Source organism: Rhizocola hellebori (assembly GCF_016862955.1).
Taxonomy (GTDB): Bacteria; Actinomycetota; Actinomycetes; order Mycobacteriales; family Micromonosporaceae; genus Rhizocola; species Rhizocola hellebori.
On the sequence record NZ_BONY01000033.1, the window covers coordinates 1 to 56,320 of the forward strand.

Here is a 56,320-nt window from a genome sequence, read left to right on the forward strand (position 1 = left end):
CGGCCGTGCCGCCGGGTGGTCTGCGGCCGTGCCGCCGGGTGGTCTGCGGCCGTGCCGCCCGCAGCGCTTCTGCCCTGTCCTTGGACCGCAAGATCCGCATCGGTCGGCCCGAAAATGTCGCCCGGTGGCGGTAGCCTCATACATGTGTTCGATGCGGGGGTAGTCGATACCGGGGTTGTCGACCGGCTGATCGCCCGGGCGCGCCTGCTGGCCCAGATCAATGCCAGCATGTTGGCTGATCTGGTCGCGGTCGCCGACGCCACCCCCCACCCCGAGTTCGCTGGGTTCGAGGTCTCGGCCGCGCTGATCTTGACTGGTCAGGCCGCCGACGTCCAGCTTGAGCTGGCCCACACCATCGTGCGTCGCCTGCCTGCGGTGCATGCCGCCATGTCTGCCGGTGACATCGATCTGCCCAGAGCCCGGGTCATCGCCGACGCCGTGTGCACCCTCGACCTCGACCTGGCCCGCGACATCGTGAAAAAGATCCTGCCTCAAGCCCCAGCTCTGACAACCGGGGCGTTGCGGGTCAGGCTGGCCAAACTGGTCATCCAGGCCGACCCGCAAGCAGCAGCCAAACGGCACCGCAAGCGGATCCGCGACCGCCGCGTCGAGTTGCAGAACACCGAGGACAGCTGCGCCACCCTGCTGGGAATGAACCTGCCCGCCGACACCGCCCTGGCCGCGAGCAACCGGCTCACCTCACTGGCCCGCGCTGTGAAACAGGCCGGCGACCCGCGCAGCCTCGACCAGCTGCGCGCGGACACGTTCCTCAACCTGTTGCTGGGCAACACTTGCGGCCACCCCCGTTTTGGCGCTCCGCACGGCAACCACCGCAGCACCAGCTCAAGCTGCTCCGGCACCGGCACCGGCACCGGCACCGGCACCGGCTCAAGCGGCTGCGCAGGCACCGGCGCGAGTGGTGGCGGCACCGGCACCGGCTCAAGTGGCACCAGCAGCACGAGCGGTGGCCGCAGTGGCGTGCACGGCGGCGGCATGAGCGCTGGCGGCACTGGCGCTGGCGGCAGCGGCACTGGCGTGAGCGGCAGCGGCGTGGGCAATGGCACGGGCGGCGTGAGCGGTCGTGGCGGCGTGAGCGGTGGCGGCGGCACCTGCGGTGGAGATTGCTGCGGCTGCTGCGGTAACGCCCGCGACGCTGGCTCCGGCGCGGGCCGGCCCCGCTCCGGCGGTGTGGAGCTGACCGGCGACCTCGAAATGCTGGCCCGGCTCAGCGAAGAACCCGGCAACCTGGCCGGCTATGGCCCTGTTATCGCTGATATCGCCCGCCAGGTCGCCCAACAACAACGCCACTCACCCTGGACGTTCACCATCCGCGACCCAAACACCGGCGAGATCTTCACCGGTGCTACCCGGCGCCGCCCCACCGAAGCGATGGCCCGGCACGTGCGCGCCCGGGATCGCACCTGTAGGGCGCCCGGCTGTCGCCGCCCCGCCATCTACGCCGACATCGACCACACCATCCCCTACCACCTAGGCGGACTCACCGTCGTGGGCAACCTGGGTGTCCTGTGTCGATACCACCACCGAGCCAAACATGAAGGCTGGTGGCTGCTGGTCCAGGTCAGACCCGGCGTGTTCGTGTGGCGTAGCCCGCTAGGCCGCCGCTACACCGTCTACCCTTCCGCCCCCTAAGCGAGGGCCGCACAGCAATTTCCGCAGCTTCGTCAAGCTCCTCCGCCTGGCCACCAATGGGTTTAGCGATTCACGTCTGGCGGCCTTCGCTGTCGGGCCCGAGCTTGCGCTCTGCTGGGCCTCGGGCGGCAAGCGTGGGGTGGAAGTGGTTAGGCGGCCCAGGGTGGGGTGAAGGGGTCGGCGTTGGGCATGGCGGCTTGGCCGCCGACTGGGAAGACTGCCACCGCCTCGAAGGGCTCGTTGTGTGGGTTGCCCATGCCGAAGGGGACTCCGGCCGGGACCACGAGCGCGTCGCCGGCGGTGACGTGGTGCTCGACGCCGTCCACTGTGGCCAATGCCGCGCCGGAGAGGGCTACGAAAATCTCCTCCCGGGTCAGGCTGTGGATGACCGGTTCTGAGCCCGGATTGAGGGAGAAACGCCAGACGCAGGTTTCGGTGGAGCCCCGGGTGGGGGAGGCGAGGCCGGTGAAGACGGCGTGGGGGAGGGTGAACTTGGGCGCGGTGGAGCCTTGCACGAGCGGCATTGCGGCCTCCGATATGTAACTGCGGTTGTCAACCTTAGTTGTATATCGAGGTGTGAGAGCCTGTCAACCATGGACTTCGGCATCCTGCTCGGGCTCGCCTATCAGCGGTTCGTTATTCAGCTGAACGAGCATCTCGCGGCCAAGGGCTTCAGCGCGATCAAGCCCACCTTCGGGTACGTCTTCCGAGCGCTAGAAGCCGAAACGCTGACCACCGCGCAACTCGCGGCCCGGCTGCAGATCACGAGCCAGGGCATGGCGAAGGTGGTGGAGGAGATGGTGAGCGTCGGTTACCTGGACCGCCGCGCCGACCCGGCCGATGCGCGGGTGAAGCTGCTGGAGCTGAGCGCCCGGGGGCGGGCCGCGGTGGCGACGGCGCGCGCGTTTCATGCCGACTTCGAGGCGCGGCTGGGGGCCAGTGCGGGCGAGCGGCGCGTGGCCACCACCCGGGCGGTGTTGACCGAGTTGATCGGGGCTACCGAGGACCTTACCCGGACTCTTCGCCCATTTTGACGCCGCCGGTGGTAGGACTATCTGGTGGGCATTGTGTCGCCCGGTTTTCAGGGCAAACCTCGATCAGCGGCGGTGACCTTGCCGCCGGGGCAGTATCTGACCGAAGACTTCCCGGTGCTTTCGGCCGGGCCGACGCCGCGAATCCAGCTCGATCAGTGGGAGTTTGTGATCACGACCGAGGCTGGGGTCAAGCATCGGTGGTCGTGGGCCGAGCTTCTTGAACTGCCCAGCGAGACACCCACTGTCGATCTTCATTGCGTCACGAAGTGGTCGAAGCTCGGCACGACCTGGCGGGGAGTAGCGCTGGACAGCCTCTTCGAGCAGGTCGATACCGCGGCCGATTTCGCGCTGGCGCACTCCTACGGCGGGTACACGACCAATCTTCCACTTGAGGATCTTCTCGACGGCCAGGCTTGGCTCGTCTACGAGTACGAAGGGGAAGAGCTGGGCGCGGAGCACGGTGGACCGGTGCGACTGCTCGTGCCCCACCTGTACCTGTGGAAGTCGGCCAAGTGGGTCAACGGCATCCAGCTGCTGGTGCAGGACGAACCGGGGTTCTGGGAGAGCGCCGGCTATCACGATTACGGAGACCCGTGGCGCGAGCAGCGGTACCAGGGCGATTGACCGGCCGGCTGGCCTGGCGCACAGCGCGGCTGGTGGAGGCGCGCGAGGAGACGCCGACCGCCCGCACGCTGGTGTTAGACGTGTCCGGCTGGCCCGGTCACCTGCCGGGGCAGCACGTGGACGTGCGGCTGACCGCGGAGGACGGCTACAGCACGCAACGCAGTTACTCGATCGCCTCGGCCGCTCAGGGCGACCGGATCGAGCTGACGGTGCAGCGGGTGCCCGCGGGCGAGGTGTCGCCCTACCTGGTGGAGGGCCTGTCGCCGGGCTATCCGGTCGAGCTGCGCGGCCCGGTGGGTGGCTGGTTTGTGTGGCGGACCACCGATACCGCCCCGGTGCTGCTGGTGGCCGGAGGTTCGGGGATCGTGCCGTTGATGGCGATGGTGCGCGCGAGACGGGCCGCGGGCAGCCGGGTGCCGTTTCGCCTGATCTACTCGGCCCGTACCAAAAACGATGTCTTCTATGCCGAAGAGCTGCGCAAGCGGGTCCGGGACGACGCCGGGCTCGATGTGGCCTACGTCTTCACGCGGGAAGAGCACGGGCGGCGTATCAACGTGAACGACATTTCCACCGCGGGCTGGCCCGCGGACTTCCAGCCGGACTGTTTCGTATGCGGCCCAACGGGTTTCGTGGAAACGGTGGCGGACATCCTGGTCGCGCTCGGTAATGAGCCGCGCCGGGTGAAGACCGAGCGTTTTGGGCCGACGGGAGCATAGGGCGTGGCTGACGGGTACCTGGACGGAAATGTGCTGGCCGGACCGCTGAGCGAGCTGTTCGCGGTCGATGTCACCGCGGTGGTGAGCTGCTGCGTCTCGTGTGGACAGACCGGCCCGATGGCCCTGCTGCAGGTCTACACGCAGGCGCCTGGCCTGGTGGCGCGCTGTCCGGGCTGCCAGGAGGTGGTGTTGCGGGTCGTGTCCGGCCCGACGTCGACCTGGCTCGATCTCAGGGGGGCGGTGAGCCTGCGCTTCCTCACCGCACCGGATCAAGAAGGCTGACAGTATCGTGGGCGGCATGGCCGACTTTTGGATCGCCGGCAGGGCCGCTTCGAGTGATGACCTGGTTGTGGTCACCAGCCCGCTCGATGGGCGCGAGGTGGGACGCACCGCCAACGCCAGCCCGCAACAGGTGGAACAGGCGGTGGTGGCCGCGGTCGACGTGGCCAAGCGGGCGGCGCAGCTGCCGGCGTCGGCGCGGGCTGCGGCGCTGGATCACGTGTCGCGGCGGCTTGGCGAGCGGGCGGAAGAGGTTGCGGCCCTTATCACCGCGGAAAATGGCAAGCCGCTGATGTGGGCGCAGGCGGAGGTGAATCGCGCGGTCTCCACCTTCCGTTTCGCGGCCGAGGAAGCGCGGCGGTCTTCCGGTGAGCTGATGCGCCTGGACACCGATCCCGCGGTGGCGGGCCGGATGGCGGTGGTGCGGCGTTTTCCGAAGGGGCCGATTCTCGGCATCACCCCGTTCAACTTTCCGCTGAATCTGGTGGCGCACAAGGTGGCTCCGGCGATCGCGGTCGGTGCGCCGATCATCGTCAAGCCGGCCCCGGCCACACCGCTGACGAGCTTGCTGTTGGGCGAGATTCTCGCCGAGACCGATCTTCCGGCGGGGATGTTCTCCATTCTGCCCCTGCCCAATGATCGGGCGCCGGCGCTGGTCGCCGATCCGCGGCTGCCGGTGGTGTCGTTCACCGGCTCGGGCCCGGTGGGCGCTGCTATCCGTGAGGCGGTGCCGCACAAGCATGTGACGCTGGAGCTGGGCGGAAACGCGGCCGCGGTGGTGTGTGAGGACTACAAAGACTTGGACTGGGCGGCTCAGCGCATCGCGCTGTTCTCCAACTATCAAGCCGGCCAGAGCTGCATCGCCGTGCAGCGGGTGATAGTCCACTCTTCGGTGGCCGAAGCGTTCCTCCCCAAGTTGGTCGAAGCCGTTGCTGCCCTTGATGTTTCGAAGCAGGTCGGCCCGCTCATCAGTGAGGCGGCGGCGATCCGGGTGGAGGACTGGGTGCGGGAGTCGGGCGGCCAGGTCCTCATCGGCGGGCAGCGCGACGGCGCCTGGTTCTCCCCGGCCGTGCTCACCCAGGTGCCGCCGGAGGCGAAGGTGGTGCGGGAGGAGGTCTTCGGGCCAGTGCTGGTGGTGTCCATTGTGGACAGTGATGATGCCGCTTTCGCTGCCGTGAACGACTCGCAGTACGGCCTGCAGGCGGGTGTGTTCACCTCCAACGTGCAAACGGCGTTCCGCGCCCATGCCGTGCTCGAGGTCGGTGGCGTGATCGTGGGCGACGTCCCGTCCTATCGCGCCGACCAGATGCCCTACGGTGGAGTGAAGGGCTCGGGCACAGGCCGGGAAGGGGTGCGCAGCGCGATGGAGGACTACACCGACCCGCGGGTCATGGTGCTGACCGGGTTGACGCTTTGAGCGGCAACGTCGAGATTGAGCGCAAATTCCTGGTCGCCTCCAGCGATTGGCGCGATGAGGTCTCGCAAGCCGATCCCATCCGGCAGGCCTACGTGGCCGTGACCGACAAGCTCAACGTGCGCGTGCGGCGCTACGGGCCCGACGCCTTCCTGACCGTCAAGGGGAAGGCCGTCGGCATCACCCGCAAAGAGATCGAAACCGCGGTTCCGGTGGAATTTGTGGAAGCGGTGCTGGCCGAGGGGCTGTTCCAGGGGCAGCCGGTGGAGAAGACCCGTTACTTGGTACCACATAAGGGTTTCACGTTTGAAATCGACGTGTTTGAGGGTGCCAACGCGGGGCTCGTCGTCGCCGAGATCGAGCTGGAGTCGGAGGAAAGCGACTTCCCGCGGCCGCCGTGGCTGGGTGAAGAGGTCACCGCCGACCACCGCTACTCCAACTCCTATCTGGCGCAGCATTCCTGGTCAGAGTGGGGGCCGCCAGTCGAGCCGCCCGGCGGCCAGGTCGGCGGCCAGTGAGCGCACATACTTCAGCTCCGCCTCCAGCACGTCGCGCTGGTATTCCGACTCGACGAGGAACAGCCGCGGCAGGAAGGAAGCCACCTCTTTCAGCTCGGCGTCCAAGGCGGAAAGCTTGTCCTCCAACGCTTTCACTCGCTCGGTGAGCGCGGCCAGCGCCTGCTGCGGGCCGAGGGTGGGCAGGAACGCGAGCGCGGCCGGGAATTCCGGGAACTCACGCGCGGGCTCGGCGAGCATGGTGTGCAGCCACTCCCGCAAGGTGGAAGCGCCGCTTGCGGTGAGCTGATAGACCGTCCTTTCCGGACGGTTCTCGGTGCGCCCGGTCGACTGCACCTCGACGAGCCCGTCGCGCAGCAACCGGTCGATGGTCTGGTAGACGCTGTTGCGCTGGGCGACGTTGACGACCTCGTCCTTGTGCCGCTCCTTGATCAGCTGCTGGAGACGGTATGCGTGCGCGGGCTGCTCGCTCAGCATCGACAGCAGCGCCATGGCCAGCACGGACTTGCGAGGTGACGACATTCGCAGAGCATAGCTGTTGACTTATGATTAGTCATAAGATGTATAGTGTGAATATGACTAAGAAGGCATTGATCATAGGTGGCGGCATAGCCGGCCCGGTCACCGCGATGGCGTTGCAGAAGGCCGGGCTCGAGCCGGTGGTCTACGAGGCCTACGCGCGCGGAGCCGATGGCGTGGGGGCATTCCTCACGCTCGCGCCCAACGGGATTGAGGCGCTTTCTTTGCTCGGCCTCGACCGGCTCGTGGCCGGGCTGGGCATGGACACCCGCCGGATGCGCATGATCAGCGGCAGTGGCAAGGTGCTGGCCGACTTCAGCAACGGGGGCGAGACCTCCTTCGGCATGCCGAGCCAGACCCTCAAGCGTGCAGATCTGTATGGCGCGCTTCGTGATGAGGCGCTTCGCCGGGGCATCCGGATCGAATACGGCAAACGGCTGGCCGACGCCGGCATGGATCGCGGTGGGGTGCGGGCCGTGTTCTCCGACGGCTCGACGGCAACCGGCGATCTGCTCATCGGCGCGGACGGGCTGCACTCCCGTACCCGAAAAATTATTGATCCTGATGCTCCTAAGGCCCGGTATGTCGGCCTGCTCAACACGGGCGGCTTCGCCAAAGGGCTGTCGATTGCCGATGAGCCCGGCACCTTCTACATGATCTTTGGTCGGAGATGTTTCTTTGGGTACCAGGTGCGCCCCAATGGTGAGGTGTGGTGGTTCGCCAATCCCGGCCGCAAGGTCGATCCGACGCCGGAGCAGCTGGCCGCGATCACACCGCAGCAATGGCGGGCCGAGCTGAACGACCTCTTCAAAGACGACGCGGGTCCGATCCTGCCGATCATCGCGGCGACCGGCGACATCATCGCCGGCTGGAGCACCTACGACTTCCCCACGGTGCCGAAGTGGCGCAACGAGCGCATGGTGATCATCGGTGATGCCGCCCACGCCACCTCCCCCTCGTCCGGGCAGGGCGCCTCGATGGCGGCCGAGGATGCCGTGGTCCTGGCCAAGTGTCTGCGCGACATCCCCGATCCGGCAAAGGCGTTCCAGGCCTACGAAGGCTTGCGGCGCAAGCGGGTTGAGAAGATCGTGGCGGCGGGCAAGCGCAACGGCAGCGGGAAGGCGCCGGGCCTGGTCGGCCGGGTGGTCCGCGACCTGATGCTTCCGCCCGTGATGAGGAGGCTCGCCAAAAGCGACGCGCTGCGAAAGATGTACGAATACCCGATCGATTGGGAAAGCACGGTCGCTTAGGCCCAGCCACGGTGCTGCCGCTCGAGTGCCGGTGATTAGGCTGTGTCTGTGACGATAGACCTGGCTCAGATCATCAAGGCATACGATGTGCGCGGCACCGTCCCAGATCAACTGAACGCGGAGGTCGCGGGCGCAATCGGGCGGGCGTTCGCACAGACCTTGCGCGAGCTGGGCGAGGACAAAGGCTCGATCGTGGTGGCGCACGACATGCGCGAGAGCGGCCCGGCCCTGGTGGCAGCGTTCACCGATGGGGTGCGTGGCGAGGGCATGGACGTGGTGCACGCCGGCCTCGGCTCGACCGATCTGCTTTACTACGCGGCCGGCAGCATGGACCTGCCCGGCGCGATGTTCACCGCGAGTCACAACCCCGCGCAGTACAACGGAATCAAGCTTTGCTTCGCCGGCGCCAGGCCGGTCGGGCAGGACAGCGGGCTGGCCCAGATCCGGGACAGGGCACAGGCGATGCTCGCCTCGGGCGAGCCCATCCCGCCCGGCATCGGGCGTCTGGAGCACCGCGACCTGCTGTCGGGTTATGCCGACTATCTGCACCAGCTTGTGCCGCTCGGGGCGATCCGCCCGTTGCGCGTGGTGGTCGATGCGGGCAACGGCATGGGCGGTTACACGGTGCCTGCGGTGCTGGGCACGGTCAGCGCCCTGACCATCGTCCCGCTCTATTTCGAGCTCGACGGCTCGTTCCCCAACCATGAGGCCAACCCGCTGGAGCCGGCCAACCTGGTCGACCTGCAGAAGGCGGTCGTGGAGCACGGCGCCGACCTCGGCCTGGCCTTCGACGGCGACGCCGACCGGTGCTTCGTCATCGACGCCAACGGCGATGCGGTGTCGCCCTCAGCGGTCACCGCTCTGGTGGCCACCCGCGAGCTGGCCAAGCACCCGGGTTCGACCATCATCCACAACCTGATCACCTCCTCGGCGGTGCCGGAGATCGTGCGGGAGCACGGCGGCGTGCCGGTGCGGACCAGGGTCGGGCACTCGTTCATCAAGGCCGAGATGGCCAACACCGGCGCGGTTTTCGGCGGCGAGCACTCGGCGCACTACTACTTCCGCGATTTCTGGAGCGCCGACACCGGCATGCTCGCCGCGATGCACGTGCTGGCCGCGCTTGGCGAGTCGAGCCAGCCGCTGGCCGAGCTGGGCGCGCAGTTCGAGCGCTATGTCGCCTCGGGGGAAATCAACTCGAAGGTCAACGATGCGTCGGCCAAGCTGGCCGAGGTCAAGGCGCACTTCGCCGCGCAGGAGCAGGACGAGCTGGACGGGCTCACGGTGCGTTTCGCCGATGGGGCCTGGCTCAACCTGCGCCCCTCCAACACCGAGCCGTTGCTGCGCCTGAACGCGGAGGCGCCGACCGCCGAGCGGATGGCTCAGCTGCGTGATGAAGTTCTGGCCATAGTGAGATAGGTAGGCTGCTGCACATGTCGCTCGATCCGCTTCTGCTTGAAATGGTCGCCTGCCCCGCCGAGGACCACGGCCAGCTGCGCTATGACGAGCAGGCGCAGACGCTGACCTGCGAGTCATGCGGCCGGGTCTACCGTGTCGACGATGGCCTGCCGGTGTTGCTTGTTGACGAGGCGCTCGTCGCTTCGGATGCAGATCTTGAGGAGAAGGCCTGATGGGGGCACCGGTAGAGGGAACGGCTGGGGTCCGCGGCAACCGCGACTTCGACCACGAGCTGATCGACGATGCGCCCGCGCTGGCCGCCCGCGATCCCGGCGGCATGCTGCGGGCCGTGGCATCGGCCGGGGCGCAGGTGCGCGAGGCCGCCGCGCTGACCGCGGAGACCGACCTGAGCCAGCTCGGTGAGGAGGGCCGCCCGCGCGCGGTGCTCGTCGTCGGGGCCGGCACGGCCGCTCGGTCCGGCGACATCCTGGCCACCATCGCGGGTCCTAAGTGTCTGGTACCGGTGCTGACCCACCGCAGCGTGGAGGTGCCGGGCTGGATAGGCGCGGCCGACGTGGTCATCGCGGTGTCGGCCAGTGGCCGGTCGCCGGAGGCGCTGGCCAGTGCCGAGGCGGCGGGAAGGCGCGGCGCGCGGCTGGTCGCGATCGGCGCGCCGGATTCACCGCTGCAGGGGCTCGCCGAGCGGTTCAGGGCACCGTATGTGGGGATCCCGCGACGCGGCCCGGCTCGGGCAAACCTTTGGGGCCTAACGGTTCCGGTGCTTCTCGCGGCCCGCACCCTCGGCCTGGTGAAGGTGAACGAGGCCGACCTGGCCGAGACCGCGACCCGGCTCGATCTGGAAGCCGACCGCTGCCGCCCGACCGCGGAGTCCTTTGTGAACAGAGCCAAGACCCTGGCCCTGAACCTGGCCGGCTCGGTTCCCGTGATCTGGGGCGACTCCCCGCTGGCGCATGTCGCAGCGCGCCGCTTCGGCGACATGCTCGCCGCCAACGCTCGCTACCCTGTCGTCACCGACGCGCTGGGCGAGGCCGGCCGGGGCAATGTCGGCTTGCTGGATGGCGTCTTTGGCGCTCTGGCTGAGGCGGAAAGAGACATCTTCGCCGACCCTGATGAGGACGGCGCGACGGGTTCACCGCAACGGCTCAAGATTGTGCTCTTGTGCGATGGTGGGCTGGCAGATGAAGATGCAGCGCAGTCATCGGATCGCCGTGCCGCCGTGGTGCAGGAGATCGCGGAAAGGCGTGGAGTGGACGTGGGTGTGGTGACCGCCGAGGGCGGCTCGGCGCTGGAGCGCCTCGCCTCCATCGTGTCCGCACCCGATTTCGCCTCTGTGTACCTTGGGCTCGGACATGGGCTTGACCCGATGGCGGTGCCGGCCGTCACGGAGCTGAAGGAGAAGCTGAGAAAAGCATGAGGAACGCATGAGTGCTGAGAGTCACGGAACTAAGGCCATTATCGCCGCCCTTTTCGCGAACATCGGCATTGCAGTCACCAAGTTCATCGCTTATCTCCTTACCCAGTCGTCATCGATGCTCGCCGAGTCGATCCACTCGGTGGCCGACTCCGGCAACCAGTTGCTGCTGTTGCTGGGCGGTAAGCGCGCCAAGCGGGCGGCGACCCCGGAACACCCTTTCGGCTTCGGCCGCGACCGCTACATCTACGCCTTCATCGTCTCCATCGTGCTTTTCACCGTCGGTGGCCTCTTCGCGCTTTACGAGGCCTACCACAAGTGGGGCCACGCGGGCGGCATCACCAGCTGGCAGTGGGTGCCGGTGACCGTGCTGGTGGTCGCCATCGTGCTGGAGTCGATCTCGTTTCGCACGGCGATCCGAGAGTCGAACCTGGTACGCGGCACCACCGACTGGGTCACCTTCGTGCGCCGGGCTCGCGCGCCGGAGCTTCCGGTCATCCTGCTGGAAGACCTGGGCGCCCTGCTGGGTCTGGTCTTTGCGCTTTTCGGTGTCGGCATGACGCTCATCACCGGCAATGGCCGGTGGGATGCGCTCGGCACCGCCCTGATCGGCATCCTGCTCGTCACCATCGCGGTGATCCTTGCCTTGGAGACCAAGAGCTTGCTCCTCGGCGAGTCGGCGACCCCGGAAAACCTGAAGGCCATCGAGGCCGCGATCGTGGCCGGGCCTGAGGTGGAGCGCATCATCCACATGAAGACCCTCCACCTTGGACCGGACGAGCTTCTGGTGGCGGCGAAAATCGCGGTGAACGCGCGGGAACGGGCCGACGAGGTGGCCACCGGGATCAATGCGGTAGAGGCCAGGATCCGCGAAGCGGTGCCGATCGCGCGGGTCATCTATCTGGAGCCGGACATCTACGACGCTCAAAAAGCGGCACAGGCGAGCTAGCGTGCAACGGTTACACAGCCAGATCCGCGGGTACCCCTGGGGATCGCGGGACTTCATCGCCAAGGTGCAGGGCCGGCCGCATCCCACCCCTGCGCCCGAGGCGGAGCTTTGGATCGGCGCGCATCCGGACAGCCCGTCGGCGGTGGAGGGCGGGGGCACGCTGGATCAGCTGATCGCCACCACGCCGGAGGCGTCCCTGGGCGCCGATTCGATCGCCGCGTTCGGGGCGCGGCTGCCGTACCTGATGAAGCTGCTCGCCGCGCAGGAGCCGCTGTCGCTGCAGGCCCACCCCGACTCGGAACAGGCACGCGCCGGGTTCGCGGCGGCCCATCCTTCGTACGTAGACGCGTATCACAAGCCCGAGCTGATGCTGGCGCTGGAGGACTTCGAGGCGCTGTGCGGGTTCCGCCCCGGGCCCGAGTCGGCGCAGCTGCTTCGCGCGCTCGGCATCGCCTCGCTGGCCCCGGTCGTCGAAAGCCTCGAAGCGGGCGATCTGCGCGCCGCCGTGAGCACCCTGCTCGGGTGGCCGGCCGGTGAGCGCGAGGCGCTGGTGGCCGCGGTCGCGCAGGGTGATCAGCTGGCCGGCCAGCTCGCCGGTTACTACCCCGATGACATGGGCGTGATCGTCGCCCTGCTGCTCAACCATGTGACGCTGCGCCCGGGCGAGGCCATCTGGATGCCCGCGGGCACGCTGCATGCCTACGTTCGCGGCGCGGGTGTGGAGATCATGGCGTCGAGCGACAACGTGCTGCGCGGCGGATTGACCCGTAAACACATAGACGTTGCAGAGTTGTTGCGCGTGTTGCGTTTTGAGCCGATGCGGATCCCGCTGCTGAGCGAGCAGACGGTCTCGCCCGGCGTGGTGACCTGGCCCGTGCCGGTGGCCGACTTCCGCCTCTCCCGGATACGCCTGGACGGGGAGCAACCGGCCCTGGAGCTCACTCCGCACGGCCCGCGCACGGTGCTGTGCCTGCGTGGTGAGGTGAGCGTGGCGGACAAGCGGGGTGCGGTCTGGCTCACCGGCGGGGAGTCCGCCTTCGGCCCGGCCGACGGCGGTCCGATGATCTTCGATGGCGCCGGCGAGATCTACCTCGCTTCGTTGTAGGCATTGCCTTCGCACACCAATATTGCAGCCAGACTTGTCCCGTTTTGCTTGACATGCTCTGAACGGAGTGTGACTCTATAACCACGCAGCGTTATCAGACCATTAGAGTCCGAGCCACGCGCGAGGGAACCAAACCGGGGGGAAGTGTGACCCGGCACTCGGCCGCGGAAGGTCCGCAGTCAGGTGCCGGGTCACACGCTATTTGGGCTGAAAGGCGAGGCAGAGGGCTGTGGCGTACTGTGTGGGATGCACAGGTCAGCCGACCGACATGGAGTTATACGAATGACCCGTACCCTGTCCAACGACGATTTCAAGGTCGCCGATCTTTCGCTCGCCGCGTTCGGGCGTAAGGAGATCCAGCTCGCCGAGCATGAGATGCCCGGGCTGATGGCGGTTCGCCGCGAATACGCCGACGCACAGCCCCTCGCAGGCGCCCGCATCGCGGGTTCGCTTCACATGACCATCCAGACCGCTGTCCTGATCGAGACGCTTGCCGCGCTCGGTGCGGACGTGCGCTGGGTGAGCTGCAACATCTTCTCGACCCAGGACCACGCGGCCGCCGCTGTCGTGGTGGGGCGCGACGGGACGACCGACGCGCCAAGTGGTATTCCGGTCTTCGCCTGGAAGGGCGAGACCCTCGAGGAGTACTGGTGGTGCACCGAGCAGCTGTTCGCCTTTGCCAACGGCGAAGGCCCGAACATGATTCTCGACGATGGTGGCGACGCCACCCTCCTGGTGCACAAGGGCGTCGAGTTCGAGAAGGCCGGCGCCGTCCCGGCGACCGCCCCGACCGACTCCGAGGAGTACGCGGTCATTCTCGAGGTGCTGCGCAAGTCCCTCGGGAACACCCCGACCAGGTGGACCAAGATCGCCGCTGACATCAAGGGCGTGACCGAGGAGACCACGACCGGTGTCCACCGCCTTTACGAGATGCAGAAGGCCGGTTCGCTGCTCTTCCCGGCGATCAACGTCAACGACTCGGTCACCAAGAGCAAGTTCGACAACAAGTACGGCTGCCGCCACTCGCTCATCGACGGCATCAACCGCGCCACCGACGTGCTCATCGGCGGCAAGGTGGCCGTGGTGCTCGGTTACGGCGACGTGGGCAAGGGTTGCGCCGAGTCGCTGCGCGGCCAGGGCGCCCGGGTCATCGTCACCGAGGTCGACCCGATCTGCGCGCTGCAGGCCGCGATGGACGGCTACCAGGTGACCACCCTGGAAGACGTGGTCGAGACCGCCGACATCTTCATCACCGCCACCGGTTGCTTCGACGTGATCACGGCCGAGCACATGAAGCGGATGAAGCACCAGGCGATCGTCGGCAACATCGGTCACTTCGACAACGAGATCGACATGGCTGGCCTGGCCAAGCTGCCGGGTGTGACGAAGACGAACATCAAGCCGCAGGTCGACGTCTGGAACTTCGAGGACGGACACTCGATCATCGTGCTGTCCGAGGGCCGGCTGCTGAACCTTGGCAACGCCACGGGTCACCCGTCTTTCGTGATGAGCAACAGCTTCACCAACCAGACGATCGCGCAGATCGAGCTGTTCACCAAGCTCGACCAGTACCCGATCGGCGTCTACACGCTGTCCAAGCAGCTCGACGAGAAGGTGGCGCGCCTGCACCTGGACGCGCTGGGCGTGAAGCTCACCGAGCTGTCGAAGCCGCAGGCCGAGTATCTCGGTGTCGCGGTGGAGGGGCCCTACAAGCCGGAGCACTACCGCTACTGAGCTAGATAGATAGATCCACGCTTGCCACTCCGCGGGGTGGAAGCTTAGGCTAACCTCACATTGGCTAGCCTAAGCTTCCACCCCCGGAGTTTTTCTGTGCTTGCGACCTATCTGATCGGGCTGCGCGAAGGACTCGAAGCCACGCTCGTGGTGACGATCCTCGTCGCGTTCCTGGTCAAGTCCGACCTGCGCCACAGGTTGCCCTACGTCTGGGCCGGCGTCGCCGCAGCCGTTCTGCTGTCGGTGGGATTCGCCGCGTTCCTGGAGTTCACCAGCGCGAACCTGGAATTCCGGAACAAAGAGCTTTTCGAGGCCACGGCTTCGATCGCCGCGGTCGTCTTCGTGACCTGGATGATCTTCTGGATGCGGCGCGCGGCTCGGGGGATCGCGGGCGAGCTTCGTACCAAGATGCAAAGCGCCATCGAGATAGGGCCTATAGCCGTTGCGGTGACAGCGTTTCTGGCCGTCGCCCGAGAGGGCTTGGAAACCGCGCTGTTCTTCTTCGCGACCGTGCAGAGCAACGACGCCAACCACGCGGTGGCCGCCATCGTCGGCGGAATCGCGACCTCAATCGCGATCGGGGTGGGGCTCTACTACAGCGCGGTGCGGATCAACCTGACCCGCTTCTTCACCTGGACCGGCGCGATCCTCGTGCTCGTGGCCGCCGGAATCCTCAAGTACGGGGTGCACGACCTCCAGGAAGCCGATGTCGTGCCGGGCCTGAACAACCAGCTTTCCGTGCCCAGCTTCGATCCGACGACGTGGTGGGCGGAGCTGCTGCGCGGCATGTTCAACGTCACCACCAATCCCAGCGTGCTGGAGAGCCTGGCCTGGTTCCTTTACGCGCTTCCCGTTCTGTTGCTGTTCCTCTGGCCTAAAAACAGGAGTTCTCATGCGTAGATATGTCGTTGCCGTTGCGCTGCTGGGGCTTGCCGCCTGCAGCAAGGATCCGGTTGCCACCCCTGGTGCGAGCGGGCCGATCACGGTCAAGGCCTCCGACACGAGCTGCCAGGTGGAGCGCACCGAGAACGGCGCAGGAACCGTGACTTTCGCCGTCAAGAACGAGGGCACCAAAGTGACCGAGTTCTATGTCTACGCGGCCGGCGACCGGGTGATGGGCGAGATGGAGAACATCACCCCCGGCCTGACCCGGGAGCTGAAGGTGGAGCTGCCCGCGGGGACGTATGAGACCGCCTGCAAGCCGGGCATGATTGGCAAGGGAATCCGCGGCGCGTTCCGGGTCACCGGTTCGGCCGCGCCGCTGACCGCCGACGCGAAGATGGCCGCCGCGACCGAGAGCTACCAGCGCTACGTGAAGACCCAGAGCGAGACACTTCTGGTGAAGACCCAGGAGTTCGTCGACGCGGTCAAGGCAGGAAATGTGGCCAAGGCCAAAGAGCTTTTCCCCATCGCGCGTACGTATTGGGAGCGCATCGAGCCGGTGGCCGAAATCTTCGGCGACCTCGACCCGAAGATCGACGGCCGCGCTGAGGTCATCGAAGAGGGCATGGCGTTCACCGGTTTCCACAAGATCGAGCAGGACCTCTGGGAGACCGGCGACATCTCCAAGAGCGGGCCGCTGGCCGACCAGCTGATGGTCGACATCAAGGAGATCGTGACGAAGGCCAACGCGGAGAAGCTTTCCCCGCTGCAGCTTGCCAACGGCGCGAAGGAGCTTCTCGACGAGGTTGCCTCCGGGAAGATCACCGGTGAGGAAGACCGCTACTCGCACACCGATCTGTGGGACTTCGCCGCCAACGTGCAGGGTTCGCAGGCCGCGGTGCAGGCGCTGCGCCCGGTGCTGGAGGAGCGTTCGCCGACCCTGGTCACCGACCTCGACGCCGCCTTCGCGAAAGTGGAGAGCACCCTGGGCAAGCACCGCAAGGGTGATGGCTGGAAGCTGCACACCGAGCTCAGCCAGACCGAGCTGAAGGAGCTGACCGACGTCATCAACGCGTTGGCCGAGCCGATCAGCAAGGTCGCGGCGGTAGTGGCGGGCTAGCCATGGTTTCCCGTCGCAATGCCATATTGGCCGCAGGATCAGTGACCGTCGCCGGTGCGGCGGCGGTCGCCCTTTCCCGAAGCGGCCCCGAACACGCGATGGCCGGCCCAGGTGACGCCGTGGAGTTCTACGGCGCGCACCAGGCCGGCATCACCACGCCGGCACAGGACCGGCTGCATTTCGTGGCCTTCGATGTGATCACAGACGACCGCGCGAAGCTTGTCCAGATGCTGCGCGACTGGACGGCAGCCGCTGCCCGCATGACGGCCGGTCGCGACGCGGGCCTGCTGGGCGCGGTCGAGGGGCAGCCCGAGGCTCCGCCGGACGACACCGGCGAGGCGCTCGGGCTGCCGCCCTCGGCCCTCACCATCACTGTCGGGTTTGGACCGTCGCTGTTCGCCAAGTTCGGTCTGGCCGACCGCAAACCGAAGGCCATGGCCGATCTGCCTCGCTTCCCGGGCGACACCATCAAGCCCGAGATCAGCGGGGGAGACCTGTGCATTCAGGCCTGCGCCAACGATCCTCAGGTCGCCGTGCACGCGGTGCGCAACCTGGCCCGGATCGGCTTCGGTGTGGTGAGCGTGCGCTACTCGCAGCTCGGCTTCGGGCGCACGTCGAGCACGTCGACGGCCCAGGCGACTCCCCGCAATCTGATGGGCTTCAAGGACGGGACCAGAAACCTGAAGCTGGAGGACGGCGCGGAGCTGCTTGACAAGCACCTCTGGGTTCAGCCAGACGACGGTCCACAGTGGATGGTCGGTGGCAGCTACCTGGTCAGCCGTCGCATCCGCATGATTATCGAGACGTGGGACCGCACTCCGCTGGCCGAGCAGGAAACCATCTTCGGCCGGACCAAGGGCGAGGGCGCTCCGATGGGCAAGGCCAAGGAGTTCGACGAGCCCGACCTCTCGCTGATGCCCGAGGAGGCACACGTCCGGCTGGCACACCCGTCGAGCAACGGCGACGCGCGGCTGCTGCGGCGCGGCTACAACTTCGTGGACGGTTCGGACGGCTTGGGGCGCCTGGACGCGGGCTTGTTCTTCCTGGCCTACCAGCGCGATCCACACAAGCAGTTCGTTCCGGTGCAACGCAGCCTGGCCCGCGCGGACGTCCTCAACGAATACATCCGGCACACCTCCAGCGGCCTGTGGGCAGTGCCGCCGGGGGTCAAAGGGCCCGAGGATTTTTGGGGAAGCGCTCTTTTCGCGTAGGGTCAGCGCGGCGCGGCTGATCGGAGCTGGCTCGGCGGTGTGGCCGGGCCGGTCGCGGGTGCCGGGTTGACCGGGAACAGCTCGGGCCAGAGCTTGGCCTGAATGGAGCGGTTATGGGCCAAGCGGTTCGCGGCCCGGCGATGCCGCTCGCCGACGACAGCGGCAAGATAAGCCCAGCCCGGCGTACCTGGTGGGGGCGCCGGGCTGGCCGAAGCGAGCAGCTCTTTCGCCAGCGCCTCGCCGAGGCGGGTGCGATGCGGCTCGCGCAGGCTGCGGCTGCGCGCCAAAAAGTGCCGTGCCGCCAGGGCCAGCTGGTCATCGACGTTGGTCAGGTCCAGGGTGGCGGCCCAGGCTTGCATCGGCGGCGGCGTGCTCGGCACCCATCCCCAGCCCTCCGGGCTGCGCTCGTGGATGACGATCGTTGCAGCGGCGAGGTCGGCGAGCCGTTGCGCCCGTGCCGAGCCGACCAGCACGGCGATGCTGATCAGCCAGCTGAATCCGAAGAGGAACCCGGGCCACTCCAGGGCGGCGCCGACCAGGGCGCGGGTGAACGACAGCCGCCACGTGATCGGCCCGCCGTCGTCTCTCACCACCCGCAGGCCGAGCGCCAGCTTGCCCACGGAGCGGCCGCGCATCAGGGCGTGGATCGCGGTGGGATAGCCGACCAGGACGAGCACCACGAGCATGATCTGCAGCGCTATCGCCAGCGCGGCGTCGGCCGCAGGCCCCATCGCCAGCAGGATCAGGGTCAGCGGGATCTGCAGCACATACAGCAGCCCGAGCTGGACCAGGATGTCGATCATGAGCGCGAGCGCGCGGGATCCGGCGCGAGCAAGGCGGATGTCAAGGTTTACCGCTTCGCCGCTGACCAGACGCACCTCGGCTTCGGACATCGCCACAGCGTACTAGGCTGAGCCCGCCAATGCTGAGAACGGTTCACCAAGCTGACACCGGAGGTGCGCGTGGATCTCGACGCCTATGTCGCCGAACATCGCGGCGAGTGGCGGCGCCTTGCCGTGCTCAGCAGGAAATTCAAGCTCAACGCCGGCGAGGCCGACGAGCTTGTCCTTCTCTACCAACGGGTGGCGACCCAGCTCTCGGTGGTCCAGAGCCGCACCCCGGATCCGGCTCTGGTGGCCGAATTGTCGGGCCTGGTGCTGACCGCGCGATCCGCCCTCACCGGCCCTTCCCGCTTCGACTGGAATTCGATCCCGCGATTCTTCGTCCACGACCTTCCCCTGTCGCTGTACCGAGCCCGTCGCTGGTGGGTGGCGTGCGGGCTGAGCTTCTGCCTGGTCGGCGGCATCATGATTGCCTGGGTGGCCGGCGATCCCGGTGTGGCGCGCGCCTTTGGCCTGAGCGAGGCCGACATCGAAGAGCTGGTGGGAGGCGCCTTCACCGGTTACTACAGCGAATTTCTTCCGCAGAACTTCGGTCTTCAGGTCTGGGCCAACAACGCTTTCCTGGCCGCGATGTGTCTCGCCAGCGGTGTCCTGGTGTTGCCGCCGGTGCTGTTGCTGTGGAGTAACGCGGTGAGCATCGGCCTGGTCGGCGGGGTCATGGTGGGTGCGGGCCACGGCGACACCTTCTTCATGTGGATAGCCCCGCACGGCTTCCTGGAGCTGACCGCCATCTTTGTGGCGGCCGGGATAGGGATGCGGATGGGCTGGGCCTGGGTGGAGCCCGGCCCGGTGCTGACCCGTGCCCAATCGCTTGCGGCCGCGGCGAAGCAGGGCATGGTGGGCACCGTGGGCCTGGTCGGAGTGCTGGCCATTTCGGCCCTGCTGGAGGCGTTCCTGACACCTTCCCCGCTGCCGCTGATCGTCCGGGACTTCATCGGCTTCGGGGTCTGGTGCGCGTTCATTGGCTACGTCTGGATTCTCGGCTCCCGCGCCGCTAGGCCGATCACAACCGACCAGCCGCTTTGAGCGCCAGATATTCGTCGGTGACCTGGCTGGCGAAGGTGTCCGCCGGACAGTCCAAAACGGACACACCGTTGCGGGAGAGCGCGGTGGTGATGCGCTGGCGTTCCAGCAGGGCACGGGTGCCGGCCGCCACGGAGTAGACCGCGTCGGCGCTGTCGACCGGGGTCGAGGCCAGCTCGGTCAGCGCCGGGTCGTGCACCGCCGCCACCAGAACCTGGTGCCGCGCAACAAGTTTGGGCAGCACTGGGAGCAGCCCTTCACCCAGGGCACCCGGCTCGAGCGCGGTGAACAGCACGACGAGGCAGCGCTTGCGCTCTCGGCGCAGCACCTCACTGGCGATCTGCTCGAAGTCCGTCTCCACCAGCGCGGGCTGCAGCGGGGCCAGCGCGTTGACCAGCCGGGGCAGCAGGGATCGGCCGTGGACGCCGCTGACCGCGGCCCGTACCCGGCTGTCGGCGGCGAGCAGATCCACCTGGTCGCCCGCCTCCTGCGCCACGGCGGCCAGCAGCAGGGCGGCCTCCATCGCGGTGTCCAGGCGCGGCTCGTCGCCCACCCTGACCGCGCTGGTGCGGCCGGTGTCGAGCACGCAGACCACCCGGCGCGACCTTTCCGGCCGCCAGGTGCGCAGCATGACGTCATTTCGCCGGGCCGTGGCGCGCCAATCGATCGAGCGAACATCATCGCCGGGCACGTACTCGCGCAACGTGTCGAACTCGGTGCCCTGGCCCCGCCCGCGGATGGCGATGGCCCCTTCGACTACCCGGAGTTTGGCCAGCTTTTCGGGCAGATGTTTGCGCGATTCGAAGCGGGGCAACACCCGCAGGTTCCACGGCACCGTCCGGGTGATCTGCCAATGGCTCAACCGCAGCGGGCCGAAGCTGCGCAGGGTCACCGCCAGCGCGGGCCGGTCGCCGCGCCGGGTCGGGGTCAGCGACGTGCCGAGCGCAAGCTTCTGCCCCGGTTTGATGGACAGCTCGTAAACCGAGTCGGAGGCGCCGGCCGACGGCACCCAGAGGTCACGCACCAGCAACCGGGCCGTCGAGTCGTTGGTGTTGTGGGCAACGAGCTCGACCTTCGCCGTCTCGCCCAGCCGGACGTTGGTGTCGCCGAGCCGGGAAAGCCATATCGCCCTTGGGTTGGTGGCCAGGGCGCGATCGGCGAGCACCAACAGCACGACGATTCCCGCCACGATGACGAGCACCGTCCACGGGTTGACGCCGACGGCCACCGGCACGGCGCCGACGAGAACGCCGATGCCGAGCAGAGCCGCGGCCCGGGACGTGACCATCAGCGCGGCGTCGGCACGGTGGCGAGGACGCTTTCCAGCACCGCGTCGGGCGTGGTGCCCTCCAGCTCCGCCTCGGGCCGCAGCCGCAGCCGGTGGCGCAGGGCGGGGCGGGCCATCACCTTGACGTCGTCCGGGGTGACGTGGTCGCGCCCGGAAATCCAGGCCCACGCCTTGGAGGTGATGAGAAGCGAGGTCGCGCCGCGCGGGGAAGCGCCCAGCTCGACCGCGGGCAGGGCACGCGTCGCGCGGCAGATGTCGACGATGTAACCGATGACCTCATCGGCGACGTAGACCCGCATCATCGCCTCGCGGGCCGCCGTCAGATCGGCGGCGGTCGCCACCGCCTTGATCCCGGCCGCGCTCAGGTTACGCGGATCGAAGCCGGTGTGATGGGCCCTGACCACCCCCAGCTCCTCGTCCCGGGTGGGCATCGGCACGGTCAGCTTGAGCAGGAATCGGTCGAGCTGCGCCTCGGGCAGCGGATAGGTGCCCTCGTGCTCGATCGGGTTCTGCGTCGCCGCCACCACGAACGGATCGGGCAGCGGCCGGGTCACGCCATCGGTGGAGACCTGGCGCTCCTCCATCACTTCAAGCAGCGCCGACTGGGTCTTCGGCGAGGTGCGGTTGATTTCGTCGGCCAGCAAAAGGTTCGTGAAGACCGGGCCGTGCCGGAAGAGGAACTCGACGCTGCGCGGATCGTAGATGACCGACCCGGTGACGTCGCCGGGCATCAGGTCGGGCGTGAACTGGATGCGCTTCATCTCCAGATCCAGGGCCGCCGCAAACGACCGCACCAGAAGGGTTTTGGCCACCCCGGGCGGGCCTTCGAGCAGCACGTGCCCGCGGCACAGCAGCGCGATGAGCAAGCCGGCGACGACGCCGTCCTGGCCGACGACGGCCTTGGCCACCTCGGCGCGCAGCAGGCCGAGCGCCTCACGCGGGTTGTGCGTCGCCACCTCAGTCACGGGGGTTCTCCTTCTTGCCTCGGGTTGTCTGCTCGACGAGCAGCAGCAGCTCTCTTGTGCGTTCTTCGAGCTCGGGGTCGGTTTCGGGCTCTGGGCCGTAGAGGATGTTTTCCAGCAGCGCCCTGTCCTCACCCAGCCGTGCGGCCAGCGCGTCGAGGATCTGGTCCCGCTCCGCTTTGGGCGGCAGGCCCAGGGCGACGCCGATGCGGCGGCGTGCCTCGAACCGAAGCGTCTCCAGGGCCTGTCCGCGGGCCTTGGCGCGCCGGTAGAGGTTGCCGCGGCCGATGGCCGTCTCCGCTCCCTTGACCTCGATGGGCAGCGGCTCGGTAACCGGGCCGCCCAGCCTTCGGCCACGGGCCACCGCGAACGCGAGCGCCGTCAGCAGGAGCATTACCGAGAGTGGGAAAAGCCAAGGGGGGAAAGGACTCTCCGGCTCGGGCGCGGCTATGTCCGGAGGACGCCGGGACACCGAGGGGCGCGGCTGGGGGCTGCCGCCGCGTACCCTCTCGTCGCCCGGGCCCAGCGAGGGAATCGGTTTGCCCGCGCCGATGTCCTCACCGGCCGACTTCGGCTTCGGCTCCGGCGCGTGCAGGTCGAGCCAGACCAGGGTGGGTTTGACGCTGAGCAGGTCGACGGCGAAATCGGCGTTGTCGTTCTCGCCTATCCGATCCGAGCGGAACGGCTCCGGGCTTCCGGCAACCACGAATTCCACACCTTGAAAGCTGAGCGCTGCCAAGCCCTGCTCGTAGCAGTATTCCGCGCTGACGAGCGCGTCGCTCCACAGCCCGTACCGGGTGCGGGTGGTGCCGACCCGGCGGGCGTCGCTCAGGGTGCAACCGGGGCCGGGCGAAGCGACCGCGGTGGCCCAGCGCCGCTCCGCGACGCCCAGTGGGGGAAGGGCGTCGGTCAGCTGGCGCGTGCCCGGCTCGACCAGGACCACCCTTGTCCCGCCGGGGGAGTTGCGCAGCATCCACAGATAGTCGGGGTGCATGAACTCCGGGGCGGGAACGAAAAGCGTTACCGTGCCCCGCATCCCCCACACGGCGGCGAGCGCGTCGCTGGACCGGGTGTGCCGCTGGATCTGGATCCCCTTGGCGCGCAGCAGGTCTGCCAGCTCCTGGCCGGAGGTGACCCCTGCGGTGGAGGGGGAGAGGTAGTGCTTTTCGGTGTAGTCGGGCTCGGACAGCCAGCGCACGACGATGGTGCTCAGGATGACGACGATGACGACGGTCAGGGGGAGGAAGAGGCGGTATCGGCGCCTGCTGCGGACGGCCTTCATCGGCTACTCCCGGCCATCGCGTCGTGCAGTTGAGATGCCAGCGCCCGCATCCGGTTGTCGTCTTCGGATTGGGCCGGCTTCTTGGCGTACCAGATGTCGGAGAACAGATGGGAGGCGGCATCGATCGGAGGTGCCACCGGGGCCGCGGCGGAGCCCGCCGCGCTGGCCAGCTCGGTGACCGTCCAACCCGGATGGTGCGTGATGACGCCCCGATCGACAAGCTCGCGAACCATGGCGCGCAAGCGTTCCCGGACGGCCTCGGCGTAACGCCCCTGCGCCGCGAGCCGATCCGCAAGCGCGGCGAAGACCGCCGCATCGACGTTGGGCAGCTCCTCCTCGCTCTCCACCACCTCTTCGATCTCGGCGTCGGTAACCTCGCGGATGGCACTTTTCTTCTTGCCCGACTTGCCTTCTCGGGACCGCCGCAGCCGCATCCCAAGCAGCCCATGCCACCAGGATGGCCAGAAGTACCAGAGCAGGCCGATCGCGAGCGCGCCTAGGATCATCAGCACCACGGTGAGGGGCAACGAAAAGAGGTCTCCCCACGCCGCCACGAGCTCGTTGTAAAGCCTCATCGGCTCGCCACCACCGACTCGGGAGTCAGCGGGGCGTGCCGCTGGGCCCGGCTGAGCCAGATGTCGAGCCCCTCGCTGCGGAAGCGGCCCTCGGCAAGGGCGGCGGCGTCGAGCGCGGCGAGGTAGAGGTAGGCCGCCGAGTTGGCGATGACGAACCCGGCCGTGATGGACCAGGCCTGCGCGGTGTCGGTCAGCGGCAACTGGTCGAAAAGCGCCAGCATGCCGATGAAGAAACCCAGGCGCAGCAGGAGCCAGGCGGCGTAGCCGAGCGTGCGCACCCAGATGGCGCGCATTCCGTTGCGGAAGGCCATTCCCGCCGCGCGGCCCAGCCCGCGAAACGCCCCGCGGCGTTCCAGGCCCATGGCCGCCCCGGCCATGCCGAACAGGCCGTAGCCCAGAACCCAGAGTGGCCCGAGGAAGGCGCCGATCGCGGTGCACACCGCGGCCGCGGGGGCGGCTATGGTCAGCGCGCCGGCGTCACGCCACCGCGGCCTCAGCAGCGCCCGCGGCGCAGCCGGAGTGGCGGCCAGGTCCTGGGCGGCGAGCACTCCTGTCCGGGTACCCAGAAAAGTGATGATCATTGCTTCTAAGCCGCAGCCGATCGCCATCACCACCCACAGCGCCCCCATGGTCTCCCAGAAGCCATCGTCGAAGCCGTTGAGAAAGTCGACGCCGAGCGCGACCCGCAGCGGGTAGAGGATCGCCTGTTCCGCGATGGCGAACAGGGCGGCGACCGGAAGCAGGATGACGGCCCGGTTGCGCACCAGCTGCGCGGCAGCATCGAGAAGCTCGCCAACGGTGAGCGGGCGACGCGGCAGCGCGGAGGGAGGGGCCACGGTGTGACATGGTTGCACGTCTCGGCCATATTCTCTCGCCCGCCCGAGCACGGTGGGCCGGCTCGGCCGTTCGGCCAATATCCACCTGGCCAAAGTGCGAAGCGGGTTCATGCTTGTCAGCTCGGGATGGGATATTGGACGGCATGAGAGCCCGCGTCCTGGTTGTCGATGATGACCCCGCCCTCGCCGAGATGCTGGGCATTGTCCTGCGAAGCGAAGGTTTCGCCCCGTCGTTCGTCGCCGACGGCGAACGCGCCCTGGCAGCCTTCCGGGAGACCAGACCCGATGTCGTGCTCCTCGACCTGATGCTGCCCGGCATGAGCGGGCTCGATGTCTGCCGGGCCATCCGCGCCGAGTCGGGCGTGCCGATCGTCATGCTGACCGCCAAGAGCGACACCGTCGACGTGGTGCTCGGGCTGGAGTCGGGCGCCGACGACTACGTGGTCAAGCCGTTCAAGCCCAAGGAGCTGGTGGCCCGGGTGCGGGCGAGGCTGCGCCGCGGCGAGGACGTCACGCCCGAAATGCTCAACATCGGGCCGCCCGACAACCAAATCAGCATCGATGTCCCGGCGCACACCGTGACCCGCAACGGCGACGAGGTCAAGCTGACCCCGCTGGAGTTCGATCTGCTTGTCGCGCTGGCGCGCAAGCCGCGCCAGGTCTTCACCCGCGAGGTTCTGCTCGAACAGGTATGGGGTTACCGCCACTCGGCCGATACTCGACTGGTCAATGTTCACGTGCAGCGGCTGCGCGCGAAGATTGAGCCCGACCCCGAGCGTCCAGAGATCATCTTGACTGTTCGCGGGGTGGGTTATAAGGCGGGGACCAGCTAACCTGGGCAGACCGTGAGCACCCCCACCCTGACCACCGCAACGCGTCGCGCCCTCGAGCTGGCGCGACGGCTCGCCCGCACCCGCGCCGCCCAAGCGGTGCTGGTCAAGGCCAAGCCGGGGCTGGTTCGGGTGCGGCGCACCTGGCGGCGCTCGTTGCAGCTGCGGATGGTCACCATTACCGTGTTCGCCTCGGCCGTCCTGGTCAGCGGTTTCGGGTACCTGATGGCGGCTCGAAACAACGACGCCCTGGTGGAGCGCGCACGTGAGGATGCCTCCGTCAAGCTGAACAGGGGCGCCGACTATCTGACCCAGCAGCTTCGCGACTGGACGAACGGCCAGGATGCTGGCACCGACGAAGAGGTCGAAAAGTTCCTGGCGCCGCTGGCGTCATCGCCCCAGCAGGGTGGCGGCGTGATTGTGGCGGTGAAGCTCTCGAAGGCCACCCTCTCCCCGAACCTGCGCGGCACGGTCGCTTACCCCGATCCCGATTTCAGGGCGGTCGAAGCCGCCATCACCCCCGAGCTGGAACACAAGGTCGCCGACGAAGGCATGGTGGCCCATCAGGTGGTGACCGTTGGCGACCGCACCTTCCTGGTCTACGGGCGGCCGGTGCCCATGCGCTGGAGCTATCAGCAGATCGAGCTCTATTACCTGGTGCCGCTCAACACGGAGGTCGGCGTCGCCGAGGACTTCCGGGCCACCATCGGCATCGTCGGCACCGCCCTGGTGCTGCTGCTGACCATCCTCGTCGTGCTCGTGACACGGCTGGTGACCCAGCCCGTCCGGCTGGCGGCTCAGACAGCGCAGCGCCTTTCGGCCGGCCTGTTGGATCAGCGCATGGATGTGCGCGGCGAGGACGAGCTGGCCCTGCTGGCGGATGCCTTCAATCACATGGCCGGAAGCCTCCAGCAGCAGATCGTTCGCCTCGAGGAGATGTCCCGGCTGCAGCGCCGCTTCACCTCCGATGTCTCCCACGAGCTGCGCACCCCGCTGACGACGGTCCGGATGGCGGCAGATCTGTTGCATTCACAGCGGTCCGGGTTCGATCCGGCCGTCGCGCGAAGCGCCGAGCTGCTGCAGACCGAGCTCGATCGCTTTGAGGAGCTGCTGACCGATCTGCTTGAGGTGAGCCGATTCGACGCGGGCTTCGCCATGCTCGACGGCGAGCCGACCGACCTGGTGGCTCTGATGCGCCGGGTCATCGACCGGCTCAACACCGTGGCGTTGCGCGCCGGGGTCGAGGTCAGCCTGTCGACTCCCGAGCCGCCCGTGGTGGCGGAGATTGACGGGCGTCGGGTGGAGCGGATTCTGCGCAATCTCATTGACAATGCCATCGACCACGGCCAGGGCCGGCCGGTGGTGGTGACGCTGGGCTTCGACGCGCAGGCGGTCGCCATCACGGTGCGCGACCACGGCATGGGCATGAAGCCGGGCGAGGAAAAGCTTGTGTTCAATCGCTTTTGGCGGGCTGACCCGTCGCGGGCCAGGCAGACCGGCGGCACCGGGCTGGGCCTTTCGATCAGCGTCGAGGATGCCCGGCTGCACGGCGGGTGGCTCGAAGCCAGCAGCCCCGGGCCGGGTCAGGGTGCTCAGTTCCGGCTGACCCTGCCGGTAAGGGCCGGAGCGAGGCTCACCGGGTCGCCATTGCCGCTGGAGCCGACGGACACCGGCGACGAGGCAAAGGTGCCCGCCCAGCTGGTGAAGACGGAGGTGCGGGCATGAGAAAAGTGTTGCCACGATTGGCGATTCCGGTTCTGGTGGCGACGCTGCTGAGCGCGTGCGGCATCGGCTCCGGCCCGGTGATCAGCGACCAGGTGGCCGAAAAGGCGGCGGCAGGCCCGGTCAGCAGCGGAGGCGGCCCCCCGATGCGCAGGGCCGTGCGCATCAGCGATCCCGTTGACCTCGTCCTGGCGTTCCTCCGCGCCTCGGCCGGCGAGGACCTGAAAGTGATTCGCAGTTATATCGCCGACGGCGATTCGTGGACACCTCGGCCCGGCCTCAAGGTGGTGCGGATAGAGCTGCCGCTGCAGGCGCCGACCGTCACCGTCGAAGGATTCACGGTAAACCTTTCGGTGCAACATATCGGGATTCTCGATGACGCCGGCCGGCTGATTCCCTCGATGGAGGGCGTGAAGAACTACGAGTTCAAGGTCGAGCAAAACGAATTCATCCTGCGCGATCCCCCCAAAGATCTGCTGATTTCCGAGTCGGGGCTTTCGGATTTCTATGCGGCCAGGCCAATCCACTTCTGGAGCGGCAGCACCCTGGTGGAGGATCAGCGCTACGTCTCCAAGGCTCTTTCCCTTGAGGCGCAAAGCAATCTGCTGGTGCGCTGGCTATACAACATCGGTCCGGCCAGCTGGCTGACCAACTCGGTGGCCAAGCTTCCGCCGGAGACCCAGCCCGGCGTCACCAAAGTGGTTCGCGGTGAGGACAACAAGCTGGTGATCGACCTGCAGGCGAAGGTGCCCGATCCGGAGTTTCGGAGGCTGGCCGAACAACTCGCCAAAACGCTGGTGGTGCCACCGCTGTCCGGTCTCCAGATCAAGGTGCAGGGCCAGGTGGAGATCGACAACGAGCAGCCCCGCGACGACCGGGTCGTCGGTTCGCCACGCCGGTACGCGGTGGTGGATGGCCGGGTGCGCCGGCTGACCGGAAGTGACACCGGGACGGATCTGCTTCCAGCCGAGGAGAACAAGAACCTGGTCGCGGCCGCCTTCGCCAAGGATGAGCGCGCTGTGGCGGTCGTGCAGCAGGAGGGCAGTTCACAACGGCTCAAGATCGGTGGCCGTTCCGCACTGCGGACGGTCGAAATGCCCCCGATGAAATCGATCGCCCAGCCGATCTGGCTTGACGGCGGAACGCAGCTGCTGGTGCTGGCCGACCATGGCGTTTACCAGGTCGGCATCGACGGCAAGGCCGAGCTCAAACTGAGTCAGTCGGGCCTGACCGCGCTTTCGGTGGCGGCCGACGGCCGAGGGCTCGCCCTGGTGGTCGACGGGGCGCTTCAGCTTGCCTCGCGAGGCAGCGACGGCTCGATCATCCTGGGCATCCCGTACCGGATACCGACCATGTTCAAGTCGATACAGAGCGCTGCCTTCGCCGGCCGCGGCGAGCTCATTCGCAGTCAGCTCATCGTGGCGGGCACCGGGATGGATGGCCGGCTGAGCTTGATGCGTATGAACATCGACGGAACCGACCAGAGGCAGCTCGCCAACCCGTGGCAGCAGGGCCTGACCATCGGCCATCTGGTCGCGGATCCGTACACCGGCAACGCCATGTTCGAGTTGCAGGGGGAGGCCTACGAGGTGCGCCAGAACGGGTCGGTGCGCCTGGCCGAGGAGATGACCTTGCCCACGCCCGGTCCCAACGGCAAATCGAAGGTGAGCGCGCCGAGCTTCGAAGGCTGGCTGTGACGGGTCTGTGGGCGGCGCTCGCAGACCTTGTCGTTCCCGCGTCGTGTGCGGGGTGCGGGCAGACCGAAGGCAGGCGCACCTTTGAGGTGTGCGCTCGTTGCGTGACGGCGGTGGAGGCGCTCACGGCGCATCCGTCGCGTCCCACTCCCGCGCCCGCCGGCCTGCCGCCGGTTTACGCGCTCGGCGAGTACGGCGGCGAGCTGCGCGAGCTGATCATCGAGTACAAGGATCGGGGCCGGCACCGGCTGGCCCGCCCACTGGGTGCTCTCCTGGCACAGGTGGTCTCGCGGGCCGTAGCGGGCCGTGGGCCGGTCCTGATGCTCTACGTACCCGATACCCCGGCATCGGCCCGGGAACGTTACGGGGATCACATGCGGCGGCTCGCCGTGGCCGCTGCGCAGCGGCTCAACCTAATCGGCCGGGATGCCCTTGTCGGTCAACCGTTGCTCGCCAGGCCCAAGGCGGACTCGACCGCGCTCGGCATCGCCGAAAGAGCGGCTGCGGCACGCGAAGCCTTCGCCATCAACCGTTCCGGCCTGCGGCTCGCCCGACACGCGGCGACACGCCGAGCTGTAGTCCTTCTGGATGACATCATGACCACGGGCGTGACCTTGGCCACTGCGGCCGAGTTGCTGGCCGATGAGGAGCTGGAAGTGTCTGCGTGCGCAGTGCTGGCAGCGACCAAGCGCCGATTGCCCGCTTGATCACTTCCGTTCCGCAACGGGCGAATCTCATCCAAACTCTCTTGGAACAAGGGGTGACGCGGCGGCGAAGAGCGGCTAGCGTCAGAAATCAACCACCTGATGAGAGCGTTAGGAAGGGTTTTATCGACAGTGCTCTCTACAGAGGAGGGCGGGTGGTTTTCGCCGTCCGGAAACTGTGTGTGGGAGGTCAGGCGTGGAACTCGTCGTCAAGGGCCGTAACGTCGAAGTGCCCGATCACTATCGGGTGCATGTGGCGGAGAAGCTGCAGAAGGTCGAACGTTACGACCAGAAACTCATCCGGATCGACGTAGAACTATTTCATGAGCGCAATCCGCGCCAGAACGACAATTGCCAGCGAGTCGAGATCACGTGCATCAGCCGTGGTCCCGTGGTGCGCGCCGCAGCCTGTGCGGGCGACTTCTATACCGCCCTCGACCTGGCGATCAGTAAGCTTGATGGCCAAATGCGCAAGGTAGCCGACCGTCGCCGCGTTCACCGTGGCCGGCACGCGCCGATCTCGGTCGCGGAGGCGACCGCCAAGCTCGCGATGTTTGAACGCCCGGCCCAGGAAGCCATGGCCCACACGGCAAATGGCGCTTCCGGCCCGGTGAGCGTCCTCGATGAGCAGGATGAAGACCAGCCATGGCACATCGCTCGTGAGAAGGAGTTCTCCGGCGAGCCCATGACCGTTGACGACGCCCTCTACCAGATGGAGCTCGTCGGCCACGACTTCTATCTCTTCCACGACAAGGATTCCGGCCGCCCGTGCGTCGTGTACAGGCGCAAGGCCTATGACTACGGCTTGCTTACCCTGGCCTGGTAGGCGTTGACAAAACAGCGCACCGGCGAGCCGTTGTCGGCCCGCCGGTGCTACTTGCTGTTTCTGCCTACGGGTTGCTGAAGCCGAGCGTGTAGCTGCCCGATCCGCTGTAGGCGTGGACGCGGTACCGGTAGTAGCCGGCCGTGCCCGAGTAGGTGATTGATTCGGCGTTCGACGAAGTTCCGCCGGTCGCCACTACGGCCCAAGCCGACCCGTTCCACTTCTGCAGGTACAGGTCGTAGTCGGTGCCCGTCGGCCCAACGAGGCAGCCGCGGTGGGTACCCGAAACGGTCGACTGGTAGTAGCTGTTGTCCGGCTGGTAGGCGCTGGCGCCACTGGCGAGCGAACCGGTCCGGGTGAACTCATAGCCGGAGCAGCTTCCGCTGGGCGGCGGGCTGCTCGGCGGTGTGCCGCCACCGGTCACCAGGGTCAGGCTGTAAGCCTGCAGGATCTCGTTGACCGGCTGGAAATAGGTGGTGCCGCCGGAGGTGCAGTTGCCCGAACCGCCGGAGGTGACGCCCTGTGCTTGGCTGCCTGCGATGAGCGAGCCACCGGAGTCGCCGGGCTCAGCACAGACGTTGGTACGGATGAGGCCGTTGACGGTCCCCTGCGGGTAGGTGACCGACGAGTTGCGCGCCTGGATCGTGCCGCAGTGCCATCCTGTGGTGGAACCGGAGCGGCAAACGGAGGCGCCGACGGCCGCTTCGGTGGAGCCGGCGACGGTGACGGTGCCGCCCGCGTAGTTGTTCACCAGTCCGCGCGGGGTGTTACCGGAGGCGACCTGTACCCACGAGTAATCGTTACCGGGGAAGCTGGAGCCACGGAAGGTTCCGCTGGGCTGGGTGGTGGTCGAGCCGGTGGTGCCGCAGTGACCGGCGGTGATGAAGCCGCCGTTGACCGAGAAGCCGACCGAGCAGCGCGAGCCGCCGATGTAGTAGGCGTTGCCACCTATGACATCGATGAACGGGCGGGGGTCCTCTGTGGACAGTTCGACGCGTACGGCGCTGGGATCGGCGCCGCTTGCCTTGACGAAGGTTGCCGCGTCGGCGTTGCTGCGGGCAAGCACTACGACCGTGTTGGTGACCACATCGACATACCAGCCCGGCACCGTCTTCGGCGCGCTGGCGGAAATGCCGTCAAGGCGGTCCTTGACCGCGTCGAGCTGGGCCAGGCTGTGCTTGACCAGTTGCGGCGACGCTCCCGCGGCGCGCACCTGATCGGCCTGAGCAGAGCTGGTCACCGCTACGTTGAAGGTCTTCGCGTCGGGCGAAAGCCAAGCGCCACCATAGGTTTCGCCCAGCGACTTGCGCAGCGTCAGCTCCGCCTTGCCGGCCTTGGCCTCGTTGGACAGTCGCGTTTGGACACCGTCGGCGTCGAGCTTCAGGTCACGTGCTAGTGCTTGGAAGACCTGTGGCGACAGGCCAGCCGCCACCGCGGCTTCGGTTGCGGGATCGGGCCGCTGACCGGCCATCGCCGGAATCGTCAGCGCGGCGGTCAGACCCAGGGTGAGGGACACCACCGCGGAGGCGGTGAATAGTCTTCGATTCATGGACGGGAACGTATGCGTGCGGAGATCGTCTCCGGTAGATCTCGTTTACGTCATACCATCACGCGATGGATAGCTGCGGCTTGAATTGGGGATTGAGTTTAAGCCACTCGATGTAGTGCTGATTGCGGGCGGCCGACTCCTCGTAGGCGGCCACGGCATGGGCAAGCATGGCGTCGGCGAATTCGGCCGCCTGGCTACGCGGATGCCAGCCGAGCAGATGCCGCCACCGCAGCGGCGCTCCCGCGATGGGGACGGTCGCGATTCCGTGCGTGCGGCGGAAGGTCGCCTTGCACAGCCCGACGGCATGGCCGGCCTGCACTAGGTCAATGACATTGCCTACATCCATTTCGTACATGGTGCGCGGGCTGAATCCGGAGCGGGCGCACGCGGCCGCGAAGCAGTCACCGAAACAACCATCGCCCGGTAACACCGCCCATTGGGCCTCGGCCAGCTCGGCGAGATCCACCTCCCAGCGATGCGCCAGGGGATGTGTTTCAGGCAGCATCACAAAGATGGCATCCACGGCGATCTCGCGCCATATCAACCCGTCGGCGGGCGTGCCCGGAACCGTGTCGCCACACGCGCCTACGACACAGAAGTCCAGCCGCCCGGAACTGACCATTTCGGAGAGTTGATCTGCCCAGTGCGAGGGATGCGTCAGCACCTGGACGCTGTCGTTCTCGGCGGCCAGCCGGGCGATGAGGCCGCCCAGAATCGGGCCGCTGACGGCGCCGATCCGGTACTGGTTGGGGGTCACGTGGTTACCGGCGAGTCGTGCGGCGTCCTCCTGCAGGCCTTTCATCGCGGGCAACACCACCTTCGCCCGCGCCAGCACCAGCTCACCGAGCGCGGTCGGGGTGGCGCCACGCCGATCCCGCTCGAACAACGGCCCGCCCAGAATCCGTTCGATGCGCTGGAGCTGGGCGGTGAGTGCCGGCTGGGCCAGGCCCAGCAAGGAAGCCGCTTTCGTGACGCTGCCGGTCTCCGCTATCGCGCAGACCACCCTTAGATGGCGCAGCTCCAGGTTCATGACCCTCCAGTGTCAGGAAGGATTAACCAGCGGGGAAATTCGCACAAATTGTATGTCGTCGATCCTGGTTCCGTCACGGCCTGGCAGAGCAGCTTTAAAGTGGCCTTCACGTTCGAAACCCGCGCGTAACAACACGGCGCGTGACGCGTCGTTGTAGTCGAACGTCCCGGCGATCACCCGAATGGCGCCGACTTTGTCGAATGCCCAGTCGGTGATGAGGTTGACGGCTCGGGTCATGTAACCCTTTCCGCGGAACTCCGGTCGCAACGAGTAACCGATCATCGCTTCCTTGCTGAACGGATGGCGATATAGCAACTGGATGTCACCGGCGAAGGCGCCGCTGGCCGCGTCCACGATCGCGCATTGGGCGGCCTCTCCGGACAGCCAGCCGTATTCGGCACGCGCACACCGCTGCGCAGCAAGCTCTCGGGTGATCGGTTCTCCTATATGGGTACGGATAACTTCCTCGAACTGGTTGAGTGAGTAGTAATCGTCCGCATCGGACGGTGTGAGCCGGCGCACCTCGACCACGCCGTCGGAGAGCTTGCCCCCGGGAAAGTCCGGAAGCAGCCGTGGCGCCGGCCCCGCCGGGTCGCCGGCCAGGCGCACGAAGACCACGAGATCCTGGCGGCCTCCGTCGCGGGTCGCGCCGCCGTCGCGCCGCACGCCCTCCCGGCCGAACCCGGCCGCCAGCGCGACCCGGATGCTGCCCGGGTTCTCCTTGGCCACCAGCAGTTCCAGCCGGTAGAAGTCGTGGTCGAAGGCCCACTGCGCCAATGCCCTGGTGGCCTTGGTGGCCACGCCCCGCCCGCGGGCCCACGGCGCGATCCAGTAGCCCACCTCGCCCTGCTTGCGCGACGGTTGCACGCTTCCCAGCCCCATCCCGCCGAGCAGCCGGTCAGTCCCCGGCTCGCGAATCGTGAACGACGCGCCGCCGCTTTGCCAAGCCAGGGGCGCGCCCTCGGTGACCCACCACTGCGAGGTCTCCTGGGTGTAGGGGTCGGGAAACTGCGGCATGAACCGCTGGATCAGCGGGTCGTTGCATGCATCAAGCATCTGTTCGTCGGCGTCGGTCGCCTCCCACGGCCGCAGGATCAGGCCGTCGGTCTGCAGGGTCACCGGGTCCATGCCAGTTCCCCCTTGAGAATCGCCGAGATCCAGCCGTCGTGCCTCTCGCCGCGCTGGGGGCAGCCGTTGCGCAGGATGCCCTCGAACCGGAAGCCGACCTTCTCGGCGACCCGCCGCGAGGCCTCGTTGCCGACGTGGGCACGCCACTCGATGCGCTCCAGCTTCAGCTCGTCGAAGCCGAATGCCACCGCGGCGCGTACGGCGGCGGTCATGTAGCCCTTGCCACGTGCGTGCGGGGCGGTGATGAAGCCGACATCGGCCAGCTGCCTGTCCCGGGGGTCCACGCGGAGGTCGAGTTGCCCGGCGTAGGTGTCGTCACTGTCAGCTATTACCCAGGAGGCGCCGTCGCCCCGCTCCCACCAGCCCGGCGCGTATTCACTCACGAATCCCTCTGCCCTGTCCCTGGAATAGTCAAGGGGAAGCGTTGTCCAGCGGAGAGTCTCGGAGTCACTGCAGGATTGGAAGATGGCATCGATGTCCCGCTCCTCGGCGGGTCTCAGGATGATCTTCTCGCCACGATCGGTGGTGGCGCTAAGGGTGGGCTGGGGTGTCATGGAATTACCCTGCCACACCCGCCAAACCAAATACTTTCATCCTGGTTTGGCATGGAAGTGGACCACCGGGGGTGTGGGTTGCTGACTTGAGCGCCTACGATTGGGCCGTTAACTGTCTAGGGGAGCGAACCCGTGTCGTTTTTTGAGAAGATTCTCCGCGCTGGCGAAGGTCGTATGCTGCGCCGGCTTGAGGCGATCGCCAAAGCCGTCAACTCCATCGAGGAGAACTACGTCGATCTTAGCGATGCCGATCTGCGCGCGTTGACCGACCAATATCGGGAGCGCTACGCCGATGGGGAGACCCTCGACGATTTGCTGCCCGAGGCTTTCGCCACGGTGCGGGAGGCGTCCAAGCGCGTGCTGCACAAGCGTCACTACGACGTGCAGATGATGGGTGGCGCGGCGCTTCACTTCGGCAACATCGCCGAGATGAAGACGGGCGAGGGCAAGACCCTCGTCTCCACGCTGCCGGCCTACCTCAACGCGCTGTCCGGTGACGGCGTGCACGTGGTGACGGTCAACGACTACCTGGCCCAGCGTGACGCGGAGTGGATGGGCCGCATCCACCGCTTCCTCGGCCTGACCGTCGGCGTGGTGATGCCCAACCGTCCCTCCGCGGAGCACAAGGCCGCGTACGAGTGCGACATCACCTACGGCACGAACAACGAGTTCGGTTTCGACTACCTGCGCGACAACATGGCGTGGTCGGCCGAGGACATGGTGCAGCGCGGGCACAACTTCGCGATCGTCGACGAGGTCGACTCGATCCTCATCGATGAGGCGCGTACCCCGCTGATCATCTCTGGCCCGGCGGAGCACTCGCAGCGGTGGTACACCGAGTTCTCCAAGATCATTGCTCGACTGGAGAAGGGCAAGGACGGCGCCGGCGACTACGAGGTCGACGAGTCCAAGCGCACCGTCGCCATCACCGAGCGCGGCGTGTCGAAGGTGGAGGACCGCCTCGGCATCGACAACCTCTACGAGTCGGTGAACACCCCCCTCGTCGGCTACCTGAACAACGCGATCAAGGCCAAAGAGCTTTACAAGCGCGACAAGGACTACATCGTCTCCGACGGCGAGGTCCTCATCGTCGACGAGTTCACCGGCCGCATCCTGCACGGGCGCCGCTACAACGAGGGCATGCACCAGGCGATCGAGGCCAAGGAAGGCGTCGAGATCAAGCAGGAGAACCAGACCCTCGCCACGGTCACCCTGCAGAACTACTTCCGCCTCTACGGCAAGCTCTCCGGCATGACCGGAACGGCCCAGACCGAGGCCGCCGAGTTCAACAAGGTCTACAGCGTCGGCGTGATCAGCATCCCGACGCATCGCCCGATGATCCGCGCCGACCGGCCCGACGTCATCTACAAGACCGAGAAGGCCAAGTTCCAGGCGGTCGTCGAGGACATCGCCGAGCGCCACGCGCAGGGCCAGCCGATCCTCGTCGGCACGGTGTCGGTGGAAAACTCCGAGATCCTCTCGCAGCTGCTGCGCCGCAAAGGCGTGGCCCACAACGTGCTCAACGCCAAGTACCACGCCCGCGAGGCCGAGATCATCGCGCAGGCCGGGCGCAAGGCCGGCGTCACGGTGGCGACCAACATGGCCGGTCGTGGAACAGACATCCTGCTCGGCGGAAACGCCGAGTTCCTCGCTGCGGCCGAGCTGCGCCAGCGTGGCATCACCGAGGAAGAGCACGGCGACGCCTACTACAAGGAGCTCGAAGAGATCCTGCCGCACTGGGAGGACGCCTGCGCCAACGAGGCCGAAGAGGTCGTCGCCGCCGGTGGCCTCTACGTGCTGGGCACCGAGCGCCACGAGTCGCGCCGCATCGACAACCAGCTCCGCGGCCGCTCCGGCCGCCAGGGCGACCCGGGCGAGTCGCGGTTCTACCTCTCGCTTCAGGACGAGCTGATGCGCCGCTTCCGTTCCGGCGCGGTCGAAGCCGTCATGGACCGATTCAACATCCCCGAGGATGTCCCGATCGAGTCCAAGATGGTCTCCAAGCAGATCAAGAGCGCGCAGACGCAGATCGAGGCGCAGAACGCCGAGATTCGCAAGAACGTGCTCAAGTACGACGAGGTCATGAACAAGCAGCGCCAGGTGGTCTACGCCGAGCGCCGCCGTGTCCTCGACGGAGAAGACCTGAACGACCAGATCACCAACATGATTGACGATGTGGTCACGGCTTACGTGCGCGGCGCGACCGTCGAAGCCTCCGGCGAGCACCCGGAGGATTGGGACCTCGACCAGCTCTGGACCAACCTCAAGCAGCTCTACCCGGTCGGCGTGACCATCGAGGATCTTGAGGAAGAGGCCGGTGCCGAGCGTAAAACCTTCGACGTCGAGTTCCTCATCCAGAACCTGAAGGAAGACGCGCACCGGGCCTATAAGCGCCGCGAGGAGTCGTTGCCCCACCCCGACGCGATGCGCATGGTGGAGCGGCAGATCCTGCTCGCGGTCATCGACCGTAAGTGGCGCGAGCACCTCTACGAGATGGACTACCTCCAGGAGGGTGTTGGCCTGCGCGCCTACGCCCAGCGCGACCCGCTGGTGGAATATCAGCGCGAGGGCTTCGACATGTTCGCCCAGATGATGGACGGCATCAAGGAGGAGGCGGTCGGCTTCCTCTACAACGCCGACGTCCAGATCGGCGAGCCCGAGCCGGCCCCGGTCAAGGAAGGCATGCCCCTGCCCGAGCAGGAGTCGGCCGTGGAGGTCAAGGCCAAGGGCTTCGGCCAGCGCCAGCAGCCGCGTGCCCTGCAGTACACCTCGCCAACCATCGACGGCGCGGCCGGCGGCGGCGCGAAGCAGGTGCAACAGGGCTCCGCATTCGGCCTCACCGGCGCCGCGGGGGAGAACGGCAAGACCGCGTCCGCCCAGGGCCGCAAGCCCTCTCCACGGCGCAACGCCCCGCCCGTCGGCAACGTAGCCGCCCCGGCTTCGCGCAACTCGCCCTGCCCCTGCGGCAGCGGCAAGAAGTACAAGCGCTGCCACGGCGCCACCCCCGGCGGCGAGTAACCGCCACCACCCGTTCCACCGCTGGCCGCACCGCTCCTGGTGTGGCCAGCTTCTTTGTGCCCGGAGCTGTTACAGCAGGATTTTGAGGGCGGAGCAGCGCCAGCCGGTGGGGCGGCGCTCCAGCCGGTAGGCCATGGCCCAGCTGCGGTGGCCGTCGTTGAGGACCGCGGCCACCTCGGCGACCCCGTCGCGCGGCTCGCAGGTGCGGACCTGGCTGCGGCGCACCTTGGTGGCGGGGACACGCCGACGCTGGTCATAGGCGCTGCGGGCGGCTCGGGCCAGCTCGTCGAGGATGGCCAGGCCCTGCTCGAGGGCGATCAGTGGGCGCATCTGGGCCGGTGAGCGGAAGCCGTTGAACAGCTCCAGGGCCACGTTGAGGAACCTCAGCGCCGCGGTGTGGCACTCGGGGGAGGCCCCGGCGACGGCGGCGGATGGGACGGAAAGCCTTGGCTCATATGGGACGGGGCGATAGGTGGTGGGAAGCAGCTCGTCGTCGAACGGTGGGTCGAGCAATGGTGCCCTGTGCAAGCGGATCTGGCCGGGAGGAGCTTTGGTGACGACCGACATCCAAACTCCAAACCTTGCGTTTGCTTTAGTTTGATTGAGTTTGGCTCAGTCGTCTCCAGACGTCAATGGGTTGTCCTTCACGTACTGCGCCGTCTCTTCATAGAGCCGGTTAATGAACTCCTCCAGCTTGGCTCTTTCCACCCGCCACTGGCCGCGGCCGCCGAGCCGGATGGCCACCAGGTCACCGCGCCTCACCAGCGCGTAGACCTGGGCCACCGAGGTGTTCAGCTCCTCGGCCACCTGCTCCAGCGTGAAGAAGCGGGGCTGGTCCACGACTACCTCCGGATCTTTGCGTTTGGTTCAGTTTGCCACTGGGAGCCGCCGGAGCGATAGGCATGCGAAACTGACGACGTGACGAACTTTGTCCGTGTCTACATTCCGGCGACTGTTCCGCTCGCGGCCTCGCTTCAGGACGGTCCGGAGCTCAAGGTACCGGCAGCGCCTGTGCACGCCGTAACCCCCGCGTTGCGCGAGTGGTACGCGGAGGGCGATCAGGAGGAGCTGGAATACGTGGCGTTCAGCCGCGCCGCCCAGGAGGCGCTGCGCCTCCTGCACGCCGATCCGGGGGCTCCTCGCCGGCGTGTGGTGGTGTCGGCGGACATGCCGGAGGCGGCTGTCCAGATCGAAAGCCAGGAGCTGGGCTCAAGCGCGGTGCGGCTCAGCCTGCCGGTGGCGCTGAGCGCGATCGCCTCATTCCACATCGATGCCGCGCAGGCCGAAAGCGACGTCGCCGCAGCGGCGGAGGCGATCGAGGCGGCGGCTGCGGGCGATGGCGACGCCCAGTTCACCGTGGACTCGGTCGAAGATCACGACCTGCTCTGGTACGCGCCCGAGGAGCTGGGCGACATGCTGAAGTCCTGAGTTATTCGGCCTTGCGGGGCAGCGTCCGTCCAAACGCGACCATCGCGGTGATGGCGCCGATGAAGAAGAGCACCAGACCGGTGTTGAGCCGAGACGCGCCAAGCCCTTGCTGCACCAGGCGATCGCCCGCGGCATCGCTGCTGACGAGCGTCAGCAGCCGTGACGTGCCGACGCGGGTGACCAGATCGCCGACTATCCAGAGCAGGCCGGGCAGGCCACCCGCGAGCAGGTAGAGCGGCCAGCGCGGGGTGACCCCGGCCAGGCGCGCTTCCCGCCGCATGACTCGGTAGGCGATGTAACCGCCGATCAGCCCGGCGACGAGGGCCTGGGTGGCCGAAAGGTAGCCGGAAGCGGCCTTGTCCGCGGCCTCGGTGCCGTCGGCGCCGAAGATCGGCAGCAGCCAGCTCGAGTTCACCTGCATCACGTTGAAGAGGAAAACATTGACCAGCGTGGCGACCACGGCCGCGCTCACGATAATCTGGGGACGGATCATGCTGAGCGCGCCGCCGATGGCGCCGGCGAAGCCGAGGATGAGCGCCAGCACCCACACCGCGTCGGCGGGCATGCCGCGCACCACGAGCACCGAGGCGCTCGCGAGCGCTCCGGTGACCAGGCCGGCGGCCACGGTCACGACCTGGCGCGGCACCCGTGAGGTGCGTGCGGCTACCTGACCGCTCACCCAGATCCCGACCGCCGCTCCGGCGAGGATGCCGGCCAGGGTCAGCTGCAGCAGCGAGGTGGCGGCCGCCGCGAGCGCGAGATCGCCGCTGGTGGGCGCGAGGAAGTTCCGCACGATGGTCAGGACGGCGATCAGCCAGAGCACCGCCGCGAAGGCCAGCCAGCCCCCTCTGGCCGGTGTTTCCGACATTTTGCCGGTACCAGACGAATCGTTTATGGAGGATGGAGGCGTGACGGTGGTCGGCTCGGTCATCGGGGCCTCCTGGCCGTGGTGCGAGGGGACAAGCGGGCGGAGTGGGAACAGGGCTCCAGAGCGAGCCTAGCCAGCTCTGCTGGCGTGGGCGTGGTCGGTCTGGGGTAATCCTGCACATGCGAGGATGTCTCAAGGAGTGGGAGGACAGCGCCGTTCCTCCTGGGAAGAGGGAGCCATCGATGGATGCCGTATTCGTGGTACCGGATCCGCACAACGAACCGGTCCTGACCTACGCGCCCGGCTCGCCCGAGCGGGCCACATTGCGCACCCGGCTTGATCAACTCCAGGCCGAACGGGCCGATCTGACGATGACCATCGATGGGCAGCAGCGCATGGCCGGCGGTGAGGCGATCGAAGTCGTCCAGCCGCACAAGCATCGCCATGTGCTCGGAATCACCCACAATGCGACCAACGCCGATGCCGTTTCGGCGGTGACGGCCGCCAAGAAGGCTGCCCCACTATGGCGTGAAATGTCATTCGAAGATCGGGCCGCGATCTTCCTCAAGGCTGCCGACCTCCTGGCCGGCCCGTGGCGCGCCACGCTCAACGGCGCCACCATGCTCGGCCAGTCGAAAACCTGTTACCAGGCGGAGATCGATGCGGCGTGCGAGCTGATCGACTTCCTTCGCTTCAACGTCTTCTTCGCGCGCAAGCTTCTCGCCGAGCAGCCCTTCTCGTCGACGGGCGTGTGGAACCGCTTTGACCACCGGCCGCTCGAAGGCTTCGTCTACGCGATCACGCCGTTCAACTTCTCCGCGATCGCGGGAAACCTGCCTTCCGCGCCTGCGCTGCTGGGCAACACGGTGGTGTGGAAGCCCGCGCACACCCAGCAGTTCGCCGCCCATCACACGATGCGTCTCTTCGAGGAGGCGGGCCTGCCGCCCGGCGTGATCAATATGGTCACCGGCGACGGCATAGCCGTTTCTGATGTCGCGCTCAGCGACCCCGATCTGGCGGGTATCCACTTCACAGGAAGTACCAAGGTTTTTCAGCTTCTATGGAGGACGGTCGGCGAGAATATCGCTAAGTACCGCAGCTATCCGCGCATCGTCGGGGAGACCGGCGGAAAGGATTTCGTGATCGCGCATCCGTCGGCCGATCCGGTCGCGCTGGTGACCGCGTTGGTACGGGGCGCTTTTGAGTACCAGGGCCAGAAGTGCTCAGCCGCGTCGCGCGCCTATGTCCCGCGTTCGCTTTGGGACGCCGGGGTTCGTGACGACCTCGCCAGCCGCACGGAGTCGCTCAAGTACGGCGACGTCACCGACTTCACCAACTTCGGCGGAGCGGTGATTGACGCGCGGGCGTTCAAACGGCACTCGGAGGCGCTGGAGATGATCAAATCTTCGCAAGCGTGCACAGTGATCGCGGGTGGTACATGTGACGACAGCGAGGGCTATTTCGTCCAGCCAACCGTTTTCGAGTGCACCGACCCGGCGCACGAGGTCTTCACCACCGAATACTTCGGCCCCATCCTCGCCGTGCACGTCTTTGACGACGCGAGTTTCGAATCGGTGGTGAAGCAGGCGGAAAGCGTGGCGCCTTACGCGCTCACCGGTGCGGTTTGGGCACAGGATCGCAAGGCGATCGAGTGGATGTCGCGCGAGCTTCGCTTCGCGGCGGGCAACTTCTACATCAACGACAAGCCGACCGGAGCCGTGGTCGGGCAACAGCCGTTCGGCGGCGCGCGTGCTTCCGGTACCAATGACAAAGCAGGCTCATGGCAGAACCTGATCCGATGGATGTCACCGCGCACCATCAAGGAGACGTTCGTCCCGCCGGCAGACCACGTCTATCCGCACATGGGGTCGTGAATTTGATGAGCCAGGAGCGTTTCGCCAACTTCGGTGAGCAAGGCGGGCAGCTGACCTACAACAGCTATCTGCGGGTGCCCGAGCTGCTTTCCCAGCAGGTCCCCGAATCCGATCCACAAGCCCACGACGAGCTTTTATTTATCACCATCCATCAGTCGTACGAGCTCTGGTTCAAGCTGCTGCTGCACGAGCTTTCCGACGCCAGGGACAGGATGCTGGAAGGCGAGAGCTATCTGCCCCGGGTGCGCCTTGAGCGCTGCCGTTCGATCGAAGGGGTGCTGGTGCATCAGGTCGATGTGATCGACACGATGACGCCTCAGGATTTTTTGATCTTCAGGAATAAGCTGGCGCCGGCATCGGGCTTCCAGTCGGCTCAGTTTCGCGAAATCGAGTTCCTTTCCGGACTCAAGGATCCGGGCTATCTTGAGCGCTTCCGTGGGCTGACCGAACATGAGCGTGTCGCGCTCAGGGAGCGGCTCGACGAGCCCTCGTTGTGGGACGGCTATCTCGCACTGCTTGGCGCGCACGGTTTCGACGTTCATGACACCGAAGAGCGCTTCGCCGCGCTGGTGACCATCGCCAACGATCGCGAGAAGTACGGAGCGCTTTGGGATCTGGCCGAAGCGCTCATCGCGCATGATCAGGCGTGGTCATTGTGGCGTGCGCGACACGTGTTAATGGCCGAGCGTCAGATCGGCACGAAATCTGGCACAGGAGGCTCCTCCGGAGGGGCGTATCTGCGCTCCCGCGTGGAGAAACGCTTCTACCCGGAGCTGTGGGAGCTCAGATCACGGCTCTGAGGCACAAACCGGACAAACGGGTTGTATTGGACCGTCGATTCAGGACTGTCTGACGCGAACTGTGCACAGTGGATTGTGCGGAAATCCTGGACGTTGGCCTTTTTGGTTGTAGCGTAGATGACATGGCAGAGTCAGACATCAACGCAACAGCGGCAGCCGTGCTCGGTTTGCTGCACGAAGGGTCGATGACGGGGGGCCAGTTGATGGCCGCCGCGGAGCGTCGACTCGGCTCATATTGGTCAATGACCCGCTCTCAGGTTTACCGGGAGCTGCCGGTCCTCGCATCGATGGGATATGTGAAGGCGGGCAAGCAGGGCCAGCGCGCGAGCCAGCCCTACTCCATCACCCAGAAGGGCAAGGCCGCGTTCAGCCGCTGGCTGAGCGAGGAGCCCGGCCGCGAGCTGGTCCGCAATCCGTATGCGCTTCGCGTAGCCTTCGGCACCGCGCTGGGCACGGGCGGCACCAAACTTCGCAAGGAGGCCGAGGAATATCACAACGAGCAGCTCACCGAGGCCCGCGAGCAGGCGAAGGAAGCCAAGAAAGAGGGCGACAAGATGACCGCCGCCGGGCTCGAGTTCGCGGTCAACTATCACAAGGCAGCGCTGACCTGGTTGAAGACCGCCACCAAGTGACGCAACGCTTGGTGCGACTCTACGGTCGCTTCCAGACTGTCCAATGCGAACAGACCGGCGCCTAGCACCGGGGGCTGGGTAAGCACAGTTACGAGAGCACCGGGGGAGTGGGCACCAATCCCGTTCCGGACCGCCTCGTCGAGCAGCGGGTGCTGCGCACGCAGCACGCCGCCGCCGAGGACTACGGCGTAATCTGAGTCCTGAAGGTTGAGCCGATTGGCCGCGACGGTGACGAGAGCCACAATTTCCATAGCCTGACGGGCCACCACCCGATGGGCGACCTCGTCACCCGTTGCGGCCACGGCGAAGAGAAGCTCGCTCATGTTAGCCAAGCGTTCCTGGGCGATCATTCCTAAGTGGACGCCGACGATCACCTCGGCCACCGTCGCCGCGCCGAAATGCCGGGCGACCGCCTGCTGCAATGCGGTCGCCGGTCCACGGCCGTCCTCGGCGCGCGCTGCGTGCCACATGGCCAGCGACCCGAGGTGCTGGCCACCGCCCCAGTCGCCGGAGAGCGTGCCCAGCGCGGGGAAGCGCGCTGTCCTTCCGTCGCGAGTGCGGCCGACACAGTTGATCCCCGCCCCGCACACCACCGCTATCGCGTCCGGCGCGTCCGTGCCCGCGCGAAGCAGCGCGAACGTGTCGTTCTCCACGCGGTAGCTGTTGGCCCATCCGGTGGCCTGCACCGCCGCGGCGGCTTTAGCCACCTCCTGCGGCAGATCCACACCGGACAGAAACAGCTCGGCCCGCTCAAACATCACCTCGCCGAGCGCGGCTTCTTCTCTGGCTGTCGTGATGAGACGGTCGAGCAGCCGCATCGCGTGGTCGAGCCCGAGCCCCTGCGGGGACGAGCCCGGCCCGCGTACATATGAATGGACCTTGCCTTCGTCGTCGCCCACAAGAACGTCTGTTTTGGAGTTTCCGCCGTCGACGGCCAGCCAATAGCGAGTCATTTTCGCGCCCACGGCAGGTAGGCCTCGTTCGCCGCGAGCAGGCGATCGGTCAGGCGCTCGGCGATGTCATGCTGCCCCACGAGCGGGTGCGCCAGCAGGGCGAGGTACACGCGGTCCCGGCCGCCGTGCAGACTCGCCTGGAGTGCGAGCTCCTCGTAGGCGCTCACGGCCGCGATCAGGCCCGAATACGGCGCTAAGACGGGCGGTGTGGGCAGCGCGGTGGCGCCCGCGCGATCGACCCGGCAGCTGACCTCTATCACCGCCTCATCGGCCAGGAAGGGCAAATGGCCCTGGTTGCGCAGGTTTACCGCGTGGATCGCGTTGTCGCCGTTCAGTAGCGACGAGATCAGGCCGACGGCCGCCTCCGAGTAGAACGCGCCGCCGCGCCGCGAAAGCAGCTCGGGTTTGCTGGTGAGGGCCGGGTCTTGGTACAGGCGCAGGAGTTCGGCCTCGATCTGGGCCACCGCTTCGCCCCGGGTGCCCTGCTTGCGCTGTTCGGCCAGCACCGAGTCGTGCTGGTAGAAGTAGCGCAGGTAATAGGACGGCACGCTGCCCAGGCGCTGCAACACCTCCACCGGGAGCTGCACCTGTTGCGCCGCGTCGGCCAGCAGCTCGGGCAACCGGTCGACGCCGTGCACATAGGCGGCGCGCTCCCAGGTGAGGTGGTTGAGCCCGACATGGTCCAGGGTGACCTCCTCGGGCGACACGCCGAGCAATCCAGCGAACCGGCGCTGGAAGCCGATCGCCACATTGCACAGCCCGGCCGCGCGGTGTCCCGCGTCCAGCAGCGCCCGGGTGACTATCCCGACCGGATTCGTGAAGTTGATGATCCAGGCGCCCGGTGCCCGCTGCGCCGCGCGTGCGGCGACGTCGAGCACGACCGGCACCGTGCGCAGCGCTTTGGCCAGCCCGCCCGCACCGGTGGTCTCCTGGCCGATGCAGCCGCACTCCAACGGGAAGGTCTCGTCGCTGATCCGGGCCTGCTGCCCGCCCACCCGAAGCTGAATTATCACGATGCTTGCGCCGTCGAGGCCGGCGTCCAGATCGTCGGTCCAGCTCACCTTCCCAAGCAAGCGCTTGGCAAAGGGGCCAACGATATTCAGGCGCTCCGCTGAGGGGTCGATCAGGACCACCTCGGACAGGTCGGTGAAGCGGGTGAATCCGTCAATCAGCTCGGGGGTGTAGGTGGAACCCCCACCCACGACAGCGATCTTCATTGGCTAGCCCTTTACTCCGGTGAGGGTCACGCCTTCGACGAAGGCCTTCTGTGCGAAGAAGAAAAGCACCACGATCGGCACCATGGTCAGCAAAGCCGCGGCGCTGACCAATTGCCATTCAACATGGTGGATGGATCGAAATCCGGCAAGGCCCAGCGACACTGTCCAGTTGTCCTTGTTTTCGCTGGTGTAGAGCAATGGTCCGTAGTAGTCGTTCCAGGCGTAGAAGAACTGGAACATAGCGGTCGCGGCGATGCCCGGCCGGGCCATCGGGATGACCACCCGCCAAAGGGTGCGCCACTCGCCCGCGCCGTCGACGCGCGCCGCGTCCAGGTATTCGTCGGGGATCGTGACGAGGAACTGGCGCAACAGGAAGATGGAGAAGGCGTCACCGGCGAGCATCGGCAGGATCAGCGGCCACAGCGATCCGGTCAGCCCGTTGCTGGCCCAGAAAAGGTAGAGCGGCACCGTGGTGACCTGGGGCGGCAGCATCATCATGCAGATGATCAAGACCATGGTGGTGTTGCGCCCGCGCCAGCGCAGCTTGGCCAGGCCATAGGCGGCGGGCACGCTGGCCAGCAACATGAATGCGGTGGCCAGGCCGGCATAAAGAAGAGTGTTCATCAGGTACCGGCCTAGCGGCGCTTTGTTGAAGGCCTCCACATAGTTGGCCGGATGCCAGTCCTGCGGCCAGATCTGCGAAGTGAGCGTCTGATCGCTGGACATGAACGAGGTGAGGAGGAGAAACACCACCGGCGCAAGGAACATGAAGCTGAGCGCGATCGCCACCGCGTGGCGCGCGATGAACAGCAGGACAACCCTTCGTGTCATAGGAACGTCCTGAACCGGCGCAGCAACAGCAGCGTGGCGCTCAGCGAGACCGCGAAGAGCACGAGCGAGAGCACGCTGGCGTAGCCGAGAGCGCCTGTCCCGAAACCGACCGTGTACAGCCGGAGCGGATAGGTGAACGTGGAGTCGTTGGGGTAGCCGAACACGTTGGTGATCCCGCCGCCCGCGGTGACCGACCCCGACGCGACGCTGGCCGCCACCGCGGCCTGGGTGAAGTACTGAAGCGTGGCGATGACCCCGGTGATCGCGGCGAACTGGAGCACCGGCGAGATGCCCGGCAGTGTCACGTAACGGAAGCGCTGCCAGGCGTTCGCCCCGTCCAGCGCGGCGGCTTCGTGAAGCTCCGCGGGCACGTCGAGCAACGCCGCGATGAATATGATCATGAGGTCGCCGATGCCCCAGAGGGCAAGGAAGACCAGCGACGGCTTGGCCCAGTCGGGGTCGTTGAACCACAATGGCGGGCTGCTCATGCCCAGCTTCGCCAGCAGCGTGTTGACGGGCCCTGTCCCCGGCTTGAGCAGGAGGACAAAGGCGATCGTCGCCGCGACGGGTGGCGCGAGCGCGGGGAGATAGAAGATCGTTCGGTAGACGCCGCGGCCCCGCTTGACCTGATTGAGGAAAAGCGCGGTGAGCAGGGCACCGAGCATCCGCGCCGGGACCATCACCAGCACCAGCCACACGGTGTTCTCGATCGCCTTGCCCAGGCGAATGTCCTCGAGCAGGAAACGCCAGTTGTTCCAGCCGACGAAGCTGGGCGGATCGGTGAGCGTCTCCAGCCGGATGTTGGTGAAGGAGAAGTACACGGCGGAAAGCAACGGGTAGATGAGGAAGAGCCCGAGGCCGACCAGGGTCGGCAGCACAAAGGTGTAGGGCGTCAAGCGTTTGCGCCAAGGGGTGCCGGGCCGGCCGGCACCCCTGGTGACCAATGTGGACATGGCTCAGCCCGCGAGCTTGATCAGATTATTGATCTGGTCGTCGACCTTCTTGAGCCCGCCGGCCAGATCGGCCGCCTCGCCCGATTGATATTGCTGCAGGAAGGCGGAGAACTCGTCCTGATAGGCGGCGCCCACCGAACTGGGCGGGGTGGTGCTCGTGTTCGGGTTGGCGTGGATGTCGAGGAAGACCCGGTAGTTGTCGTCGACCACGAGATCCTTGCTCTGCCTGGCGTCGGTGGTGCTGGGCAAGTTGCGAATCCCGTTGCACAGCTTGACGATCGAGCTGGTTTCCGTGGTGAGGAAGCGGATCAGCGCCCAGGCGGCTTCCTGGTTGGCCGAGGTCTTCGCCACGCCGATCACGTTTCCGGTGGTGTAACCCGCACCGGAGCGGCTCATGTCGTTGACCGGCAGCGAGGTGACACCGTACTTCACTTCGGGCGCCTGGTCCTTGAGGAACGCGAGACGCCACTCGCCGTCGATGTTCATGGCCACCTTGCCCTGCTGGAAGGCGTTCTCGGCGGACCACTCGTCGCCGAGCCCGGCGCGGAACTCCTCCAGCTTGTCGTAGCCGTACCAGTCGACCAGCTCCTTCTGCCACTTGATGAGCTCTGTCCACTTCGGATCGCTGCCGATGTTCGAGGTGCCGTCGGGCTTGAGCCAGCTGGCCCCGACCATCGGGCCCAGGTGTGAGGGCGAGTTCTCGTAGAAGCCGAACAGCGGCAGGAATCCCACCCGCTGCAGCTTGCCGTCCTTGTCCTTGACGGTCAGCCGCTTGGCGAGATCAGCCAGCTCCGCCAGCGTCTTCGGCGGCGCCGTCACGTTCGCGTCAGAGAAGATGCTCTTGTTGTAGTAGAGCCCGTAGGCATCCGCCAGGAACGGCATCGCGCATCGTTTGTTGCGGTACTCCGTATACGTCTTTATCACTTGGGGGTACCGGTTGAGGTCCACCTTGTCGCGCTGGATGTACTGGTTCAGGTCGATCCAGGCGCCCGACGAGCAGAAGCGGCCCACGATGTCAGTCGAGTAGCTCATCGCCACGTCCGGGCCCTGGCCCGCCCCGATGGCCTGGATCATCTTGCCGTCGTCCTGTTCGCCCTTGACCGTCACGGTGACCTTCGGGAACTTGGCGCGGAAGTCGCTGACGAGGTCGTCGACCGCCTTGGCCTCCCGATCGGTGAAGGGGTGCCAGAACTCGATGGCGCCGGTGGGTTCGACACCGGAGGTGGCAATGGGATCGTTCTTGGCCGACGGCGTGCAGCCCGCGGCCAGAGCCGTGATCGCCGAGGCCGCCAGAATTTTCTTCAGAAGGTGCATAGGGAACTCCCTGGCGAGGAAGGGATGGAAAAGGTGTTCCCCCGTGAAAAACGGCCGATCAGGCCGGAGCCAGGGCGTGGCGTAGCGAGTCGATGAGCGAGTCGCGAACCGCGCGCAGCCCGGCGTCGAGCGCCCCGAGCAGGACAGCGTCGTCGGTCAACGCGGTCACCGCGATCGGGGTGCGCAGCGGGGTGGCTCCGTGAAAGGCCTCCGCTACCAGATCTCGCAACACGCTGCCGCCGGCCTGGGCCACCTCGCCGGCGAGCACGACAAGGGGAGGGTCGAGGATCGCGGCCACCGAGGCCAGCGCCACGGCGATGCGCTCGGCCAGCTCCTTGAGAAACGGGTCGGCCGGTGTGCGTGCGCGACCGTCCACATGCGACACCGCTTCGGCGACCGCCGCCTCGGGCGTGCGGGCGTGATAGCCGTGCTCGGCGGCGAGCGCGAGCACGGCCGGCCCGCCGACCAGGTCCTGGAGATCCTTGCCGGACTGGCCGACCGGCACATAGCCCAGCTCGCCCGCGCCGCCGGACACACCGCGCAGCAGGGTGTCGCCCAGATCGATGGCACAGCCGAGCCCGGCCCCGAACCACAGCAGGGCGAAGCCCTCTGTTCCGGTCGCCACGCCGCGATGCCGTTCGGCGATGGCGGCCAGGTTGACGTCGTTTTCCGCCCCGACCGTGGTGTCGAGCCGGCCGGCGAGATCGCTGACCAGCCCGGGACGGTTCCAGCCGGCTACATCGATATGGCGGATGGTGTCGCCGGCCGGGTCGTACGAGCCCGGTACCGCAAGCTGGACGTGGGTCACCGCGCCGCGATCGAGCCCGGCCCGGCGGCACAGGTCCTCCACCGTGCTGACGACTGTCGTGATTGGATCGCTAGGCTCCAGGTCGTACTCGGCCCGGGCCAGAACATTGCCGGTAAGGTCGCCAAGCGCCGCCCCCACGGCGGGGTGGGCGGTCTCGGTCACGTCGCGGATCGACAGCGCCGCAACGTGAGCGGCGCTTGGATTGATGGCGTAGATCTCGGCGTTGGGCCCGGGGCCACCGCTGGTGTGCCCGATGACCGTGGCGAAACCGACCCCGGTCAGCGTGCGCAGCACGTCGGAGGTGGTGGGCTTGGACAGCCCGGTAAGCTCGCGCAGCTCGGCGCGGGTCAGGGTGCCTCGCTCGAGCAGCAGTGCCAGGGTGGCACTCTCGTTCATGGCGCGAAGCAGTTTCGAGGAGCCCGCCAGCCGCGTCATGAAGTGCCTCCGGGGGAATAGATAGGAAATCTGACTTACTATTGCCCCCGGCCGGAACACTGTCAATAGGGGAGACGTCCTCTCTGTAGTCTTGTGTCGTGACGACAGCCGACTACGCGGACCAGATCAAACACCTCGATGCCACGCTCCGATCCATCGAAGGCGTGCTTGACCTTGCCAAGTTGCGCAAGGACAAAGGTGAGCTGGAGACGGCCGCCTCGGCACCCGATCTCTGGGACGACCAGGCCAAGGCCCAGGACGTCACCTCCCGGCTGTCCTATGTGAACAGTGAAATCGACCGCCTGCTCGGCCTGCGCCGCCGCGTCGATGACGTGAGCGTGCTGCTCGAGCTGGCCCAGGACGAGGAAGATGCGGGCTCGCTGGCCGAGGTCGGCACCGAGATCACCTCGCTGGCGAAGGCCATCGAGGAGATGGAGGTGCGCACGCTGCTGTCGGGCGAGTACGACGAACGTGAGGCCCTGGTCGCCATCCGCGCCGGCGCGGGCGGCGTGGATGCCGCCGACTTCGCCGAGATGCTGCTGCGCATGTACCTGCGCTGGGCCGAACGGCACGGCTATGCCACCGAGGTCTACGACACCTCGTACGCGGAGGAGGCCGGGCTCAAGTCGGCCACCTTCACCGTGAAGGCTCCTTACGCATATGGGACTTTGAGCGTGGAGTCGGGTACCCACCGATTGGTGAGAATCAGCCCATTCGACAACCAGGGGCGCAGGCAGACCAGCTTTGCCGGGGTCGAGGTGCTTCCCGTGGTGGCGCAGACCGACCACATCGACATTCCAGACAATGACATTCGGGTCGATGTCTATCGGTCAAGCGGCCCAGGTGGGCAGAGCGTCAACACCACCGACTCGGCGGTGCGCATCACCCACATCCCCACCGGCATCGTGGTCACCTGCCAGAACGAGAAGTCGCAACTGCAGAACAAGGCTTCCGCGCTGCGGGTGTTGCAGGCCCGGTTGCTCGAGCGCAAGCGCCAGGAGGAGCAGGCCAAGCTCGAGGGGCTCAAGACCGACGCGGCCGGTTCGTGGGGCGATCAGATGCGCTCCTACGTGCTGCATCCCTATCAGATGGTCAAGGACCTGCGCACCGAATATGAGACCGGGAACCCGTCCGCGGTCTTCGACGGGGAGATCGACGACTTCGTCGAAGCAGGAATCAAGTGGCGAAAGCAACGTCAGACCGATTCTTAATAAGGGTGATTCGGTCATCACGCCCCAGGTGTACTTGGTGATCGCCGGAGACGGCGTAGACTCTCGCCCGTGATTCGACTCGACCATGTGACAAAGACCTACCCGAAGGCGTCGCGACCCTCGCTGGACGACGTGTCTGTGTCGATCGAGAAGGGTGACTTTGTCTTCTTCATCGGTCCGTCAGGCTCGGGAAAGTCGAGCATCATCAAGCTGTTGCTGCACGAGATCACGCCCACCCGCGGCAAGATCAACGTGAACGGCAAGGACGTCACGGCCATGCGTTCCTGGAAGATCCCCAGCTTCCGGCGTTCCATCGGCTGCGTCTTCCAGGACTTCCGGCTGCTGCCGAACAAGACCGCCTACGAGAACGTCGCCTTCGCCCTCGAGGTGATCGGCAAGTCCAAGGCGGTGGCTCGCCGGGTGGTCCCCGAGGTGCTGGAGCTGGTGGGTCTGGGCGGCAAGGAGCACCGCTACCCGCACGAGCTGTCCGGTGGTGAGCAGCAGCGTGTCGCCGTGGCCCGGGCCTTCGTCAACCGCCCGCTGATCCTGCTGGCCGACGAGCCCACAGGAAACCTCGACCCCGACACGTCGATCGAAATCATGCGTCTGCTGGACCGGATCAACCGGACCGGTACGACCGTCGTCATGGTCACCCATGACTCCAACATCGTGAACCAGATGCGCCGCCGGGTTATTGAAATCGAAGGCGGCCGGATCGTCCGAGACCAGGCACGCGGCGTCTACGGCTGAGCCTGCCTACCCCCAATCGACGATCTGACCGTCCTAGCCGGAGGTAATTCCCCCGATGCGCGCAAAATACGTATTACAAGAGGTCCTGATCGGGCTTTGGCGCAACGTCACCATGACCATCGCCATGATGATCACGATGACCGTGTCGCTGTCCATGCTCGGCGCCAGCCTGCTGTTGTACTTGCAGGTCGAGGACATGAAGGACTACTACTACCAGCAGGTAGAGGTGTCGATCTACCTCAAGGGCGACATCAACGACGAGCAGCGAACGGCGATCAAGGACAAGCTCGCGGGCGACGGTCTCGTCAAAGAGTCCTTCTACGAGAGCAAAGAGCTCGCGTACGAGAACTTCAAGAAGATGTTCAGTGACGCCCAGGACATGGTCGAGTCGGTGGGACCGGCCGAGATGCCTGAGTCGTTCCGCGTCAGCCTGAAGGACCCGACGAAGTTCGAGCAGATCAACACCGACTACAAGGAGCTGCCCGGCGTCCAGAGCATTGTCGATCAGCAGAAGCTGCTGGCGAAGGTGTTCGACGTGCTCGGGGCCATCCAGAGCCTGTCGCTGGTGGTGGCGGGCGTGATGGGGATAGCGGCGTTGCTGCTGGTGGCCAACACGATTCAGGTCGCCGCCTACAGCAAGCGCCGCGAGGTCTCGGTGATGAAGCTGGTCGGCGCCTCGAACTGGTTCATCCAGATGCCGTTCGTGCTTGAGGCTGTGTTCGCGGCGGTGCTGGGCTCGCTGCTCGCCGGTGTCATGCTGATCTTCGTCAAGGTCTTCCTCCTGGAGGGCTCGCTCTCCGCGCTGACCAACCTGCTCACGCCAGTGAGCTGGGGCGATGTGCTGATCATGTTCCCGGTCCTGGCAGGTGCTGGCGGCATCGTGAGCGCCGTTACCGCCTGGATCACCCTGCGCTTCTACATCCGCGTCTAGTTACTGCCGCGCGTTGCCTTAAGCGCCATTATTGCCATTTGTCTGGATTGGGCCCGGATGCGAGCTATAGAGTGCTTGCATGCGGGCTCAACCTTTGCTCCTGATCCTGCTAGCGCTGGTGAATATCGGCTGGGCCCAGCCCACCGACCCGCGCGAGGACAAGAAGCGCATCGATGCCGAGTTGGCTCAGACCGGCGCCCTGTTGGAGACCGCGTCAGCCAGCGCCCGGGAGGCCGTAGCCCTGCTGGCCCAGTTGAACCAAAGCGTGCCTGCGGCGCAGCAGCGCGCAGCGCAGGCGCGCGGAGCCGCCGCGGCAGCCGAAAACGAGGTCGTCACCAGCCAGCGCGTCGCCGAACAGAGGCGGCTCGCTTCCGAACAGGCCGGACGCCGCTATGACGTGGCGGCCGACCGGGTCCAGGACGGCCGGGAGCGCCTTGGCCGGTTCGCCGCCGCCACCTACGCCGGCGGCGATGTCGCCGAGTTCAACGCTCTGATCGCCGCGGGCGGCCCGGCCCAGCTGGCCCAGCGCATCGGCTACGCCAGGAAGGTGGCCGAGTCCAAGAAGGAGGCGGTCGATCAGCTGGTGGGCGCGCTCTGGGACGCCAAGCACGTGTCCAACGAAGCCGGGCTGGCCAGACGCGCGGCCGACGACGCCGTGGCGCAGGCGCGTGTCGCCGCCGCGGAAGCTGTCCGCGCCCGCGACGAAGCCGACGCTGCCGAACGCGCCGCCCTGGCCCTGGTACAGCAGCAGGAGCAGGCGGTGGCCGCGGCCGAGGCCTATCGCGCTGAGATGCTGCAGCGCCACGAGGAGACGAAACGGGAAAGCGAGCGGATCGCGGCGGAACTTCGGGCGTGGGAAGCGGCTCAGGCACAGGCCGGAAAGCCGGGGCCGGTGCTGCAGCCTGGAGCGCGCCTGCTGATGCCGGTCAGCGGCTGGAAGTCCAGCGACTTCGGGCAGCGCTACGACCCCTACTACCAGGTGTGGCAGCTGCACGCCGGCATGGACATCGCTGCCAGCGGCGGCGACCCCATCTACGCGGCTGCCGACGGCCAGGTCGTCTCGGCGGGATGGCGTGGCGGATATGGCAACTACACGTGCATTTCGCACGGCAGTTTCCAGGGCAGCAACCTGTCCACGTGCTACGCGCATCAGTCGAGCATTCTGGTCAGCAACGGGCAGTGGGTCAGCCGTGGGCAGCTGATCGGCCGGGTGGGGACCACGGGCGCCTCGACCGGAGACCATCTGCACTTCGAGGTGCGCCTCGACGGGGATCCGACCGATCCGGCCGGCTGGCTTCCCGGGTGCCTCTGCTGATCTCATTCGACCGCCCCGCCTGGCGGCCGGTAGACTTGCCCAGCTTACGAGGAGGGATTGGTCATGCCACGGGAAAAGGGGCGCAAGGTCGTCGCGTCCAACCGCAAGGCGCGGCACGACTACGCCATCCTCGACACCTTCGAAGCGGGTCTGAAACTGACCGGCACGGAGGTGAAGTCGCTGCGGCTGGGCCGCGCTTCGCTTGTCGACGCGTTCGCGCAGGAGCGCGATGGAGAGTTGTATCTTCACGCTATGCACATTCCCGAATACACACAGGGAACGTGGACGAATCACGAGCCGAGGCGCACCCGCAAACTTCTCCTCAACCGCCTCGAAATCAACCGGCTCACCCACAAGCTGGCCGAGTCGGGATTGACGCTGGTCCCCTTATCGATTTATTTCAAGGATGGCTGGGCCAAGGTCGAGCTGGGGCTCGCCCGCGGTAAGCGGGACTACGACAAGCGCCAGGACCTGGCCAAACGCGACGCCAATCGGGAGATCAACCGCGAGCTCGGGCGCAGATCCAAAGGCATCGGGTAGCCCTCAGCGACGATCGTCCGATGGTGTCAACCGGCCGTTCGCCGGTACTGTCCCCCAACGTGGGGAGACATCGACCGGATCACCATGAGACTCCATTTGCAGAAGGCGCGTTGCGTCCCGCAACGGTCGAAGAGCTGGCGGCGGCCGAGCGTTCGGAGCAGCCGTCCCTGAGCGCCTCCATAAGAGACAGAGCCAAGAAACCGCTCGTGATCGGGGCGGCCACGGCCTCGCTCCTGGTGGCCGGGGCGGGTGCCGTCGCGCTCGCCCACGTCGACTCTCCGCCGACCATGGTGCAACCCCAGGGCGAAGCAGCCCCATTCGGAGTGGGCTATGTGGACGGTTTCGGTGAGCATTCGCCAAAACCCACCGAGAAGACTTCGCCAAAGCAATCGACGAAACCCAAATCCGCGGCGGCGGCTCCGCAGATGACTCCGCCCGGCCAGCCCACCATCGTGGTGGCGTCCTCGGAGGCGACACCGTCGATCGACGGGGGCGTGGTGGTCGAGGAAGGCGAGCTGGCCGCCGTCTACTGGGTGGCCGCGTGGCGCAACTCCTACGACGTCTACGTTTGGGTGCACAACAGCGGGTCGGCGCCGGCCAGCTGGAACCTGCGCATCCAGTTGCCCGCCAACACCACCATCTCCGCGACCTGGGCGGCACACCGCGAAGGCCATGCCAACAACGCCTGGGTTTTCACCCCGGCGCAGGGTGGCATGCTCGCGCCGGGCCGCACCTATCTGTTCGCCTTCGAGGGCAAGAGGCCTTCTGGCGCATTCGCGCTGAAGTCGTGCACGGTAAACGGCATCGCCTGTACAAAATTCGGTGGCGCAGCATAATAGACGACCGTGGGTGACGTGCAGACGACGGTCGATCTCCCGTACCCAGCGGAGGTGGTGTGGAAGGCGCTGACCGACCGCCGGTGGCTGGGCGAGTGGTTCATGCCCACCGATCTCGAGCCGGTAGCCGGGGGTGCCTACCGAGCCTTCCCGCCGCCGGGACTTTCCGGGTTCACCGCCGCCTTTGCCATCGATGTCGTCACAGTGCTTGTCCCGCAACGGCTCGTGATGAGATTTCGCGGGGAGCAGCTGCACGCCGAGGTCAGCTGGGAGCTGACCGAGACCGGTGACGGGTCGCGCCTGCTGGTTTCCCAGACCGGCTTTCTCGGTCTGGAGAGCGAACGCCGCCGGGCCGAAATCCTTGGCACATATGAGTTTTTGTTCCAACAGCGGCTTCCCGTGCTGCTGGAACGGCTTGCTGCGGCCGAGGTTGCCCCGGCACCGGAGAAGGTTCAAGCTCAGCCGGTGGTGAGGGCGCCTTTGCCCGTACCCCAAAAAATCATGCCTAAGGAAAAGCCTCGCTGGCGGGTGGGAGTGCTCTCGATTTTAGGGGCGATGATTTTGACGGTACTGATCGCGAGCACCTTCGCCACCATGATGTTGAGCCAACCCGATCTCCCCGCCGCCATCGCGACCTCGGCCCGCGGGCCGGCCACCGCAGTCCAGCCCGGGGTCAGCGCGACCGGAAGATCCCGCCAGCCGACACCGTCGCGGGCGGGCCGCCCAGGGCCCAGCGCCTCCGCCTCGCTGGCGTCCCCGCTGCTGGCCAGTTACCGCACTGATTCCGACTCGGAACTTGGCTACATTGGGGCGATCACCATTCAGGCCGGTCCACAGCCCGTCACCGACTGGACCGCCACCGTCGAGCTGCCGCA

The 56,320-nt window shown here is 66.7% G+C and carries 56 protein-coding genes (1 of these 56 cut by a window edge); 35 read left to right on the top strand and 21 right to left on the bottom strand.

What is annotated here, in order from left to right; all coding sequences use genetic code 11:
• The first annotated feature begins 144 nt into the window (after nt 1-144).
• Complete coding sequence (locus tag Rhe02_RS25330) at nt 145-1,650, top strand: HNH endonuclease signature motif containing protein (RefSeq protein WP_203910848.1); 1,506 nt, start codon at nt 145-147, stop codon at nt 1,648-1,650.
• A 149-nt stretch (nt 1,651-1,799) separates the two neighbouring features.
• Here the strand turns inward: Rhe02_RS25330 and Rhe02_RS25335 are convergent, their stop codons facing one another.
• The gene (locus tag Rhe02_RS25335) at nt 1,800-2,174 is read right to left on the bottom strand and encodes a cupin domain-containing protein (RefSeq protein ID WP_203910849.1); all 375 of its coding nucleotides are present in this window, start codon (nt 2,172-2,174) and stop codon (nt 1,800-1,802) included.
• A 69-nt stretch (nt 2,175-2,243) separates the two neighbouring features.
• Here Rhe02_RS25335 and Rhe02_RS25340 point away from each other — a divergent pair, with 69 nt between their 5' ends.
• From Rhe02_RS25340 to Rhe02_RS25365, 6 genes are read left to right on the top strand one after another with little or no spacing between them, the layout of a single operon-like run.
• The gene (locus Rhe02_RS25340; protein WP_203910850.1) at nt 2,244-2,684 is read left to right on the top strand and encodes a MarR family winged helix-turn-helix transcriptional regulator; all 441 of its coding nucleotides are present in this window, start codon (nt 2,244-2,246) and stop codon (nt 2,682-2,684) included.
• Between the two features lie 33 nt (nt 2,685-2,717).
• The gene (locus tag Rhe02_RS25345; RefSeq protein ID WP_203910940.1) at nt 2,718-3,308 is read left to right on the top strand and encodes a molybdopterin-dependent oxidoreductase; all 591 of its coding nucleotides are present in this window, start codon (nt 2,718-2,720) and stop codon (nt 3,306-3,308) included.
• On the top strand, nt 3,278-4,024 hold the full coding sequence (locus tag Rhe02_RS25350; protein WP_373320693.1) for a ferredoxin reductase: 747 nt from the start codon (nt 3,278-3,280) through the stop codon (nt 4,022-4,024). Before Rhe02_RS25345 ends, Rhe02_RS25350 begins: the two co-directional genes overlap by 31 nt.
• Before the next feature lie 3 nt (nt 4,025-4,027).
• Entirely contained in the window at nt 4,028-4,306 is a 279-nt protein-coding gene (locus tag Rhe02_RS25355; protein ID WP_203910851.1) for a DUF6510 family protein, read from the top strand.
• A 16-nt stretch (nt 4,307-4,322) separates the two neighbouring features.
• Complete coding sequence (locus Rhe02_RS25360) at nt 4,323-5,720, top strand: aldehyde dehydrogenase family protein (RefSeq protein ID WP_203910852.1); 1,398 nt, start codon at nt 4,323-4,325, stop codon at nt 5,718-5,720.
• Complete coding sequence (locus Rhe02_RS25365) at nt 5,717-6,235, top strand: CYTH domain-containing protein (RefSeq protein WP_203910853.1); 519 nt, start codon at nt 5,717-5,719, stop codon at nt 6,233-6,235. The genes Rhe02_RS25360 and Rhe02_RS25365 overlap by 4 nt, the downstream gene beginning before the upstream one ends.
• Here Rhe02_RS25365 and Rhe02_RS25370 read toward each other — a convergent pair.
• Nucleotides 6,182-6,754 (bottom strand): PadR family transcriptional regulator, encoded by a 573-nt coding sequence (locus tag Rhe02_RS25370; protein ID WP_239124044.1) that lies wholly within the window; start codon nt 6,752-6,754, stop codon nt 6,182-6,184. The genes Rhe02_RS25365 and Rhe02_RS25370 overlap by 54 nt on opposite strands.
• 53 nt (nt 6,755-6,807) lie before the next feature.
• On the opposite strand from Rhe02_RS25370, the gene Rhe02_RS25375 reads away from it, so the two are divergent.
• The 10 genes from Rhe02_RS25375 to efeB all read left to right on the top strand — a co-directional run bounded on the left by Rhe02_RS25375 (nt 6,808) and on the right by efeB (nt 17,829).
• The gene (locus tag Rhe02_RS25375) at nt 6,808-8,001 is read left to right on the top strand and encodes an FAD-dependent oxidoreductase (protein WP_203910854.1); all 1,194 of its coding nucleotides are present in this window, start codon (nt 6,808-6,810) and stop codon (nt 7,999-8,001) included.
• Nucleotides 8,002-8,043: 42 nt separating this feature from the next.
• Entirely contained in the window at nt 8,044-9,417 is a 1,374-nt protein-coding gene (locus Rhe02_RS25380) for a phosphomannomutase/phosphoglucomutase (RefSeq protein WP_373320694.1), read from the top strand.
• 14 nt (nt 9,418-9,431) lie between these two features.
• A complete protein-coding gene (locus Rhe02_RS25385; RefSeq protein WP_203910855.1) occupies nt 9,432-9,629 on the top strand; it encodes a Trm112 family protein in 198 nt (65 codons plus the stop codon).
• A complete protein-coding gene (locus Rhe02_RS25390; RefSeq protein WP_203910856.1) occupies nt 9,629-10,831 on the top strand; it encodes an SIS domain-containing protein in 1,203 nt (400 codons plus the stop codon). The genes Rhe02_RS25385 and Rhe02_RS25390 overlap by 1 nt, the downstream gene beginning before the upstream one ends.
• A gap of 7 nt (nt 10,832-10,838) precedes the next feature.
• Nucleotides 10,839-11,777, top strand: a complete 939-nt coding sequence (locus tag Rhe02_RS25395; protein ID WP_203910857.1) for a cation diffusion facilitator family transporter — start codon at nt 10,839-10,841, stop codon at nt 11,775-11,777.
• Nucleotide 11,778: 1 nt separating this feature from the next.
• Nucleotides 11,779-12,882 (top strand): mannose-6-phosphate isomerase, class I, encoded by a 1,104-nt coding sequence (gene manA, locus Rhe02_RS25400; protein ID WP_203910858.1) that lies wholly within the window; start codon nt 11,779-11,781, stop codon nt 12,880-12,882.
• A gap of 282 nt (nt 12,883-13,164) precedes the next feature.
• Nucleotides 13,165-14,616 (top strand): adenosylhomocysteinase, encoded by a 1,452-nt coding sequence (ahcY, locus tag Rhe02_RS25405; RefSeq protein ID WP_239124045.1) that lies wholly within the window; start codon nt 13,165-13,167, stop codon nt 14,614-14,616.
• A 96-nt stretch (nt 14,617-14,712) separates the two neighbouring features.
• Entirely contained in the window at nt 14,713-15,516 is an 804-nt protein-coding gene (gene efeU, locus Rhe02_RS25410) for an iron uptake transporter permease EfeU (protein ID WP_203910860.1), read from the top strand.
• Nucleotides 15,509-16,618, top strand: a complete 1,110-nt coding sequence (gene efeO / locus Rhe02_RS25415) for an iron uptake system protein EfeO (RefSeq protein ID WP_203910861.1) — start codon at nt 15,509-15,511, stop codon at nt 16,616-16,618. Before efeU ends, efeO begins: the two co-directional genes overlap by 8 nt.
• Nucleotides 16,619-16,620: 2 nt before the next feature.
• Entirely contained in the window at nt 16,621-17,829 is a 1,209-nt protein-coding gene (gene efeB, locus Rhe02_RS25420; protein ID WP_203910862.1) for an iron uptake transporter deferrochelatase/peroxidase subunit, read from the top strand.
• A gap of 2 nt (nt 17,830-17,831) precedes the next feature.
• Here the strand turns inward: efeB and Rhe02_RS25425 are convergent, their stop codons facing one another.
• Nucleotides 17,832-18,722: an RDD family protein gene (locus Rhe02_RS25425; protein ID WP_203910863.1), complete on the bottom strand. Its 891-nt coding sequence runs from the start codon at nt 18,720-18,722 to the stop codon at nt 17,832-17,834.
• A gap of 69 nt (nt 18,723-18,791) precedes the next feature.
• Between Rhe02_RS25425 and Rhe02_RS25430 the strand changes: the two genes are divergently transcribed.
• Nucleotides 18,792-19,757 carry a stage II sporulation protein M gene (locus Rhe02_RS25430; RefSeq protein ID WP_203910864.1) on the top strand — a complete coding sequence of 322 codons (966 nt, stop codon included), beginning with the start codon at nt 18,792-18,794 and terminating at the stop codon, nt 19,755-19,757.
• Here the strand turns inward: Rhe02_RS25430 and Rhe02_RS25435 are convergent.
• From Rhe02_RS25435 to Rhe02_RS25455, 5 genes are read right to left on the bottom strand one after another with little or no spacing between them, the layout of a single operon-like run.
• Nucleotides 19,735-21,042, bottom strand: coding sequence for a DUF58 domain-containing protein (locus Rhe02_RS25435; RefSeq protein WP_203910865.1), 1,308 nt, complete (start codon nt 21,040-21,042; stop codon nt 19,735-19,737). The two genes, Rhe02_RS25430 and Rhe02_RS25435, sit on opposite strands and share 23 nt — an antisense overlap.
• Nucleotides 21,042-22,007 (bottom strand): AAA family ATPase, encoded by a 966-nt coding sequence (locus Rhe02_RS25440; protein WP_239124047.1) that lies wholly within the window; start codon nt 22,005-22,007, stop codon nt 21,042-21,044. Before Rhe02_RS25440 ends, Rhe02_RS25435 begins: the two co-directional genes overlap by 1 nt.
• Entirely contained in the window at nt 22,000-23,286 is a 1,287-nt protein-coding gene (locus Rhe02_RS25445) for a DUF4350 domain-containing protein (RefSeq protein WP_203910866.1), read from the bottom strand. The genes Rhe02_RS25440 and Rhe02_RS25445 overlap by 8 nt, the downstream gene beginning before the upstream one ends.
• Nucleotides 23,283-23,861, bottom strand: coding sequence for a DUF4129 domain-containing protein (locus tag Rhe02_RS25450; protein WP_203910867.1), 579 nt, complete (start codon nt 23,859-23,861; stop codon nt 23,283-23,285). The genes Rhe02_RS25445 and Rhe02_RS25450 overlap by 4 nt, the downstream gene beginning before the upstream one ends.
• The gene (locus tag Rhe02_RS25455) at nt 23,858-24,697 is read right to left on the bottom strand and encodes a hypothetical protein (protein ID WP_203910868.1); all 840 of its coding nucleotides are present in this window, start codon (nt 24,695-24,697) and stop codon (nt 23,858-23,860) included. The genes Rhe02_RS25450 and Rhe02_RS25455 overlap by 4 nt, the downstream gene beginning before the upstream one ends.
• Nucleotides 24,698-24,840: 143 nt before the next feature.
• Between Rhe02_RS25455 and mtrA the strand changes: the two genes are divergently transcribed.
• The 5 genes from mtrA to hpf all read left to right on the top strand — a co-directional run bounded on the left by mtrA (nt 24,841) and on the right by hpf (nt 30,473).
• Entirely contained in the window at nt 24,841-25,530 is a 690-nt protein-coding gene (mtrA, locus tag Rhe02_RS25460; protein WP_203910869.1) for an MtrAB system response regulator MtrA, read from the top strand.
• 12 nt (nt 25,531-25,542) lie between these two features.
• Complete coding sequence (gene mtrB / locus Rhe02_RS25465) at nt 25,543-27,252, top strand: MtrAB system histidine kinase MtrB (RefSeq protein ID WP_373320695.1); 1,710 nt, start codon at nt 25,543-25,545, stop codon at nt 27,250-27,252.
• The gene (locus Rhe02_RS25470) at nt 27,249-28,946 is read left to right on the top strand and encodes a hypothetical protein (RefSeq protein WP_203910870.1); all 1,698 of its coding nucleotides are present in this window, start codon (nt 27,249-27,251) and stop codon (nt 28,944-28,946) included. Before mtrB ends, Rhe02_RS25470 begins: the two co-directional genes overlap by 4 nt.
• The gene (locus Rhe02_RS25475; protein WP_203910871.1) at nt 28,943-29,650 is read left to right on the top strand and encodes a ComF family protein; all 708 of its coding nucleotides are present in this window, start codon (nt 28,943-28,945) and stop codon (nt 29,648-29,650) included. Before Rhe02_RS25470 ends, Rhe02_RS25475 begins: the two co-directional genes overlap by 4 nt.
• 193 nt (nt 29,651-29,843) lie before the next feature.
• Nucleotides 29,844-30,473, top strand: coding sequence for a ribosome hibernation-promoting factor, HPF/YfiA family (gene hpf / locus Rhe02_RS25480; protein ID WP_203910872.1), 630 nt, complete (start codon nt 29,844-29,846; stop codon nt 30,471-30,473).
• 64 nt (nt 30,474-30,537) lie between these two features.
• On the opposite strand, the gene Rhe02_RS25485 is transcribed toward hpf, so the two are convergent.
• Genes Rhe02_RS25485 through Rhe02_RS25500 form a run of 4 tightly spaced genes read right to left on the bottom strand, consistent with a single transcriptional unit; the run spans nt 30,538 to nt 34,731 of the window.
• Nucleotides 30,538-32,019 (bottom strand): S1 family peptidase, encoded by a 1,482-nt coding sequence (locus tag Rhe02_RS25485; protein WP_203910873.1) that lies wholly within the window; start codon nt 32,017-32,019, stop codon nt 30,538-30,540.
• Between the two features lie 58 nt (nt 32,020-32,077).
• Nucleotides 32,078-33,049, bottom strand: coding sequence for a LysR family transcriptional regulator (locus Rhe02_RS25490; RefSeq protein WP_203910874.1), 972 nt, complete (start codon nt 33,047-33,049; stop codon nt 32,078-32,080).
• 12 nt (nt 33,050-33,061) lie between these two features.
• Nucleotides 33,062-34,177 (bottom strand): GNAT family N-acetyltransferase, encoded by a 1,116-nt coding sequence (locus Rhe02_RS25495; protein ID WP_203910875.1) that lies wholly within the window; start codon nt 34,175-34,177, stop codon nt 33,062-33,064.
• Nucleotides 34,165-34,731 (bottom strand): GNAT family N-acetyltransferase, encoded by a 567-nt coding sequence (locus Rhe02_RS25500; RefSeq protein ID WP_203910876.1) that lies wholly within the window; start codon nt 34,729-34,731, stop codon nt 34,165-34,167. The genes Rhe02_RS25495 and Rhe02_RS25500 overlap by 13 nt, the downstream gene beginning before the upstream one ends.
• Nucleotides 34,732-34,863: 132 nt before the next feature.
• On the opposite strand from Rhe02_RS25500, the gene secA reads away from it, so the two are divergent.
• Nucleotides 34,864-37,749 carry a preprotein translocase subunit SecA gene (secA, locus tag Rhe02_RS25505; protein WP_203910877.1) on the top strand — a complete coding sequence of 962 codons (2,886 nt, stop codon included), beginning with the start codon at nt 34,864-34,866 and terminating at the stop codon, nt 37,747-37,749.
• Between the two features lie 69 nt (nt 37,750-37,818).
• Here the strand turns inward: secA and Rhe02_RS25510 are convergent, their stop codons facing one another.
• Entirely contained in the window at nt 37,819-38,316 is a 498-nt protein-coding gene (locus Rhe02_RS25510; protein WP_203910878.1) for an Rv3235 family protein, read from the bottom strand.
• 45 nt (nt 38,317-38,361) lie between these two features.
• Complete coding sequence (locus Rhe02_RS25515; RefSeq protein WP_203910879.1) at nt 38,362-38,589, bottom strand: helix-turn-helix domain-containing protein; 228 nt, start codon at nt 38,587-38,589, stop codon at nt 38,362-38,364.
• Nucleotides 38,590-38,667: 78 nt separating this feature from the next.
• Between Rhe02_RS25515 and Rhe02_RS25520 the strand changes: the two genes are divergently transcribed.
• Complete coding sequence (locus Rhe02_RS25520; RefSeq protein ID WP_203910880.1) at nt 38,668-39,177, top strand: DUF6912 family protein; 510 nt, start codon at nt 38,668-38,670, stop codon at nt 39,175-39,177.
• A gap of 1 nt (nt 39,178) precedes the next feature.
• Here the strand turns inward: Rhe02_RS25520 and Rhe02_RS25525 are convergent, their stop codons facing one another.
• Entirely contained in the window at nt 39,179-40,108 is a 930-nt protein-coding gene (locus tag Rhe02_RS25525; protein WP_203910881.1) for a hypothetical protein, read from the bottom strand.
• 179 nt (nt 40,109-40,287) lie between these two features.
• Here Rhe02_RS25525 and pruA point away from each other — a divergent pair, with 179 nt between their 5' ends.
• The 3 genes from pruA (at nt 40,288) to Rhe02_RS25540 (ending at nt 43,351) form a co-directional block, all read left to right on the top strand.
• A complete protein-coding gene (gene pruA / locus Rhe02_RS25530; RefSeq protein WP_203910882.1) occupies nt 40,288-41,919 on the top strand; it encodes an L-glutamate gamma-semialdehyde dehydrogenase in 1,632 nt (543 codons plus the stop codon).
• Nucleotides 41,920-41,924: 5 nt separating this feature from the next.
• A complete protein-coding gene (locus Rhe02_RS25535; RefSeq protein ID WP_203910883.1) occupies nt 41,925-42,719 on the top strand; it encodes a tryptophan 2,3-dioxygenase family protein in 795 nt (264 codons plus the stop codon).
• A gap of 122 nt (nt 42,720-42,841) precedes the next feature.
• Nucleotides 42,842-43,351 (top strand): PadR family transcriptional regulator, encoded by a 510-nt coding sequence (locus Rhe02_RS25540; RefSeq protein WP_203910884.1) that lies wholly within the window; start codon nt 42,842-42,844, stop codon nt 43,349-43,351.
• Here the strand turns inward: Rhe02_RS25540 and Rhe02_RS25545 are convergent.
• The 6 genes from Rhe02_RS25545 to Rhe02_RS25570 are packed head-to-tail and all read right to left on the bottom strand — an operon-like array spanning nt 43,309 to nt 49,862.
• The gene (locus Rhe02_RS25545; RefSeq protein ID WP_203910885.1) at nt 43,309-44,304 is read right to left on the bottom strand and encodes an N-acetylglucosamine kinase; all 996 of its coding nucleotides are present in this window, start codon (nt 44,302-44,304) and stop codon (nt 43,309-43,311) included. The genes Rhe02_RS25540 and Rhe02_RS25545 overlap by 43 nt on opposite strands.
• Nucleotides 44,301-45,521, bottom strand: a complete 1,221-nt coding sequence (locus tag Rhe02_RS25550; protein ID WP_203910886.1) for a 6-phospho-beta-glucosidase — start codon at nt 45,519-45,521, stop codon at nt 44,301-44,303. Before Rhe02_RS25550 ends, Rhe02_RS25545 begins: the two co-directional genes overlap by 4 nt.
• A gap of 3 nt (nt 45,522-45,524) precedes the next feature.
• On the bottom strand, nt 45,525-46,352 hold the full coding sequence (locus Rhe02_RS25555; protein ID WP_203910887.1) for a carbohydrate ABC transporter permease: 828 nt from the start codon (nt 46,350-46,352) through the stop codon (nt 45,525-45,527).
• The gene (locus Rhe02_RS25560) at nt 46,349-47,305 is read right to left on the bottom strand and encodes a carbohydrate ABC transporter permease (protein WP_203910888.1); all 957 of its coding nucleotides are present in this window, start codon (nt 47,303-47,305) and stop codon (nt 46,349-46,351) included. The genes Rhe02_RS25555 and Rhe02_RS25560 overlap by 4 nt, the downstream gene beginning before the upstream one ends.
• Nucleotides 47,306-47,308: 3 nt before the next feature.
• Nucleotides 47,309-48,619, bottom strand: a complete 1,311-nt coding sequence (locus Rhe02_RS25565; protein ID WP_203910889.1) for an extracellular solute-binding protein — start codon at nt 48,617-48,619, stop codon at nt 47,309-47,311.
• Between the two features lie 58 nt (nt 48,620-48,677).
• Complete coding sequence (locus Rhe02_RS25570; RefSeq protein WP_203910890.1) at nt 48,678-49,862, bottom strand: ROK family transcriptional regulator; 1,185 nt, start codon at nt 49,860-49,862, stop codon at nt 48,678-48,680.
• Between the two features lie 98 nt (nt 49,863-49,960).
• On the opposite strand from Rhe02_RS25570, the gene prfB reads away from it, so the two are divergent.
• From prfB to Rhe02_RS25605, 7 genes are all read left to right on the top strand, one after another.
• Entirely contained in the window at nt 49,961-51,073 is a 1,113-nt protein-coding gene (gene prfB, locus Rhe02_RS25575) for a peptide chain release factor 2 (RefSeq protein WP_203910891.1), read from the top strand.
• 69 nt (nt 51,074-51,142) lie between these two features.
• The gene (gene ftsE / locus Rhe02_RS25580; protein WP_203910892.1) at nt 51,143-51,823 is read left to right on the top strand and encodes a cell division ATP-binding protein FtsE; all 681 of its coding nucleotides are present in this window, start codon (nt 51,143-51,145) and stop codon (nt 51,821-51,823) included.
• Nucleotides 51,824-51,878: 55 nt separating this feature from the next.
• The gene (gene ftsX / locus Rhe02_RS25585; RefSeq protein ID WP_203910893.1) at nt 51,879-52,754 is read left to right on the top strand and encodes a permease-like cell division protein FtsX; all 876 of its coding nucleotides are present in this window, start codon (nt 51,879-51,881) and stop codon (nt 52,752-52,754) included.
• Nucleotides 52,755-52,833: 79 nt separating this feature from the next.
• Entirely contained in the window at nt 52,834-54,069 is a 1,236-nt protein-coding gene (locus Rhe02_RS25590; RefSeq protein WP_203910894.1) for a M23 family metallopeptidase, read from the top strand.
• A gap of 63 nt (nt 54,070-54,132) precedes the next feature.
• Nucleotides 54,133-54,609 carry an SsrA-binding protein SmpB gene (smpB, locus tag Rhe02_RS25595; protein WP_203910895.1) on the top strand — a complete coding sequence of 159 codons (477 nt, stop codon included), beginning with the start codon at nt 54,133-54,135 and terminating at the stop codon, nt 54,607-54,609.
• A 110-nt stretch (nt 54,610-54,719) separates the two neighbouring features.
• Nucleotides 54,720-55,445, top strand: a complete 726-nt coding sequence (locus Rhe02_RS25600) for a cellulose binding domain-containing protein (RefSeq protein ID WP_203910896.1) — start codon at nt 54,720-54,722, stop codon at nt 55,443-55,445.
• 9 nt (nt 55,446-55,454) lie between these two features.
• Nucleotides 55,455-56,320: the 5' portion of an SRPBCC domain-containing protein gene (locus tag Rhe02_RS25605; protein WP_203910897.1), read on the top strand. The gene runs 202 nt beyond the window's last position; 866 of the gene's 1,068 nt are visible here — the first part of the coding sequence; its start codon is at nt 55,455-55,457; its stop codon lies beyond the right edge, outside the window.

What these genes read in the sequence shown, in the direction of transcription:
- pruA (WP_203910882.1), top strand. Translation starts at nt 40,288, where the DNA reads ATGGATGCCGTATTCGTGGTACCGGATCCGCACAACGAACCGGTCCTG.
- Rhe02_RS25535 (WP_203910883.1), top strand. Translation starts at nt 41,925, where the DNA reads ATGAGCCAGGAGCGTTTCGCCAACTTCGGTGAGCAAGGCGGGCAGCTG.
- Rhe02_RS25425 (WP_203910863.1), bottom strand. Translation starts at nt 18,722, where the DNA reads ATGTCCGAAGCCGAGGTGCGTCTGGTCAGCGGCGAAGCGGTAAACCTT.
- Rhe02_RS25495 (WP_203910875.1), bottom strand. Translation starts at nt 34,177, where the DNA reads ATGGACCCGGTGACCCTGCAGACCGACGGCCTGATCCTGCGGCCGTGG.
- Rhe02_RS25560 (WP_203910888.1), bottom strand. Translation starts at nt 47,305, where the DNA reads ATGTCCACATTGGTCACCAGGGGTGCCGGCCGGCCCGGCACCCCTTGG.
- Rhe02_RS25525 (WP_203910881.1), bottom strand. Translation starts at nt 40,108, where the DNA reads ATGACCGAGCCGACCACCGTCACGCCTCCATCCTCCATAAACGATTCG.
- Rhe02_RS25450 (WP_203910867.1), bottom strand. Translation starts at nt 23,861, where the DNA reads ATGAGGCTTTACAACGAGCTCGTGGCGGCGTGGGGAGACCTCTTTTCG.
- Rhe02_RS25540 (WP_203910884.1), top strand. Translation starts at nt 42,842, where the DNA reads ATGGCAGAGTCAGACATCAACGCAACAGCGGCAGCCGTGCTCGGTTTG.
- Rhe02_RS25565 (WP_203910889.1), bottom strand. Translation starts at nt 48,619, where the DNA reads ATGCACCTTCTGAAGAAAATTCTGGCGGCCTCGGCGATCACGGCTCTG.
- ftsX (WP_203910893.1), top strand. Translation starts at nt 51,879, where the DNA reads ATGCGCGCAAAATACGTATTACAAGAGGTCCTGATCGGGCTTTGGCGC.
- Rhe02_RS25370 (WP_239124044.1), bottom strand. Translation starts at nt 6,754, where the DNA reads ATGTCGTCACCTCGCAAGTCCGTGCTGGCCATGGCGCTGCTGTCGATG.
- Rhe02_RS25375 (WP_203910854.1), top strand. Translation starts at nt 6,808, where the DNA reads ATGACTAAGAAGGCATTGATCATAGGTGGCGGCATAGCCGGCCCGGTC.
- Rhe02_RS25490 (WP_203910874.1), bottom strand. Translation starts at nt 33,049, where the DNA reads ATGAACCTGGAGCTGCGCCATCTAAGGGTGGTCTGCGCGATAGCGGAG.
- Rhe02_RS25550 (WP_203910886.1), bottom strand. Translation starts at nt 45,521, where the DNA reads ATGAAGATCGCTGTCGTGGGTGGGGGTTCCACCTACACCCCCGAGCTG.
- Rhe02_RS25545 (WP_203910885.1), bottom strand. Translation starts at nt 44,304, where the DNA reads ATGACTCGCTATTGGCTGGCCGTCGACGGCGGAAACTCCAAAACAGAC.
- Rhe02_RS25385 (WP_203910855.1), top strand. Translation starts at nt 9,432, where the DNA reads ATGTCGCTCGATCCGCTTCTGCTTGAAATGGTCGCCTGCCCCGCCGAG.
- Rhe02_RS25510 (WP_203910878.1), bottom strand. Translation starts at nt 38,316, where the DNA reads ATGTCGGTCGTCACCAAAGCTCCTCCCGGCCAGATCCGCTTGCACAGG.
- Rhe02_RS25395 (WP_203910857.1), top strand. Translation starts at nt 10,839, where the DNA reads ATGAGTGCTGAGAGTCACGGAACTAAGGCCATTATCGCCGCCCTTTTC.
- efeB (WP_203910862.1), top strand. Translation starts at nt 16,621, where the DNA reads ATGGTTTCCCGTCGCAATGCCATATTGGCCGCAGGATCAGTGACCGTC.
- Rhe02_RS25590 (WP_203910894.1), top strand. Translation starts at nt 52,834, where the DNA reads ATGCGGGCTCAACCTTTGCTCCTGATCCTGCTAGCGCTGGTGAATATC.
- Rhe02_RS25435 (WP_203910865.1), bottom strand. Translation starts at nt 21,042, where the DNA reads ATGGTCACGTCCCGGGCCGCGGCTCTGCTCGGCATCGGCGTTCTCGTC.
- mtrA (WP_203910869.1), top strand. Translation starts at nt 24,841, where the DNA reads ATGAGAGCCCGCGTCCTGGTTGTCGATGATGACCCCGCCCTCGCCGAG.
- Rhe02_RS25340 (WP_203910850.1), top strand. Translation starts at nt 2,244, where the DNA reads ATGGACTTCGGCATCCTGCTCGGGCTCGCCTATCAGCGGTTCGTTATT.
- Rhe02_RS25485 (WP_203910873.1), bottom strand. Translation starts at nt 32,019, where the DNA reads ATGAATCGAAGACTATTCACCGCCTCCGCGGTGGTGTCCCTCACCCTG.
- Rhe02_RS25445 (WP_203910866.1), bottom strand. Translation starts at nt 23,286, where the DNA reads ATGAAGGCCGTCCGCAGCAGGCGCCGATACCGCCTCTTCCTCCCCCTG.
- Rhe02_RS25555 (WP_203910887.1), bottom strand. Translation starts at nt 46,352, where the DNA reads ATGACACGAAGGGTTGTCCTGCTGTTCATCGCGCGCCACGCGGTGGCG.
- Rhe02_RS25500 (WP_203910876.1), bottom strand. Translation starts at nt 34,731, where the DNA reads ATGACACCCCAGCCCACCCTTAGCGCCACCACCGATCGTGGCGAGAAG.
- Rhe02_RS25570 (WP_203910890.1), bottom strand. Translation starts at nt 49,862, where the DNA reads ATGACGCGGCTGGCGGGCTCCTCGAAACTGCTTCGCGCCATGAACGAG.
- ahcY (WP_239124045.1), top strand. Translation starts at nt 13,165, where the DNA reads ATGACCCGTACCCTGTCCAACGACGATTTCAAGGTCGCCGATCTTTCG.
- Rhe02_RS25390 (WP_203910856.1), top strand. Translation starts at nt 9,629, where the DNA reads ATGGGGGCACCGGTAGAGGGAACGGCTGGGGTCCGCGGCAACCGCGAC.
- Rhe02_RS25335 (WP_203910849.1), bottom strand. Translation starts at nt 2,174, where the DNA reads ATGCCGCTCGTGCAAGGCTCCACCGCGCCCAAGTTCACCCTCCCCCAC.
- efeO (WP_203910861.1), top strand. Translation starts at nt 15,509, where the DNA reads ATGCGTAGATATGTCGTTGCCGTTGCGCTGCTGGGGCTTGCCGCCTGC.
- Rhe02_RS25470 (WP_203910870.1), top strand. Translation starts at nt 27,249, where the DNA reads ATGAGAAAAGTGTTGCCACGATTGGCGATTCCGGTTCTGGTGGCGACG.
- Rhe02_RS25360 (WP_203910852.1), top strand. Translation starts at nt 4,323, where the DNA reads ATGGCCGACTTTTGGATCGCCGGCAGGGCCGCTTCGAGTGATGACCTG.
- smpB (WP_203910895.1), top strand. Translation starts at nt 54,133, where the DNA reads ATGCCACGGGAAAAGGGGCGCAAGGTCGTCGCGTCCAACCGCAAGGCG.